The 57,671-nt window shown below is 42.9% G+C and carries 53 protein-coding genes (1 of these 53 running past the window's edge); 33 read left to right on the forward strand and 20 right to left on the reverse strand.

Annotation, left to right across the window (positions count from 1 at the left end):
* Positions 1–1,021: 1,021 nt before the first annotated feature.
* From hemB to rraA, 12 genes are all read right to left on the reverse strand, one after another.
* Positions 1,022–2,032, reverse strand: coding sequence for a porphobilinogen synthase (hemB, locus tag AB4298_RS18860; protein WP_028766639.1), 1,011 nt, complete (start codon positions 2,030–2,032; stop codon positions 1,022–1,024).
* Positions 2,033–2,062: 30 nt separating this feature from the next.
* Positions 2,063–3,928, reverse strand: coding sequence for a sensor domain-containing diguanylate cyclase (locus tag AB4298_RS18865; RefSeq protein WP_371987911.1), 1,866 nt, complete (start codon positions 3,926–3,928; stop codon positions 2,063–2,065).
* Positions 3,928–4,722 carry a TatD family hydrolase gene (locus AB4298_RS18870; RefSeq protein WP_371987912.1) on the reverse strand — a complete coding sequence of 265 codons (795 nt, stop codon included), beginning with the start codon at positions 4,720–4,722 and terminating at the stop codon, positions 3,928–3,930. The genes AB4298_RS18865 and AB4298_RS18870 overlap by 1 nt, the downstream gene beginning before the upstream one ends.
* Complete coding sequence (locus AB4298_RS18875) at positions 4,722–5,219, reverse strand: hypothetical protein (RefSeq protein WP_371987913.1); 498 nt, start codon at positions 5,217–5,219, stop codon at positions 4,722–4,724. The genes AB4298_RS18870 and AB4298_RS18875 overlap by 1 nt, the downstream gene beginning before the upstream one ends.
* Positions 5,220–5,389: 170 nt before the next feature.
* Positions 5,390–6,157, reverse strand: coding sequence for a twin-arginine translocase subunit TatC (gene tatC / locus AB4298_RS18880; protein ID WP_248998991.1), 768 nt, complete (start codon positions 6,155–6,157; stop codon positions 5,390–5,392).
* A gap of 3 nt (positions 6,158–6,160) precedes the next feature.
* Positions 6,161–6,556 (reverse strand): Sec-independent protein translocase protein TatB, encoded by a 396-nt coding sequence (gene tatB / locus AB4298_RS18885; RefSeq protein ID WP_248998992.1) that lies wholly within the window; start codon positions 6,554–6,556, stop codon positions 6,161–6,163.
* A gap of 6 nt (positions 6,557–6,562) precedes the next feature.
* A complete protein-coding gene (tatA, locus tag AB4298_RS18890) occupies positions 6,563–6,832 on the reverse strand; it encodes a Sec-independent protein translocase subunit TatA (RefSeq protein ID WP_248998993.1) in 270 nt (89 codons plus the stop codon).
* A gap of 60 nt (positions 6,833–6,892) precedes the next feature.
* Positions 6,893–8,542, reverse strand: a complete 1,650-nt coding sequence (ubiB, locus tag AB4298_RS18895) for a ubiquinone biosynthesis regulatory protein kinase UbiB (RefSeq protein ID WP_371987914.1) — start codon at positions 8,540–8,542, stop codon at positions 6,893–6,895.
* Positions 8,539–9,162 carry a ubiquinone biosynthesis accessory factor UbiJ gene (locus AB4298_RS18900; protein ID WP_371987915.1) on the reverse strand — a complete coding sequence of 208 codons (624 nt, stop codon included), beginning with the start codon at positions 9,160–9,162 and terminating at the stop codon, positions 8,539–8,541. The genes ubiB and AB4298_RS18900 overlap by 4 nt, the downstream gene beginning before the upstream one ends.
* An 11-nt stretch (positions 9,163–9,173) precedes the next feature.
* Complete coding sequence (ubiE, locus tag AB4298_RS18905) at positions 9,174–9,929, reverse strand: bifunctional demethylmenaquinone methyltransferase/2-methoxy-6-polyprenyl-1,4-benzoquinol methylase UbiE (RefSeq protein ID WP_248998996.1); 756 nt, start codon at positions 9,927–9,929, stop codon at positions 9,174–9,176.
* Between the two features lie 204 nt (positions 9,930–10,133).
* On the reverse strand, positions 10,134–11,168 hold the full coding sequence (locus tag AB4298_RS18910) for a formimidoylglutamase (RefSeq protein ID WP_371987917.1): 1,035 nt from the start codon (positions 11,166–11,168) through the stop codon (positions 10,134–10,136).
* Positions 11,169–11,328: 160 nt separating this feature from the next.
* Positions 11,329–11,814: a ribonuclease E activity regulator RraA gene (gene rraA / locus AB4298_RS18915; RefSeq protein WP_248471076.1), complete on the reverse strand. Its 486-nt coding sequence runs from the start codon at positions 11,812–11,814 to the stop codon at positions 11,329–11,331.
* Positions 11,815–12,151: 337 nt separating this feature from the next.
* Between rraA and AB4298_RS18920 the strand changes: the two genes are divergently transcribed.
* The 4 genes from AB4298_RS18920 to AB4298_RS18935 all read left to right on the forward strand — a co-directional run bounded on the left by AB4298_RS18920 (position 12,152) and on the right by AB4298_RS18935 (position 14,975).
* Positions 12,152–12,403, forward strand: a complete 252-nt coding sequence (locus tag AB4298_RS18920; protein ID WP_248998998.1) for a YgjV family protein — start codon at positions 12,152–12,154, stop codon at positions 12,401–12,403.
* Between the two features lie 195 nt (positions 12,404–12,598).
* On the forward strand, positions 12,599–13,111 hold the full coding sequence (locus tag AB4298_RS18925; protein ID WP_371987920.1) for a phosphatase PAP2 family protein: 513 nt from the start codon (positions 12,599–12,601) through the stop codon (positions 13,109–13,111).
* Positions 13,112–13,120: 9 nt separating this feature from the next.
* Positions 13,121–14,176 carry an MJ1255/VC2487 family glycosyltransferase gene (locus tag AB4298_RS18930; protein ID WP_371987922.1) on the forward strand — a complete coding sequence of 352 codons (1,056 nt, stop codon included), beginning with the start codon at positions 13,121–13,123 and terminating at the stop codon, positions 14,174–14,176.
* 127 nt (positions 14,177–14,303) lie between these two features.
* A complete protein-coding gene (locus AB4298_RS18935; RefSeq protein ID WP_371987923.1) occupies positions 14,304–14,975 on the forward strand; it encodes a Crp/Fnr family transcriptional regulator in 672 nt (223 codons plus the stop codon).
* A gap of 35 nt (positions 14,976–15,010) precedes the next feature.
* On the opposite strand, the gene tsgA is transcribed toward AB4298_RS18935, so the two are convergent.
* The 8 genes from tsgA to priA all read right to left on the reverse strand — a co-directional run bounded on the left by tsgA (position 15,011) and on the right by priA (position 24,416).
* A complete protein-coding gene (gene tsgA, locus AB4298_RS18940) occupies positions 15,011–16,180 on the reverse strand; it encodes an MFS transporter TsgA (protein WP_371987924.1) in 1,170 nt (389 codons plus the stop codon).
* A gap of 83 nt (positions 16,181–16,263) precedes the next feature.
* A complete protein-coding gene (deoD, locus tag AB4298_RS18945) occupies positions 16,264–16,968 on the reverse strand; it encodes a purine-nucleoside phosphorylase (RefSeq protein WP_371987925.1) in 705 nt (234 codons plus the stop codon).
* A gap of 237 nt (positions 16,969–17,205) precedes the next feature.
* Complete coding sequence (locus AB4298_RS18950) at positions 17,206–17,601, reverse strand: gamma-butyrobetaine hydroxylase family protein (protein ID WP_248999004.1); 396 nt, start codon at positions 17,599–17,601, stop codon at positions 17,206–17,208.
* Positions 17,602–17,717: 116 nt separating this feature from the next.
* Positions 17,718–19,043, reverse strand: coding sequence for an ATP-dependent protease ATPase subunit HslU (hslU, locus tag AB4298_RS18955; RefSeq protein ID WP_371987927.1), 1,326 nt, complete (start codon positions 19,041–19,043; stop codon positions 17,718–17,720).
* Positions 19,044–19,088: 45 nt separating this feature from the next.
* The gene (gene hslV / locus AB4298_RS18960) at positions 19,089–19,613 is read right to left on the reverse strand and encodes an ATP-dependent protease subunit HslV (RefSeq protein ID WP_220767023.1); all 525 of its coding nucleotides are present in this window, start codon (positions 19,611–19,613) and stop codon (positions 19,089–19,091) included.
* A 151-nt stretch (positions 19,614–19,764) separates the two neighbouring features.
* Entirely contained in the window at positions 19,765–20,340 is a 576-nt protein-coding gene (locus AB4298_RS18965; protein WP_371987928.1) for an SPOR domain-containing protein, read from the reverse strand.
* Between the two features lie 10 nt (positions 20,341–20,350).
* Positions 20,351–22,096, reverse strand: a complete 1,746-nt coding sequence (gene argS / locus AB4298_RS18970; protein ID WP_371987929.1) for an arginine--tRNA ligase — start codon at positions 22,094–22,096, stop codon at positions 20,351–20,353.
* A 124-nt stretch (positions 22,097–22,220) separates the two neighbouring features.
* Entirely contained in the window at positions 22,221–24,416 is a 2,196-nt protein-coding gene (gene priA / locus AB4298_RS18975; protein WP_371987930.1) for a primosomal protein N', read from the reverse strand.
* 411 nt (positions 24,417–24,827) lie between these two features.
* On the opposite strand from priA, the gene AB4298_RS18980 reads away from it, so the two are divergent.
* The 29 genes from AB4298_RS18980 to AB4298_RS19120 form a co-directional block, all read left to right on the forward strand.
* Positions 24,828–25,577, forward strand: a complete 750-nt coding sequence (locus AB4298_RS18980) for a FimV/HubP family polar landmark protein (protein WP_371987932.1) — start codon at positions 24,828–24,830, stop codon at positions 25,575–25,577.
* Between the two features lie 201 nt (positions 25,578–25,778).
* On the forward strand, positions 25,779–25,991 hold the full coding sequence (gene rpmE / locus AB4298_RS18985) for a 50S ribosomal protein L31 (protein ID WP_220762057.1): 213 nt from the start codon (positions 25,779–25,781) through the stop codon (positions 25,989–25,991).
* Between the two features lie 192 nt (positions 25,992–26,183).
* Positions 26,184–26,954 carry a thermonuclease family protein gene (locus AB4298_RS18990; protein WP_371987933.1) on the forward strand — a complete coding sequence of 257 codons (771 nt, stop codon included), beginning with the start codon at positions 26,184–26,186 and terminating at the stop codon, positions 26,952–26,954.
* A gap of 203 nt (positions 26,955–27,157) precedes the next feature.
* On the forward strand, positions 27,158–28,408 hold the full coding sequence (locus AB4298_RS18995) for a malic enzyme-like NAD(P)-binding protein (RefSeq protein ID WP_248999011.1): 1,251 nt from the start codon (positions 27,158–27,160) through the stop codon (positions 28,406–28,408).
* 166 nt (positions 28,409–28,574) lie between these two features.
* Positions 28,575–30,482 carry an RNase E specificity factor CsrD gene (gene csrD / locus AB4298_RS19000; RefSeq protein WP_248999012.1) on the forward strand — a complete coding sequence of 636 codons (1,908 nt, stop codon included), beginning with the start codon at positions 28,575–28,577 and terminating at the stop codon, positions 30,480–30,482.
* Between the two features lie 214 nt (positions 30,483–30,696).
* The gene (locus tag AB4298_RS19005) at positions 30,697–31,575 is read left to right on the forward strand and encodes an MSHA biogenesis protein MshI (RefSeq protein ID WP_371987934.1); all 879 of its coding nucleotides are present in this window, start codon (positions 30,697–30,699) and stop codon (positions 31,573–31,575) included.
* Positions 31,575–32,183 (forward strand): PilN domain-containing protein, encoded by a 609-nt coding sequence (locus AB4298_RS19010; protein ID WP_371987935.1) that lies wholly within the window; start codon positions 31,575–31,577, stop codon positions 32,181–32,183. Before AB4298_RS19005 ends, AB4298_RS19010 begins: the two co-directional genes overlap by 1 nt.
* Entirely contained in the window at positions 32,180–32,836 is a 657-nt protein-coding gene (locus AB4298_RS19015; RefSeq protein WP_371987936.1) for an MSHA biogenesis protein MshJ, read from the forward strand. Before AB4298_RS19010 ends, AB4298_RS19015 begins: the two co-directional genes overlap by 4 nt.
* The gene (locus tag AB4298_RS19020; RefSeq protein ID WP_248999016.1) at positions 32,817–33,152 is read left to right on the forward strand and encodes an MSHA biogenesis protein MshK; all 336 of its coding nucleotides are present in this window, start codon (positions 32,817–32,819) and stop codon (positions 33,150–33,152) included. The genes AB4298_RS19015 and AB4298_RS19020 overlap by 20 nt, the downstream gene beginning before the upstream one ends.
* A gap of 5 nt (positions 33,153–33,157) precedes the next feature.
* Entirely contained in the window at positions 33,158–34,828 is a 1,671-nt protein-coding gene (gene mshL, locus AB4298_RS19025) for a pilus (MSHA type) biogenesis protein MshL (RefSeq protein WP_371987937.1), read from the forward strand.
* Positions 34,829–34,830: 2 nt separating this feature from the next.
* Positions 34,831–35,736: an ExeA family protein gene (locus AB4298_RS19030; protein ID WP_371987938.1), complete on the forward strand. Its 906-nt coding sequence runs from the start codon at positions 34,831–34,833 to the stop codon at positions 35,734–35,736.
* Positions 35,733–36,992 (forward strand): tetratricopeptide repeat protein, encoded by a 1,260-nt coding sequence (locus tag AB4298_RS19035; RefSeq protein WP_371987939.1) that lies wholly within the window; start codon positions 35,733–35,735, stop codon positions 36,990–36,992. Before AB4298_RS19030 ends, AB4298_RS19035 begins: the two co-directional genes overlap by 4 nt.
* Positions 36,992–38,722, forward strand: a complete 1,731-nt coding sequence (locus AB4298_RS19040) for a GspE/PulE family protein (protein WP_371987940.1) — start codon at positions 36,992–36,994, stop codon at positions 38,720–38,722. The genes AB4298_RS19035 and AB4298_RS19040 overlap by 1 nt, the downstream gene beginning before the upstream one ends.
* Before the next feature lie 2 nt (positions 38,723–38,724).
* Entirely contained in the window at positions 38,725–39,945 is a 1,221-nt protein-coding gene (locus tag AB4298_RS19045; protein WP_371987941.1) for a type II secretion system F family protein, read from the forward strand.
* 31 nt (positions 39,946–39,976) lie between these two features.
* Complete coding sequence (locus AB4298_RS19050; protein ID WP_371987942.1) at positions 39,977–40,474, forward strand: hypothetical protein; 498 nt, start codon at positions 39,977–39,979, stop codon at positions 40,472–40,474.
* Between the two features lie 79 nt (positions 40,475–40,553).
* A complete protein-coding gene (locus AB4298_RS19055; protein ID WP_371987943.1) occupies positions 40,554–41,162 on the forward strand; it encodes a type II secretion system protein in 609 nt (202 codons plus the stop codon).
* Between the two features lie 123 nt (positions 41,163–41,285).
* Positions 41,286–41,804, forward strand: coding sequence for a prepilin-type N-terminal cleavage/methylation domain-containing protein (locus AB4298_RS19060; RefSeq protein WP_371987944.1), 519 nt, complete (start codon positions 41,286–41,288; stop codon positions 41,802–41,804).
* A gap of 29 nt (positions 41,805–41,833) precedes the next feature.
* Positions 41,834–42,352: a type II secretion system protein gene (locus AB4298_RS19065; protein ID WP_371987945.1), complete on the forward strand. Its 519-nt coding sequence runs from the start codon at positions 41,834–41,836 to the stop codon at positions 42,350–42,352.
* Positions 42,353–42,536: 184 nt separating this feature from the next.
* Positions 42,537–43,022: a pilus assembly FimT family protein gene (locus AB4298_RS19070; protein WP_371987946.1), complete on the forward strand. Its 486-nt coding sequence runs from the start codon at positions 42,537–42,539 to the stop codon at positions 43,020–43,022.
* The gene (locus tag AB4298_RS19075) at positions 43,012–43,587 is read left to right on the forward strand and encodes a type IV pilus modification PilV family protein (protein WP_371987948.1); all 576 of its coding nucleotides are present in this window, start codon (positions 43,012–43,014) and stop codon (positions 43,585–43,587) included. Before AB4298_RS19070 ends, AB4298_RS19075 begins: the two co-directional genes overlap by 11 nt.
* Positions 43,587–44,489, forward strand: a complete 903-nt coding sequence (locus AB4298_RS19080; protein WP_371987949.1) for a PilW family protein — start codon at positions 43,587–43,589, stop codon at positions 44,487–44,489. The genes AB4298_RS19075 and AB4298_RS19080 overlap by 1 nt, the downstream gene beginning before the upstream one ends.
* Positions 44,490–44,532: 43 nt before the next feature.
* Positions 44,533–44,997: an MSHA biogenesis protein MshP gene (locus AB4298_RS19085; RefSeq protein WP_371987963.1), complete on the forward strand. Its 465-nt coding sequence runs from the start codon at positions 44,533–44,535 to the stop codon at positions 44,995–44,997.
* The gene (locus AB4298_RS19090) at positions 44,990–49,447 is read left to right on the forward strand and encodes a DUF6701 domain-containing protein (RefSeq protein ID WP_371987950.1); all 4,458 of its coding nucleotides are present in this window, start codon (positions 44,990–44,992) and stop codon (positions 49,445–49,447) included. The genes AB4298_RS19085 and AB4298_RS19090 overlap by 8 nt, the downstream gene beginning before the upstream one ends.
* A 172-nt stretch (positions 49,448–49,619) precedes the next feature.
* Positions 49,620–50,669, forward strand: coding sequence for a rod shape-determining protein (locus AB4298_RS19095; RefSeq protein ID WP_012156947.1), 1,050 nt, complete (start codon positions 49,620–49,622; stop codon positions 50,667–50,669).
* A 40-nt stretch (positions 50,670–50,709) separates the two neighbouring features.
* Positions 50,710–51,597 carry a rod shape-determining protein MreC gene (gene mreC / locus AB4298_RS19100; protein ID WP_248999030.1) on the forward strand — a complete coding sequence of 296 codons (888 nt, stop codon included), beginning with the start codon at positions 50,710–50,712 and terminating at the stop codon, positions 51,595–51,597.
* Complete coding sequence (gene mreD, locus AB4298_RS19105) at positions 51,594–52,082, forward strand: rod shape-determining protein MreD (RefSeq protein ID WP_248999031.1); 489 nt, start codon at positions 51,594–51,596, stop codon at positions 52,080–52,082. The genes mreC and mreD overlap by 4 nt, the downstream gene beginning before the upstream one ends.
* 86 nt (positions 52,083–52,168) lie before the next feature.
* On the forward strand, positions 52,169–52,765 hold the full coding sequence (locus tag AB4298_RS19110) for a Maf family protein (RefSeq protein ID WP_283107259.1): 597 nt from the start codon (positions 52,169–52,171) through the stop codon (positions 52,763–52,765).
* 197 nt (positions 52,766–52,962) lie between these two features.
* Entirely contained in the window at positions 52,963–54,429 is a 1,467-nt protein-coding gene (gene rng, locus AB4298_RS19115) for a ribonuclease G (RefSeq protein ID WP_371987964.1), read from the forward strand.
* Positions 54,429–57,671, forward strand: partial view of a YhdP family protein gene (locus AB4298_RS19120; RefSeq protein WP_371987953.1) — the 5' portion only. Its footprint extends 1,023 nt past the window's final position; 3,243 of the gene's 4,266 nt are visible here — the first part of the coding sequence; it begins with the start codon at positions 54,429–54,431; its stop codon lies beyond the right edge, outside the window. Before rng ends, AB4298_RS19120 begins: the two co-directional genes overlap by 1 nt.

The following is a 57,671-nucleotide window of genomic DNA, read 5'->3' on the forward strand; positions in this document are numbered from 1 at the left end:
TCATTTCCAGGCGCTAAATTAGTATCAAAGCCCGCTACGATGTAGCGGGCTTTTTTACGTCTGTCATTTGTGAAATATCCTGCCTTTTATAGACAAACATCTATCCAAGAAATAGCGCTTCGCTATCCTTTGCTGTCATCACTTCTGCACATTCAATAAGTGTTCAAACACATTGCTTCAATTCCATGTATTCGCTATGGGGACCTAGGCGATTATATGCTCCTCGGTGACTGCTCCTGCGTTACTCTACCTCCTATATCCATACCGTCGTGCATAATCGACACTTGCCACATCCATGTAGGTCGTAGAACATTTCCAGGCGCCAGACGTAAAATACCGAATGTAAACTTATTGAGAATACAGCTAGCCGTTAAGGTGACGGCTTCACTTCAAGTCGGCATAAATGCCATTCTTAGTAGTAAAGAGTCGACGTCGGTCGATAAATGTTCCAGACGATATCGACACTTCCGCCATCCTTTGCGGTCACCGCTTCTCTGCGTTCACTCTTCACTTAAAGCTGAGGGGCTGAATACTGCGTATTCAAAGCACCTCACTTCACCCTATGTGTTTGCTGCACGAACCTATAGTCATTTTCAGGCGTTAAATAGGAGACATGTTGTACAGCTATAGCTGAGTATCTATCCCGAACGAAACTAGAGCTTGAGTGCGCGCTATCATTACCAATGGTTCTTGTCACTTGTTATGCAGCTCAAGAGACAGTATTGGTAATGGGGTATGATTCGAGAGGAGAATGTTCTAACCCATAGATGCTTATGGCTTTTAGGGGGAAAAGGAATAAAACAAAATAGAAAGTTACTTATGTTGAGAATAAGAGTGCCTTAAAGCTCACTTTTATACGCTTTATATCTTAGCGTTAGGATGTTTGAAGTGTTGTGAATTGCTTTGCTACAGAGCTTTCTATCGCTCCTAGTTAGTCCTTAGAGTTTAATATTGACGACTAGATATAAAAAAGCCAGAGAAGTTCTCCGGCTATTTCGTGTCTATATGGTGCAAGAAAAACTTATTTGTCTTCTTTTAGCCATTGAGCAGCACGTTTAGCAAAGTAAGTTAAAATACCATCTGCGCCTGCACGCTTAAAGCAAAGCAATGACTCCATAACGATAGCTTTTTCTGCTAACCAACCATTTTGAATCGCTGCCATATGCATTGCGTATTCGCCACTTACTTGGTATGCAAAAGTTGGTACTGCAAGTTCAGTTTTAACGCGATGAACGATATCTAGGTAAGGCATGCCAGGTTTAACCATGACCATGTCAGCGCCCTCTTGGATATCTAAAGCAACTTCATGTAGTGCTTCATCGCTATTTGCTGGATCCATTTGGTAGCTATGCTTGTTGCCACCTTTTAGATTGCCTGCAGAGCCAACAGCATCACGGAATGGACCGTAGTAGTTTGAAGAGTATTTAGCTGAATAAGCCATGATCTGTGTATTCACATGACCTGCTTCTTCAAGTGCCTTACGAATAGCACCAATACGACCATCCATCATATCTGATGGAGCAACAATATCAGCTCCAGCTTCAGCGTGTGAAAGAGCCTGCTTAACAAGGATCTCTGTCGTGATGTCATTCATGATGTAGCCAGTTTCATCGATGATACCGTCTTGGCCATGAGTCGTGAATGGGTCAAGTGCTACGTCCGTCATGACGCCTAGCTGAGGGAATGCTTCTTTCAATGCGCGAACAGCACGTTGTGCTAATGCATCCGCATTGTATGCTTCCTCGGCCATCAAGGTTTTCTTCTCAGCTGGAGTTACTGGGAATAGTGCAATTAAAGGAATACCAAGCTCAACTAGCTCTTCTGCTTCTTTTAGTAGAAGATCGATTGATAAACGTTCTACACCAGGCATTGATGCCACTTGCTCTGTACGGTTATTGCCTTCAAGAACAAACATTGGGTAGATCAAGTCGTTTACGGTTAGCTGGTTTTCAGCCATTAGACGACGACTAAATTCATGTTTACGCATGCGGCGCATTCTACGTTGTGGGTAGGCACTAGTAATAATATTCACATTTGGCTCCAGACGATGGTGATATTAATTTTATATTGGGCTGTATAGTTTAGTACGATTACGCCCTTCATTTTTGGCTTGATAAAGTGCTTTATCAGCTTGTTCTAAAAGCAAGGTTGTATGCTCTTCTGAAGTGATAATCTCGCTATTCACACCGATACTTACTGTTAGCGGAAAGCTTTCTTCACCCCAGACTATAGGTTGTTCACTAATTGCTTTTCTTATAGTCTCAGCGACTTGCTGAGCACCAACTTGATCAGTGTTGGGTAATATAATAGCAAACTCCTCACCACCAAAACGTGATACTAGATCAGTTGGCCGCTTTAAGTTTTGCTTTAATATTTTAGCTACAATACGTAATGCTTGGTCGCCGGCAAGGTGCCCAAATGAATCGTTGATCGATTTAAAATGGTCCAAGTCTAGCATTAGTACTGCCATTGGAGTTTGCTGTCTACGACTTATTCTTCCTTCTGCAATTATGCGCTTATCGAATGAGCTTCTATTTTTAACTCCGGTTAAGCTATCTATTTTTGCTTGTTCGGTTAGCTTTTGGTTTGCATCATTAAGTTCGCGTAATGCAACTTCGAGCTCTAAAGTTCGCTCTTGAACCTTTTGGCTAAGTTGTTCGCTGCTACGAGCTTCAAGACGTAGCGCTTTATCTTTATGCTCTTTTGCCTTTTTCGCTTGTTCCAAAGCTTCCTGCTGTATTTTTAGTTTAGCCAAACGTTCATCGTTATAGCGTATCGCTAATAGTGCAGCCATAAATAGTACTTCAACACTAAGGCCCAACAGGAAAGGAGTTTTTGCATGCATATCCCACTCTATTAAGTCTAAGTAAAGTGCTCCAGATAACAGCGCACCTAGCATCATGCCTACCCAGCCTAAAGCAAATAGTTTTGCTAGTTTAAAACCTTTTAAAGCTTGAGTTGCAGACATATACATCAGCATGATACTCGCTATCATCACTGCATAAATTGTGATTCTTAGCGCTGCTGTGTAGCTTAGGAATAGGCCGATGATAAGAATTAGTGCTGATAATGCTGCACAAATACGACACAGCCGAAGCATCATCTGATTATGATATTTAAATAGCATCACTTTTTCTGAGAATAAAAAAGCGAACATCATTGATAAACTTAATAGTGCGGGTAAAGCGTACTGCTGAACAATAGGAAAACTTGGCCAGATAAACCTAAATGCGAGTCCGTGAAGTGTAGCGACAAAAAGCGTGATAGATAATACATAGGCAGAAAAGTAACTGTAACTATAAGAGTGCGAAGTTATCGCAATAAAGAGGCTAAAAAGGCCAATAGCAGCTAAGATCCCTAATTGAAAACCATAAAAAACTGATTGTTGCTCTGCGTTTTGATAATAGGCATCACTTGACCATAAGCTAAGAGGAATATTAGCTGCACCTGAGTTCTCTATTTTTAAATAAAAGTGATGCTCATCACCTTGGTTACTTGTAAAAGAGTATAGAAAATTAGCACTGACAATAGCCCTTTCCGTAAAAGGTAGTAGATCCCCCAAGCGTAAAGACTCGACTTTTTCGGCGTTTTTTACGTGATATAACTCTATAAAATCTAGGTGAGGGTTAGCTAGTGATAAAATTTGCTGTCTAGGCTGTTTTGCCGTTTGCGCTATGTTGAACTTAATCCAATATGTCCTTTTACTTATACTGCTACTTTGCGTTTCAATATAAGGTTGCCAGTCAATATTTGCGGTTGCTATGGTGACTAAGTCGGCGTCAATGGGCTGTTTTGTACTATAAAGTATAGATGTTAGTTGGACTTCACCAGACATTTCTTCGGTGATGATAAACTGCTCATTTGCACTAGTAAAACTAGAAAAAATAAAAGTAAATACCAGCAATAAGCGATGAAAGCTAAAGGCCATTAATTATCTAAACCAAAAAAAGTGCGACTATTAAAATAGGTTTGACCAGCAAAAAGCTCCAGTGGCTGCTGTTTAAGATCTGCAATGTATTGTGCAATGTAGGGTAGATATTTAGGTTCATTTTTACTGGATTTTGGTTTAGGTCGCATACTTCTTGGAATGAGATAAGGGCTGTCGGTTTCTATTAAAATACGCTCATTTGGAATAAGAGGTACTATTGATGCCAGCTCTTGGCCACGACGCTCATCACATACCCAACCTGTTACCCCAAGATATAGATCTTGTTCAATATATGCTTCTAAAGAAGCCTTATTGCCAGTAAAACAATGTAATAGTGCTGCAGATAATTGTGGACGGTACTCTTTTAAAATTGCTAAAAAGTCTGCATGAGCATCACGTTCATGCATTAGTACTGGCATATTGAGCTCAACAGCTAACGCTAATTGATCTGCAAATACTTGGCGCTGAATGTCTCGTGGTGAGAAATCTCGGTTATAGTCTAATCCACATTCACCAATGGCCACAACGCAAGGTGTAGTGGCAAGTTGTCTAATAGCGTTTACGCTATCTAAGTTCCACTCGCTGGCATGGTGTGGGTGAACACCAGCGGTGCTAAACAGCTGTTCAGGGAATTGCTGGCAAAGGGTCATTGCGTGCTGGCTTTCTTCTAAGTGGCTTCCAATAACAACCATAGAAGTAACGTCATGTTGTTTGGCATCGTCAACAACACGCTGTATATCTTTTTCTAGAGAGCTGCCAATAAGATTGACAGCTATATCCATATATTGCGGCATTACTTTAAACGCTTCACTCTTATCGTGCTATTACGCCCATCGGTACCAAGGATAAAAGAACCAAGAGCAGCTTTTTCGATATAGACGATTTGATCGTCTTTTAGCTTAAACCTTGTAGTATCTGTTTGTTTCCAGACCTGTCCGTTAGTAAAAGATATTTTAAGTATCCCTCTAGGATCTTTAGTTACAGATTTTACTTGTAGCTGAACCTTTTCAATTGTCTCTTCTGTTTTATAAACACGGCCAAAACCTTCACTAGGATCGACTTTCGTTGCTGTGACTGTTGCTGAAGCAGCGGGAACAGTAAGCGTACTAGTCTGCGGTTTACTGGTTGTTTGGGGCCCGATAGACGAGGCCAGGTTGTCAAAACAAACTAGACGTTCAAGCTTATCTTGTATTGCTGCACACTGTGAAATTTGGTTTTCTAAAGAGGCATTTGCTGTAGCAGATACGAGTAGTGACGCTGTAGCGAGTAATAGAAAATGTGGCTTGATCATCAGTAACTTCCTTTTATTCTTATAAAGCAGGCTTGAGGCTGATTTTACATTGTATTGGGTCAATTGAAACCGCAAAGTTATCTAGTGTTAAATCTTATGAAAACAAAAAAGGTACTACCTATGCCAATGAAGGAGCAGGTAATACCTTTTTATAAGATGACGATTAGACTTTATTGAGACTCAGACTCTTTCTGTTCTTCTCCATCTTCACTTTCATCATCTTCGTTGTCTTTACTGTAGAAACGCGCTGCAATCAAACCGCCTTCAAACAAAATAAGCATTGGGATTGCTAACATCGTTTGAGAAATAATATCCGGTGGAGTTAGTAGCATACCGATAACGAACGCACCAACCACGATATAAGGACGCTTTGCTTTTAGGTCAGCAGGTGTTGTTACACCAGCCCAGCATAACAGTACAACTGCTACAGGGATTTCAAAAGCTAAACCAAAAGCGAAAAACAGTTTTAGAATAAAGCTTAGGTAACTACTAATGTCGGTAGCAACTTCTACTCCTTCTGGAGCAACGCTAGTAAAGAACCCAAAAACAACTGGGAACACAACATAGTAGGCAAAAGCGATACCTAGATAGAACAACAATGTACTACTGGCAAGCAGAGGCACAACCAAACGTTTTTCGTGCTTATATAGACCTGGCGCAACAAATGACCACACTTGATAAAGCACGTAAGGTACTGCAACGAAAAATGACAGCACTAACGTCAATTTAAATGGAGCAAAAAATGGCGCTGCAACATCGGTTGCAATCATACTGCTTGATTCAGGTAGGGCCTGCATCAAGGGCGTGGCCATGTAATGGTAGATATCGTTGGCCCAATACACCAAACAAATAAACACCAAAAGCACGCTACCAATTGCTCGTAATAACTTAGTACGTAACTCGAGCAAATGGCTGATTAATGGCTGCTGTTGTGACATGGACTACCCGTTAGGTTTGTCTGAATTAGCACTCGTTGTCGAGCTTTTCTCTGTAGTCGAGGTTTCTTGGGCTGGAGTTTCTTTCGCCGTAGGAACGTCTTCTACTTGATAAGGACGATTAACAGATTGAGCCGCTTCTTTTAGTTGATCGATTGAATCCTGTAACTCTGGAGAAAGGTTCTTTAAACCCTGACTCTCTGCATTTTTCAAATCAGAGTGCAGTTGCTCAATCTTAAGCTCCTGCTCTAATTCGTCTTTTACCGAGTTAGCCATTTTTTTCATGGCGCGGATCCAGCTAGAAATTGAGCGCACCGCGGTTGGGAGTCTTTCAGGGCCTAGTACGACAAGGCCCAAGATCCCAATCAGCAGCAACTCCATAAAGCCGATACCGTCGAACATAGTCGATTACGCCTGTTCTTTGCCCTTAGACTCAGCCTTTTTCTCGGCTGTCTCTGCAACTTTTGCAGTTTCTGTCACTTTTGCAGTGTCAGCAGCTGGTTTATCAGTTGCGTTATCTTCTAGTGCTTTCTTCTCTTCTTCAGAAGACATTGCGTTCTTGAAGCCTTTAACTGCACCACCTAAATCGCCGCCTAGTGAACGTAACTTCTTAGTTCCAAACAATAATACGACAATTAAAGCAATAATAAGAAGTTGCCAAATACTAATGCCACCCATGGATGAATCCTCTTAATTAGATACTGGTTCTATTATGAACCTTTGGTTATTTAGGTCTAGCTAAATTTTGCGATTCTTTGGTCTTGATCGCCATCCCAGCACCCACAGAGCGATGCCTATGCCAATACTGCCATAAGAGGGCCATAGTGTAGCGTCTTGGTTTAACAAAATAGTGCCGCAGATCACTAAAACAGCCGATGTAATCAAAAGATAGTTACTTTTATGAGCTTTTTGTTGATGTTTGAGATACCGATCTAACAAATTATTTTGATTTTTAGATAGGTTGCGGCCCATTTTAAGGTTGTCATAAATAAGTTCTGGTAGTTCAGGTAAGTGCTCCGCCCAATATGGTAACTGTTGCTTAACTTTTGCTGCCATTGCTTTAGGCCCAACTTGCTCGGCCATCCATTTTTCTAGGAATGGCTTTGCTGTTTGCCATAAATCGAGTTGTGGATATAACTGTCGGCCGAGGCCTTCGATATAGAGCAAGGTTTTCTCCAGTAGCACCAGTTGCGGCTGCACTACCATGTCAAATCGTCGAGCGGTTCTAAATAGTTCCAGTAAAACATGGCCAAAAGATATTTCGTCCAGTGGCTTATTGAACATTGGTTCGCATACAACCTTTACTGCTTGCTCAAAAGCAGCAACATCGGTATCGGGTGATACCCAACCCGACTCAATATACAACTGTGCAATACGTCGATAATCGCGATTAAAGAAAGCAAGAAAGTTCTCTGCTAAATAACGTTTATCTTCATCGGTTAACGTACCCATGATGCCGCAGTCTAACCCGATATAGAAAGGATCATTAGGGTGCTCGCGGCTAACAAAAATATTACCTGGATGCATATCTGCATGGAAAAAATTGTCACGGAAAACTTGAGTGAAAAACAGTTCTACACCGCGCTCTGCTAGCAACTTGAGGTTAGTGCCTTGGGCTTCAAGCGCAACTTTATCCGAAACCGGCACGCCGTCGATACGCTCCATTACAATTAAACGTGTGAAGCAAAGATCTTCATACATGTAAGGAATATAAAGAGCATTAGAATCGATAAAGTTATTCCGTAGCTTAATCGCGTTTAACGCTTCAAGTTTGAGGTTTAACTCACCTTCAATAGTTGTTCGGTAATCTTCAATCACTTCGGCTGGACGTAGGCGATTATTAGCACCTAGTAAGCTTTCTAAAAAGTCAGCTGCCTGCGACATAAGTAAGATATCAGCATGTACTTTTTGCTCAACGTCAGGACGCAGCACTTTTAGTACAACTGCAGCACCATTAGATTTTAATGTCGCTGTGTGCACCTGGGAAATAGATGCTGAGGCTAATGGGATATCGTCAAAGTCATTAAAATAATCTTCAATAGGTGCGCCAAGCTCAGCTTCAATTGATGCACGGGCGATGGCTGAGTCAAACGGGGGGACTCTGTCTTGAAGCATTGCCAGCTCTTCAGCCCACTCATCAGAGAGAAGATCCCGACGCGTCGATAGCATTTGACCAAACTTGATATAAACGGGGCCAAGTTCTTGCATTGCCAGCTTTAAACGCTCACCACCGACCTTATCTTTATGCTTATTACGTAGCCAGAAAAAGCAACCCCTTAACAATTTGAAGTACCAAGGCGTTAACTTAGAAGGAATTAAGTCATCCAAGCCGTAATGTAATGCAGTACGAATGACGTGATAAGCGCGCCTGATACTTTTTACTGTCATGGTTTCATTTTTACCCTGTTAATAAGCTGTTCTACTCGAGCTGTTATCACATTGACGTCTTTGACTAAGTCGTCAATATTATCGCTTAAGTGTATGTATTCGAGTTTATGGGGAGCGAGTCGATACTCTTCAGTCGTTAGCTGGCCGATATGCGAACGTGTTTTGCTAAACACTGCACTTAAATCGGTTTTGGCTTGCTTTAAGCCTTGGCTAATAAAGTGCGTAGGCACATCGCCAATATAACGTGAGAGAGGCTCAGAGAAGTCGACATCAATTTGTTGCATATAGTGGCTAAAAGTCTGTAATAGACCTAGATCACCTTCCAAGCTCAGTTTATCTTGTTTGATCAGCTCGGTTAGGTTTGCACCTTCTGTTAATTGATAAAGCGTTGTTATATCAGCGTTAATCTTAGTGGTCACTTCGCCTTCATAACGAGAGAATACTTGGATCTCATTGGCAAATAAAAAGTAAAAAGGCCAATTGAGTTGGGAAAGCTGAATGCATAACACTTTGCCATGCAGACTACGCTGTTTGGCGTAGTCTTCTGGAGATTGTGAGATCAGTTTGTTTAAACTGATCTCTATCGCGGCGCAGGCTATTAATGGCAGGTCACGAGACATAGTCAGTCCAATCAGAATTTGTAACCTTTATGAAGGGCTACGATGCCGTCAGTCATATTGGTGTAGTTGACTTGTTCAAAGCCTGCATCTTCCATCATCTGCTTTAGAGTGTCTTGATCTGGGTGCATGCGAATCGATTCAGCTAGGTATTCATAGCTGTCAGCATCTTTGGTAATTAAAGAGCCCATTTTTGGTAACACTTTAAAACTGTATAAATCGTACACTTTACGCATGATTTCATGCTGAGGCTTAGAAAACTCAAGCACAAGTAACTTTCCGCCAGGCTTTAACACTCTCAGCATTGAAGCTATTGCAGCATCTTTATTAGTTACATTTCGTAGACCAAAAGCGATGGTGATAATATCAAAGTGGTTGTCAGGAAAAGGCAGTGCTTCAGCGTTAGCCTGCACGTAATCTACATTGCCAACAATGCCTTTGTCTCTTAGCTTTTCACGGCCAACTTTAAGCATTGAATCGTTAATGTCGGCTAAGATCACTTGACCAGTGTCGCCAACAATACGAGAAAATTTTGCGGTTAAATCGCCAGTGCCGCCAGCTAAATCGAGTACTTTCATTCCTGGACGTGCACCCGCACTTTCGATAGTGAAGCGCTTCCACATGCGGTGGATACCGAAAGACATAACGTCATTCATAATGTCGTACTTAGCTGCGACAGAATGGAATACGCCAGCAACCATGTCGGCTTTCTTCTCTGCTTCAATTGTTTTGTAACCGAAGTGAGTGCTCTTTGGATTGTCGTCTGACATCTATGTGTTCCTATAACGTTAACGATTAAATTGTTGCGATTGTAAGCCATCAAAGACAATTGCTGAATCTTTCATCTATCAGTCTGTGATGAAGGTTAACTATCCGTATGAGGATAATAAAAAAATGCGTGATGGCGCAGTCTATCGCAAAATTGACAGCGCATTACACCACACTATTTACCAATGTTGAATAGTTATTACATGCTATAGAGCATTAATACGTCCGTTGATATATGAGTAGATCAATTCGCTGATACTTTGCCCTGTTTCACGGTGTCCGGCTGCGGCTCCAGCCACGTGACAGCTCGGTGCTGCTTCGGCCAAATGTAAGTATATGCTTGGGCAATGTTTCGCTATATAACTCACGTAGTGTAGGGCATCGAGCAGTGGAACTCCTGCAGCGGTTGAAGCGCTGCTAGGCATATTAGTAATGGCATCGAGATCAAGCTCTACAGCAACGGGTAATTGGGTATTATTAAGCTGTTTGCTTATCTGCTGAAGTGCGTCTTCAAGACTGAGTTCACGGCGAACCCAGATTTGTTGCAAGCTATGCCAATTACCACCAAAGGTTTCAAGCTGTTGCAGCGTAGTTTCACTATTCTTGAGTTCATGCAGCCCTAAGACGTGATAATAACCTAGCGCACCAGACGAGGCGGCATAGCTAAAACCATTACCGCTGTGACGACCCTCTTTAGGTCTAAAGTCAGAGTGTGGATCTAGGTTGACAGCGGCAATAGGGTGCTTGAACGTAGCTTTAGCAGCCATCAGCAAACCGTACGCGTTATTGTGGCCACCGCCGATCACAATCGGTTCGAGTCCTGCGCTAAATACTGCTGATAGTACTTGGATGACGCGCTCATCGAGTTGATCAACATGGTTTCTTAATTGTGCTGTTTCGCTGTTTTCTGGCAATGCCAGATCTTCAGTTTTAATTTGGCCTAATACTAGGCACTCATTGCCGCTAAGAAAGCGATTCGATTGTAAATTCAAAAATTGAGCCATAGCACTGTCAAATGCATCCGTCGCACCGCCGCGCCCTAAATTAGCTCGTGGCCCAATATCTTCACCTATCCCTAAAATGACAAAGCGTACACCGCTTGCTTTGGCATGATTTAAGTTGCTGTCTAGCGCTAGGTTGACTTCCGGAAGCACCACGCGTTGACCAAGTTTGGTTTCGCCGTTACGGGTGTTGAGTAAGCTTTGGAGTTTATCTTGGGTGAAAGCAGTGAGATTCAGCATGATGTTATTCTTATTGTTAGCTTTGATGCGATCTAGTTTAAGCTGATAAATTTTGTCTGCAAGTCATACTAATTTTATCCAGTAAACAGATACAAAAAAGCCAGTCACTAGGACTGGCTTTAAAAGCATAATAGCAAAGGCTATATAACGAGATTTTCACTTAATCAATATCTAACGGCTCTGGCGATAGAATGATACCTGTGTTGTCAGCATATACATGGTCACCTGGTAAGAAAGTTACACCACCAAAGTTTACAGGGATCTCTAACTCACCTACCGCATTGCTGTCGGCACCTACAGGGATAGAAGCTAGCGCTTGAATACCGATGTCTAGATCTTCTAGTGCATCAACGTCGCGTACCGTACCGTATACGATAATACCTTCCCAGTTATTCTCTACTGCTTTTGCTGCAATCGTTGCATCAAGTAGCGCGCGGCGAAGTGAGCCACCGCCATCAATTAGTAGAACTTTACCTTCCCCATCTTCTTGAACAGCATCAATGATAAGACCATTGTCTTCGAAACACTTAATGGTGCTAATCGAGCCACCAAAAGAGTTACAACCACCATAATTACTGAACATGGGTTCGACAACATCAACAACATCGATATAAGTGTCACAAAGTTCTGAGGTGTTGTATTCCATAAGAACACTCCTGATAGATAGAGATGCTCAGTATTCCGAGCAAACAAGTAATTGCACTCAGTATATAAGGGATTCTTAAAAAGAAAAGCGTTATCAATCACGCAATTGTCCAATATCAAGCCGTTCGGTTGTGTTGTAGTAATATTTCTTCTTGTTGGCGAATAAGTAAGCTTAAATATGACCCAGGTCATTATATGACGTTTTTTTATTACTTTTTGTGAGTGATTTTGTTAGCATGTTGTCAGTTATTTTGATAAATACTTTAATTTGACCCGCTTTAGGGGCACGGAACCCCCAACTAGCTTAGGGAAGGCATAGGGCCTAAAAAAGGTGCCTTATGGAAGCTGTAAACACGATTGAAATTATTGGCTATGCTGCATCAGTGATGGTTGCGATATCACTCATGATGAAAGACATTATTTGGTTGAGATGCCTTAACTTTACAGGCTGTAGTCTGTTTGTTATTTATGGCGCGTCAATCGAAGCTTGGCCTGTAGCAGGTATGAATGCGTTTGTTGCGTGTATTAATATCTATCACTTATTAAAGCTGTATAGAAACCGCAATAACTCAGAGCTCGCCGCTGAATAACTAGCACAAGCTGAGGCAGCCTAGGACCTCTTGACTGGGCTGCTCAACTCTTCTATGTACATCATAACTTTACCCTACCAGTCCGTTAATGTTATCGCCTCTTAAACTTAAGTCTGTCATAAAAGTTTAGATAAGCTGTCACTATGACGTCATGGAGTTTTCATAGCTTGCCAAGTATATCAAGCGTTGGAGAACATGATGGCTTCAATAACAGTATTAGACCAAAGGCTATACCACTACATAGTACAAACTGGCCAACAGCATGGGCTAAAACCGTTGGCGTTTACTTTGTCAGCTTCTGGAAATGGCCCTGCTTATTTATATCTGGCGGTAGCTTGTGTGTTGGTTGATAGGCAAGTTGATTCATTATTTAATGTTATGCTCGCTGCCTATTTGGTCGAGCTTCCTTTGTATTTCATCCTTAAGAATTTGATCCGTCGACCTCGCCCTTGTCATGCACTTGTTGGTGGTAGCGCAAGTTTAGAGCCTGCAGACAAGTTCAGTTTACCTTCAGGCCACACTGCAGCGGCATTTGTTATGGCAACAAGTATCTACTTTATTTATCCAGAGTTTATTTATTTTGCAGCTTTATGGGCCATTTCGGTTGGTTGTTCCCGCGTTATATTAGGCGTGCACTATCCTCTAGATATCCTAGCAGGCGCATTGCTTGGGATTGTCTCAGTCATACTCAGTCAGCCATTTCTTTAGGAGAATAACTTGCGAATTCTTTATGGAGTACAAGGTACCGGTAATGGTCATTTAAGCCGAGCTAGAGTGATGGCAAAGGCGCTACAAAAACAAGGTGCAAATGTCGATTTCTTTTTTTCCGGCCGCTCAGCAGATCAGTTTTTTGATATGCAATGTTTTGGTCACTATCAAGTTCAATCAGGTTTAACTTTTTCTACTGAAAATGGCCGAGTAAGCGTTGCTAAAACTGCAAAGCAAAATGCATGGCTAGGATTCATCAAGGATGTTAAAAGTTTAGATTTAAGCGGCTATGATTTAGTACTTAATGACTTTGAGCCTGTTTCAGCGTGGGCTGCGAAAAATCAAGGGATCCCGTCAATTGGGATCAGTCATCAAGCTGCATTAAACTTTCCTGTACCTAAGATGGGTGATAGTTGGTTTAACGATATGATGTTGAGCTATTTTGCCCCTGTTGATATTGCGTTAGGTTGTCATTGGCACCATTTTGGTTTTCCTATTTTACCACCCTTTGTAGAAGTTGATGTTGTTGAGCAACAGCTTGCACATCAAATCTTAGTTTATCTGCCATTTGAGTCGCCAGATGAAATCGTTAAATTTCTAGCGCCTTTTAGTGATTATACTTTTTTGGTGTATCACGCAGCCAAACCAACTACCAAGCCTTCGGATCACATACGGTGGCACGGTTTTGATCGCGATGGTTTTAAAGCGGCGATGGCCAGTTGTGGTGGTGTGGTTGGCAATGCCGGATTTGAGCTGGCGAGTGAAGCTCTCACTTTAGGCAAAAAGTTGTTAATAAAGCCACTTCTAGGCCAATTTGAACAATTATCTAATGTGGCAGCATTGGAGTTACTTGGTGCTGCAGAGTGCATGAAAACTTGTCTTGACTCCAATGCTTTACGACGTTGGTTGAAAGCGCCGATGCCTGAGGCTATTGCTTACCCTGAGGTTGGCGATGCACTAGTAAACTGGCTACTAAAAGGTGACTGGAGTCAGCCAGAGCTATTATGCCAGTCGCTCTGGCAAGAGGTGAGTTTACCATTGAGCTGGCAGAAAAAAAGCCCTTAAGCCGATTGTACTTAAATTGATATTCTTACTGAGTCTGCCGACTAAACAGGCTGCGGTATTAAAAGCTAGCTTTAAGGGCGTATAATTACATTATCTATCGCCTGGATCTCTATTAGATAAAACGATTATGCAGCTAAAACCACTGGCAAAGGGACGCTTTCATTCTTTATGGGAGCAAGAACATGATGCAATTGAGCTGATAATGCGCGAGTGCATAACTGAAACCAAAACCGTTGATGCGAACTACAAGTTAATGCAGCAAGGGCAGCAGGTTAATGCATTAATTTTAGTGCCTTATGGCCGGATCTCTATGGGGTATACCGCTAGAAACGGTCGTAGTTTTCAACTTGGTACCATGACTTGTGATTCGCAATTATTTGGCGAGATGGAGTTTTTCACCGACTATTTATGCCAGCTCGATATTATTGCCGAAGAGCCTATTGAGATATCCATTATTAATGGTGATAAGTTACAGCTTGCGTTAGCACGTACTCCAAAATTCGCATTGTTCTTCGCTAGTGCTATCGCCATTGATTACCAAGATACCGTCGATATTTTTACTCGTAGAATGCTGTATCCCATTGCTTACAATATTGCTTATGATCTTTATCACCAGTATCTCAAAGATCAACCTGTTGAAGGGTTTACTAAGTGTTACCTAGAAGCTGAACGCTTTGCTACAACAGATAGAGTGTACCGCAGAGCAGTGAAAAATCTTGAAGAAATGGGGCTAATTAAGCGGGATAAAGAAGGCTTAATTATTGAAGACTTAGAAGGGCTTAAGGCGTTTATTGAATAGCTCCAAGCCTACGTGGGCTTGGAGCTATTTAGCACTTAAGCGACTTTTTGGGTTAATGACATTTGCTGACGGCTAGAAAGCACTAGCATTGCCAGAATTAACGCGTAGATAACCGGAATGGCGTACATCACGGTCTGTAGACCTATAATGCTTTCAAATAGCGAGCTAATAGCAGGGCTAAACATAGCGCCAGCACTTCCACTAATTAAGATGTATGACACATTACGGCTGCTAGCGGTTTTCACAAACGATACACCGTAAGCGATAAAGGCGTTATACAGTGCTGCGCAGGCAAAGCCATAGCCATAAGTTAGGTAACCTATCCAGCTTAAGTTTTCAGTGGTTACGATAAGGCTAGTGATCACAAATGCTAGAGATATCACACCCACTAAAAAATGTTGGATCTTAACGCGAGTCACAATCATTGTAGAGACGAGCGCCCCCACAAGTGCCGCTGACCAATACTGAGTAATGATATTACCCGCCTCTTCGAATGGGATATCAAACTTGGTTTTAACGAACATCGGTGCCCATGTTAGAAAGGTATACAAGGCAAGCATCCCAAGGAATAGACCTATACCGCCGCTAATGATACCAAAGTTCCACTCGGAGTTATCTTTACTTGAATCTTGCTGATCTTGAGCCTCACACAATTCAAAATTAGTAGCTAGCGCAATAGCCGCTGTCGCTAGTGCCACGATACCAACCGCAAGATAGCTGTAACTCCAAGATAATGCATTGCTAAGTGCATAAGTTGTGATTAGTGGAAACACCACGCCAGCGACATTAAATGTCGCATCCTGTACCACTAGCATGGTGCTTTGAATCTTGTCTTTCCAAACCGATACTACAATTGTACCTGCTATACAAAGGCCTACACCGCCACAAAGACCAATAATGGTCATTGCAATCATAACCACGCTAAGTGAACTGGTAAAATGCAAAGCTGCTGCACTAAGGGCAATACTGATATAGCTGAGTAATGTAATGCGTTTGACACCGATTTTTTCAATTAGAAAGAAGGCTGCAATCGTCCCTGCTAATGCACCACCATTTAGTAGTGAAAAGATAGAGGCGACTTCGTTAACGTTAGCCGAAAACTTTTGTGCTATAGGTTCAATCAGCATTCCGAATTGGGTTGCAAAGCCTGCCATCACGAAGTTGGCTAGAAAGCTTAGCAAGGTTAAAGAGATTTTGTTTTGCATCATTTGTTCCTATTCTTGCTATATCACAAGCTTAAATAAAAGCAAAACCGCTGGAAGCAGGGCTTGCAGCGGCTGAGTTGTCTTTACTGACAGGCTGTTTCTAATGCCAGCTCAATCATTTGGTTAAAGGTGAGTTGACGAGCCTCTGCACTGGTTTCTTCGCCCGTTAAGCAGTGGTCAGATACAGTGAGAATCGCTAAAGATTCAAAACCTTTGTGGTGGGCAAGCCCGTATAGGCCGGCGACCTCCATATCTACGCCAAGCACGCCAAAACGTTCAAGTGCTGGGATCATGTCTTCATCTGGGTCGTAGTACATATCACCGCTGAAAACGTTACCCACTTTGACGTTTATCTGTTTTTGTTGGGCAATCATGTATGCTTTGTGCAACAAGTCGAAGGTAGCTGATGTTGCCATTTGGTAGCCACTGCTGCGCTTAGTATTTGTAGGCGAATCTGTGCCGGCTGCTTGGGCTAAAATTACATCGTTTATTTTTACATTGTGCTGAGTTGCCCCAAGGCTACCGACACGAATGATGCGTTTAACACCAAAGTCTGCCACAAGTTCATGGGCATAAAGCACCATAGATGGGATCCCCATACCGTGACCCATAACCGAAATGCGCTGACCTTTATAAAAGCCGGTGTATCCAAGCATATTGCGAATATTCGTTACTTCTACCGCATCTTCTAAAAAGTTTTCTGCTATGTATTTTGCGCGTAGTGGGTCACCAGGCATGATGATTGTTTCAGCGAAATCGCCAAGCTTACCGTTGATATGTGCAGTCATGAGCTATCCTCTTTTTGATTGCCGCTGATAGTAAGTCTCATTGTCACAAGGGGAGAGGACATAAGTCCGCATTGTTAGAAATTGGGGGAATTTTTTGTATTAGTTCACACTAATTGCTTAAGCGTTGTTCAGTTTGATGATAAAGGAGGTGTGCTAGGTAGCGAGATGAGATCACCTCAATAAACTTGATGATCTCATATTGAGCGGTATTGAGTATCGTTAATACTCTAGATGCGCCTATTTGTGATATTTAACTGCCATATCGATTAATGGCTCGCGGCTAGCCTTGGCTGCCCGCAGACGAGCAAGGTATTTTTCCCATAAATCGAGTTGGTGAGTGGCAAGATCGTGCAGCACCTTCCAAGAAAACAAACCTGTATTATGGCCATCATCAAAGGTGATTTTAACGGCGTAATTACCAACCGGGTCAATGGCACTGATATTGACGTTTTTCTTGTGGGTGACCAGTACTGGATTACCGTGACCATGCACTTCTGCTGATGGCGAGTATACGCGCAACATTTCACAGCTTAGCTGGTGGGTCTCACCATTATCGAAAGTCATCTCAAGTTGGCGAGATTTACGTTTTAGCTTAAGCGCTACCACATTAGGTGTGCTGTTATCTTGAGTCATCTATTAACCGACATGATTTTAACGAGTATTAGAAACAGAATAGCGGTTAAGGAGCATATTGTCCTTAACCGCTATCACTAATTTAGCCATTATTTGGCAAAGAGCTTAAGCTGAGCTTATAGGATAAAGCGGCTTAGATCTTCGTCTTGTACTAAGTTATCTAGGTGCGCTTTAACATAGTCTGCATCGATAACTGAAACAGAACCAGACTTGTCAGACGCTTCGTAAGAAAGCTCTTCCATCAAGCGTTCCATTACTGTGTGCAGGCGACGGGCACCGATGTTTTCAGTTCGCTCGTTGACCTGCCAAGCTGCTTCAGCAATGCTATCGATACCATCTTCAGTAAACTCGATGGTCACGCCTTCAGTGCCCATTAAAGCAATATATTGCTCAGTTAGTGATGCGTGTGGTTCAGTTAAGATACGCTTAAAGTCACCGGCTGTGAGTGCATCTAGCTCAACACGGATAGGCAGACGACCTTGAAGTTCAGGGATCAAGTCAGATGGCTTAGACATCTGGAACGCGCCCGATGCGATAAACAAGATATGGTCAGTTTTTACCATGCCGTGTTTAGTGTTAACCGTACAGCCTTCAACAAGAGGAAGTAGGTCACGCTGCACACCTTCACGAGATACATCAGGGCCTGACGATTCGCCACGCTTACAGATTTTATCGATCTCATCTAGGAATACGATACCGTGCTGCTCAACAAGCTCAATTGCTTGTTCTTTTAAGTCTTCTTGATTAACTAGCTTAGACGCTTCTTCTTCAATCAATAGCTTATAAGCTTCTTTGATTGGCATCTTGCGGCGCTTACTCGCACCCGGTCCCATATTTTGGAACATACTTTGTAGCTGGTTAGTCATCTCTTCCATACCTGGAGGAGACATAATCTCAATGCCGGCTTGTGGCGCGGCAATATCGATCTCAATTTCTTTGTCATCTAGCTGACCTTCGCGTAATTTCTTACGGAAGATTTGACGGGTTGCGCTGTCATCAGCTTTTTCGCTATCCCAATCTTCTTTCGGTTTAGGTAGCAATGCATCTAAAATACGCTCTTCTGCAGCTTCTTCTGCGCGGAATTTACACTTCTTAATTTGCTCTTCACGAGTCAATTTAATTGCCGAGTCGGTTAGATCGCGAATGATCTGCTCAACTTCTTTACCCACGTAGCCCACTTCAGTGAACTTGGTCGCTTCAACTTTAATGAAAGGGGCTTTTGCAAGGCGCGCTAAACGGCGAGCGATCTCAGTTTTACCTACACCAGTAGGACCAATCATAAGAATGTTCTTTGGCGTCACTTCTTGACGAAGATCTGCAGCAAGCTGCATACGGCGCCAGCGGTTACGCAGTGCAATGGCAACTGAACGCTTGGCTTTTTGTTGGCCGATAATGTGGCTATCTAGCTCGTGAACAATTTCACGTGGTGTCATTTCAGACATATTCTTTCCTCATGCTTTACAGCATTTTTTACTTAGCGCGTAGGCTTAGTACTTTAATTCTTCAATTGTCTTAAATTGGTTGGTGAATACACAGATGTCACCAGCAATTGTTAGCGATTTTTCAGCAATTTCGAGTGCACTCAAGTCAGTGTTTTCAAGTAGTGCAGTCGCAGCTGATTGGGCAAAGTTGCCACCAGAACCAATCGCGATAAGATCATTTTCAGGCTGAACCACATCACCATTACCGGTAATGATTAATGAAGATTCAGCGTCGGCCACAGCAAGCAAAGCTTCAAGCTTGCGTAGCACTTTATCTGAGCGCCAGTCTTTAGCCATTTCAACGGCTGCGCGCATTAGGTGACCTTGGTGCATTTCAAGCTTAGCTTCGAAACGCTCAAATAGGGTGAATGCATCGGCTGTACCGCCAGCAAAGCCCGCAAGTACCTTGTTGTGGTACAGACGACGAACTTTTCTAGCATTGCCTTTCATAACGGTGTTACCGAGAGAAACTTGGCCATCACCGGCGATAACGACTTGGTTATTTCGGCGTACTGATACGATTGTGGTCACAATAAATCCTCTTCTCTAGCCAGCGGCATTATGCCTGCTGGTTGACGATAATAAAGATATGGGGGTGGTGAATTGAATATCAAGGGGAGCAAAGGTTTGTTGGCATAAAAAAACGCTGCACAGGGCAGCGTTTTTTCTAACAGGAATAGCCTTAACCTTCCCAGAACCAGATTTGGCAACCGTTAGTGCCAGCGTTTTGCAGCACATGGCGTTGTCTTTCAGCATCGCGCTTTTTGTCATAAGGGCCTAATACGACCTTATACCAAACACCGCTACTACCTGTTGCCTTACGCACCTGCGCCTCTAAACCTTGAAAAGCGATAATCGCTTTTAGCTCATTGGCCTGTGACTCTTTTCTAAACGAACCACATTGCATTTGATAAGGACGTTTTGGCTTATTTGATACTTCAGGAAGATCGACTTCGACCTTCTTGTTTTCTAGCTCTTCAAGGTAAGTCCATTCCTCTTTAGGTACAGGAGGAAGTGCATCTGGATCTTTCTTAGCTGGCTTTTTCTTTGGTTGTTCAACCACTGCCGGAGCAGCTGTCGGCTTGTCATTGCTGCTTAATATCCACAGTAAATAACCAAAGCTAGCAATACCTACAAGCGTGATAAGCCCCAGCAAAATTGGAAAGCGTTTAGGTGCTTTTCCTTTTGAGCTCTTTTTGCGAGCGCTGTTCTTACCTTTTCGAGCAGGCTTACGGTTTGCATAATCACGATTTGTCATGAGCTGAAGGTTACATCCGTTCTAATGTTTCTAGACCAAGAAGGTTTAAGCCTTGTTTTAGTGTCTTAGCAGTAAGCTGTGACAATAATAGACGGCTCTTCTTTTGCTCTTCAGATTCAGCGGCTAACACTGGGCAAGCTTCGTAGAAACTTGAGAACGCACCGGCTAGCTCAAATAGGTAACCACAAAGGGCATGCGGTTGGCCTTTGCTAACCATACGTGCCATCACTTCGCCAAACTGAGCAAGCTTAGTGCCTAGGTCTTTCTCTTTTTCATGCTCTAGAATGATTTTCGCATCGCTTAAATCAACGTCTTGAGCACGTTTGAAGATCCCTGCAACACGCGTGTAAGCGTATAGTAGGTATGGCGCTGTGTTACCTTCAAAGCTAAGCATTTGCTCGAAGCTGAAGATGTAGTCACTTGCACGGTTTTTAGATAGATCAGCGTATTTAACTGATGCGATACCGACAACGCGAGCAATCTCGGCTAATTCAGCTTCATCCATATCTGGATTTTTGCTACGAACAAGCTCAAGAGCACGAGTATCGGCTTCCTTCAGTAGGTCAATAAGCTTAACTACGCCACCAGAACGAGTCTTAAATGGACGACCATCTTCGCCATTCATGGTGCCAAAGCCCATGTGTTCGAAGCTCATTTCTTCACGTACAAACTTAGCGGTTTTAGCTAGTTTGAATACTTGTTGAAAGTGCAGCGCCTGACGTAAATCGACAAAGTACAATGCGCGGTCAGCATTAAGTACGTTTGAGCGGTAACGCATTGCCGCTAAATCGCTAGTTGCATATAGGTAACCGCCATCGGCTTTTTGGATAATAACCGGTAGTGGCTCGCCTTCTTTGTTTTTGAATTCGTCTTGGAAAACAACTTTTGCGCCGTTGCTTTCAGACAACAGACCTTGTGCATCAAGGTCGGCAACTACTTGAGCAAGATCGCTGTTGTAAGCACTTTCACCGCGTACATCAGCGCGGGTTAGGCTTACACCTAAACGCTCATATAACTCATGGCAGTGACTTAGCGAGATATCGTTAAATTCACGCCATAGTTTGTTACAGTACTCGTCACCTGATTGCAGCTCAACAACCAATTTACGTGCACGAGTGGCAAATTCTTCTGACTCGTCAAAACGGACTTTAGCGGCGCGGTAGAATGTCTCTAGATCAGACAGTTCCATTTTAGCTTGCTCGCCGTTGGCAGCTTGCAGCTCTTCCATATAAGCAAGCAGCATACCGAACTGAGTACCCCAGTCGCCCACGTGGTTTTGACGAATAACTTTGTGGCCCATAAATTCTAGGGCGCGTACTACGCTGTCACCAATAATGGTTGAACGTAAGTGACCTACGTGCATCTCTTTAGCCAAGTTTGGCGAAGAGTAATCAACAACCACAGTTTGTGGCGCTGGCAGCTCAATACCAAAGGTGTCGCTGTTTAGCGCAGCCATTAACTGGTTTGCTAGCGCATTATCATCGATAAAGAAGTTAATGAAACCAGGGCCTGCAATCTCTACTTTTTCAACATGAGCTGATTCAGGCAGGTTATCGATAAGCAGTTGAGCGAGTTCACGTGGATTTTTGCCCGCAGCTTTAGTTAGCATCATTGCCAAGTTAGTTGCAAAATCACCGTGGCTTTTATCTTTCGTTCGGTCAACTTGAATACGAGCTTCGAAGTCAGCAGGAACAATCCCTTGTTGTTTAAGGGCATTTAAAGATTCAGCGAGTAAAGATTGAGTATGTGATTTCATTGGCGTTTAATCGACACTTACATAAAGAAAAATAATAAGGGGTAACCGACTATTTTAGCCGCTAGTGGCGGTGAATTACTATCCTCTAGCGAAATTTTTCTGCATTGGAGCGAATAAAGTCGATTTAAAGCAAATCTTGTGGGTCTCTATCTATACTCCAGCGACACTTTTTGGCCAGAGGTAATTGCTCTATTTGCGGCAATGCACGTTCAAACTCTGCCTGTAATCGATTCCGGTTTTTTGTTTGAAATAATAACTGACGGCGATATTTACCGGCCTTTCTATCAAGCGGTGCTGGCATTGGGCCAATCACTTCGCACTCATCGTCTTGTGGTAGCAAAGCACCAATCTGATTTAATAGATTGTCGGCATCGATTGCTTGGTGCGCTTCGGCGCGGATTAATATCATGTGCCAAGCTGGTGGCAATAACGCTTGAGTGCGTTCAAATAGCTGATTACGAGCAAACTCACCATAACCTTTATGCATCAGCTCACGCAGCATGGCGTTATCACTTTGATGAGTTTGCAGTAATACTGTGCCCGGTTTTGTGGCGCGGCCGGCGCGACCTGAAACTTGAGTATAAAGTTGGCCGAACCTTTCAGGCGCTCTAAAGTCTGCACTAAATAGTGCGCCATCAACATCAAGCAGGCCGACAAGCGTCACATCTGGAAAGTGGTGTCCTTTAGCCAACATCTGGGTGCCGACCAAAATCTTATACTCGCCTTTGTGAATGGCGTTGAGGTGCCCCTCAAGTGAACCTTTATTGCGAGTGGTATCTCTGTCGATACGCACCACCGGATGATTTGGAAACTCTTTCTCTAAAAATGAGGCTAATTGCTCGGTGCCGACGCCTTGACCGGCAAGCATGGTACTGCCGCAGCTGTGGCATTGTCTTGGAATGGCATATTGATTACTACAGTGGTGACAGCGAATTTCGCCCAAAGCTTGATGCACAGTAAAAAAAGCATCGCAGCGGTCACATTCATGCAGATGACCGCACTCATGGCAAATAAGCGCAGGGGCAAAGCCGCGGCGGTTCAAAAACAAAATTACCTGATTACCGGCATCAAGATGAATACGCATCTCGTTTAATAATGCGTGCGACATACCTGAGCGCAATGGCTGATTACGAATATCGACAATGCCCTGACGCACTTTTTCAGCCGCACCGGCGCGCTTGCCTAAATGTAGGTGCTGGTAACGACCATTTAGTGCATTTTGTAAGGTTTCTAGTGATGGTGTTGCGGTACCTAAAAGCACGGGGATATCTTCTAAGTGACCACGCATAACGGCTAAATCACGGGCATGATAGCCAACACCTTCTTGTTGCTTAAAGCTTGAGTCATGCTCTTCATCTAAGATGATAACGCCGGGATAAAGCATCGGGGTAAACAATGCCGAGCGGGTGCCGATAATAATCGCGGCTTCGCCAGATTTTGCTTGGCGCCAAGCGTCTAATCTTTGATTGTCGGTTAGTCCTGAATGGATCACCGCCACCTTAACGTTGAACCTGCGACGAAAACGGTTAATGGTTTGCGGCGTTAGGCCAATTTCAGGCACCAATACTAAAGCTTGCTTGCCTTGCTTGAGTATTGTTTCAAGCATAGCGAGATAGACTTCGGTCTTGCCCGAACCCGTTACACCTTCTAGTAAAGTGCAGTGATAACCTGTTTGCTGGGTGAGTGTTGCAACAGCAATGGCTTGTTCAGGGTTGAGTCTATGAGGCTCTTCGGTCATCTCAAGCTCGCTACGCCAGCTTAAGTCGATATCGAGCGTACGGTTCTTCTTTTCAATCCAACCTTTATCATCTAAGGCTTTTACGGCGGCTTTACTTAACTCTAAGCTGGTTATTTCGCTCAGCTCTAGATCACGCTCTCGTAAACTATGCAGCAATTTACGCTGCGCTGGTGCGCGGTTTAACTGATTAATATCTGCTTCTTTGCCCGCATCGGTTAGTGTCCAATAAGTAACGCTAGACGCTTTGACTTCGGCGCCTTTACGCAGCGCGACCGGAATAGCTTGCGACAACATTTGTCCCAAGCTGCAGAAGTAATATCGTGCGGCCCATGCGGTCAGCTTATACAGTGATTCAGGTAGCAATGGCTCATTATCTAAAATCGCCACTATCGGTTTTATTTGTTTAGGTGTGAGCGAGCAGCTGTCTGTTACAGCAGTAATTAGGCCTATGAGTTGTTGGCGACCAAAGGGCACTTGAACACGCATGCCTTTTTGAGGCGTAATAGTGATGTGTTCAGGGACTTGATAGCTAAAGTTTTGTCGCATTGGAACGGGAAGGGCGACTTCAACAAACAAAGGCATAGAGTTACAGGCTCGAAAGGATACTGTCTTTAAGTGTACCGAGGCTATTTAGTCAGAGCCAGCGACAATTGATTTAATTGCTGCTAAGCCAAGAGGTTGTTGTAAGTAAGTGAGCACTTTAACCTTAGATGTTGAAGGTTTATTTTTGCGGTATGCTCGCAAGACAACAATGGTTCATAACTTGAAATCATTAATAAAAATCTGCAGCGATAGTCTTTATATAAATGGTCTAAGATGAATAGGCAGCAGGTAAGTATCTGGTTATGTGGTTACTTGATAAAAGCTGATTTAATTGAATCAAGCCATTAAGCTGAACAAGTAAAAATAGCTTTGAATGACAAATAATAAACATCAAAAAACCGTACACAAAAATAACGATAATCTAGAAGTGAGCAAATCGGGATATATGAGATGAAGAAAACAATATTAACGCTAATTGGCTTATTAATGCTGACACCAGCTTATGCGCAGGTGTCTCATGTGAGTATTAATCAAAGTTTGTTTGAGCTTGGCGAAAATCCAAATTTGAAGCTGAATATCGTTTCATCTCATAACAATTTAAAAAAGGTCCAGTTTTCAGTTCGGCAAGCTGATGGGGAAGAGCGTCTAAGTACTCATCCGCTAAATAGCTTTAAAGTGCAAGTTGCTGGGGTGAGTAAGGTAACAGATAAAAATGCGGTACTAATTATTAAAGAGTACCGAGTCAGCCGCTGGTATCAGGTAAAGATCATTAGCTTATTTAACCAAGGTTTGCCAGAGTCCGCTATGGATAGCTATTACACTGCCGACCGTTCAAAGGCGTCCGAGCAAGGTACCCAAGTATCTGAAGCTGTACTTGCTGACAATAAACTTGCTGTAGCATTAGGTTTTGGTGAAGAGCCAAGCATCCAAAAACCTCAGGTGATGGTTCCTGATAATTGTTCGATTACTTTTAATGGTAAAGAAAGCCTTTGGAGAGTTGCAAATCGTCAGGCTAAGTTGTGGGGGCTTAGCGCCTATGGCGCAATGTTAGCTATTTATGAAAGTAACCCTAATGCGTTTAACAAGCAAAGTATTCATGGGCTTAAAGCTGATGCTAAACTGAACTGCCCTTCTAAGGATATTCTAGAAAAACATCAGAATGCTAAGACCGCAGAACAAGAGTTTAGTGCCATGGAATAATGACTAAAGCTGTTTGCGCAAAAGGCGATGAGGCGGCCTTTTTAGCAAGGTTTTGGATTATTAATCTAAGGTGTATTTTGTTGCTTGAATCTAGCATTTAGATGCTGTAGTATTCGCCGCCTAAATAATTTTATTTTAACAGCATGTGGTGTCCGACTTCGGGTTGGAAGAGCGACATGGCCTTTTACTGAGGTAATTCCAATGAAACCAGGCATTCATCCTGATTATGCAGAAATCACTGCAACTTGTACTTGTGGTAACGTTATCAAGATTAACTCTACTGTAGGTAAAGATTTACACCTAGACGTATGTGGTGCATGTCACCCATTCTACACTGGTACCCAGAAAGTTATGGATACTGGCGGACGTATCGACAAGTTCAACAAGCGCTTTGGTGCACTTGGCAAGAAGTAATTATTACTTTTGCAATGAATTTAAAAAAGGCGCCTTTATGGCGCCTTTTTGCTGCCTGAAATAAAGCAAACTGGTTATTTCTTATTTATTATTCATTGTGTTAGTGTCGACATGTTCGTTTAGCCACAAGGGGCGAATAGTGAGTATTGGCTATCGACATTGAGCGGTATGAGGCGAAGCAAGGGGCGGGAAATGAAGTTAATAAAAGTATTAATGTTATTGACTGCTTTGCAGGCTTTTTCATTACAAGCTAGTCAATGTATGCCAACTCAATTTGATGAAACTGTTACCTTAGCGCACATTAATGATGGCGACACGATTACCTTAACCGATGGTCGTTTAGTTCGACTTATTGGTATAGATGCACCCGAAATCGATTTTCAATTCCCCAATCTTTCCCAACCTTATGCGAATAATGCTAAAGCGTTTTTGGCTACCACAGTAAAACCTGGTCAATTATTACAACTCGTATTTGATAAAAGACGCCTCGACCCTTATGGCCGTACTTTAGCTTACGTTTATACCGAGCAACAACAGCATCTACAAGAACTGATGCTAGCCAATGGTTATGCTAAAGCTCGGGTCTATAAAAATGATTACTTTTGGCAATGTTTGAGCACTATTGAGCAGGATGCTCGAGATAATAAAATAGGCTTATGGAGCTTAAAAGCATATCAACCGCTAGCAACTGAGCAGCTGAGCCGAAATAACATTAATCAATGGCTAGAGATCAGAGGAGTGGTCACTGGTTATGAAAGAAAAGGTCAAAATTTTGAGCTTAATATCGATAATAACTTGGTTTTGATGATATCTCAGCAAGATATTGGTAATTTTAGTAACATTCTGACGTTAAAGTTACTTGAAAGTCCGGTAATTGTGCGTGGTAGATTGTATTATTCTTACAGTAAATATCGGCTAAATGCCTCGCATCCATCGCAGATAACCTTAGAAAATCTACCTTAGGAATAATATATAGCGATAAAGTTAAAAAATGAGAGGAACTTATTTGAAATGATCTGAGATTCAAGTATCTTAGCGGCTATCAGCTAACTGTTTTTTGCTCAATTTAGAATTCTACTTAAAGGATCAGTATTGGGTATTAAGTGAACTTTTAGTTGCAGACCTTTCGCTTAGGATATTATTAGTCGCACTCAGGATTAGAAAAAATGGCAGATTTTCGTCAACAAGCCCTCGATTACCACGAATTCCCAGTACCAGGCAAAACAGCTGTTTGCCTAACTAAACCCGCTGAAACTAGCATGGATCTAGCATTAGCATACAGCCCAGGTGTTGCTGAGCCTGTGCGTGAAATTGCGGCTAATCCAGATAATGCTTATCGTTACACAGGTAAAGGTAACACTGTTGCGGTGATCTCTAACGGTACTGCAATCTTAGGCTTAGGTAACTTGGGCCCGCTGGCTTCTAAACCTGTCATGGAAGGTAAAGCTTTACTTTTCAAGCATTTTGCAAACATTGATGCAACAGATATCGAAGTCAAGCACAGAACATCAGAAGAGTTCATCAACACTGTAGAAGCGATTGCCGACACATTTGGTGGTATTAACCTTGAAGATATTAAAGCACCTGAGTGCTTTGAAATTGAAAAAGCTTTGATTGAACTTTGTAATGTTCCTGTATTCCATGACGACCAGCATGGTACTGCAATTGTTACTGCTGCCGGTATGATTAACGCTCTTGAAATCCAAGGCAAGTCTATCGAAGATGCTGTGTTTGTATGTATGGGCGCTGGTGCGGCGGCAATCGCATGTATGACAATGATTGTTAACTGTGGTGCGCAACGTGAAAACGTTTACATGCTCGACAGAAAAGGCGTTATTCATACTCGCCGTGATGATATCAATGAATACAAGGCACTCTTCGCTAACAATACTGACAAGCGTACTTTGCAAGATGTCATTAAAGGTGCAGACGTATTCCTAGGTCTTTCAGGCCCAGACGTATTAGCGGCTGAAGACGTTGCACTAATGGCTGATAAGCCTGTTATTTTTGCATGTTCAAATCCAGATCCAGAGATCAAGCCTGAGCTTGCTCACGATGTGCGCAAAGATCTGATTATGGGTACAGGACGCAGTGACTACCCGAACCAAGTTAACAACGTACTTTGCTTCCCGTTTATTTTCCGTGGCGCACTAGATGTTCGCGCTTCACAAATTAATGATGCAATGAAGATTGCCGCTGTACACGCAATTGCTGCTTTAGCAAAAGAGCCGGTACCAGCAGAAGTATTAGCAGCGTATCCAAATGTCGATTCATTAGAGTTTGGTGCAAACTACGTATTGCCAAAGCCAATTGACTCTCGTTTGCTGCCAAAAGTGGCTAAAGCGGTTGCATTAGCTGCAATTGAATCTGGCGTAGCGACAATAACTGAATTACCTGAAGGCTATATGGAGTCTTAAGGCTTATTTAGTCATAAAAAGGGGCCTAAGGCCCCTTTTTTGTTGCCGACAGTTTTTTGATTACGTATAAATGATATTAATTGAAAATCGCTTTATTGAGCTGCACTTCGCTAAAAACTAAGCAGTGCTAGCCGAATATTAATAAGATCTCGCGGGAAGCGGACAAATGAAATTGACTCGAATGCTAACTAAAAAATTGACTAGCTTTTGGCTTATGTCACTTGCTGGTGTTGCCTTTATCTGTTTTTTGACCGCTATGGTTAGCTTTGTCCAGCTCACGTATACCTTTCAACAGCAAAAAGTGACTGAATTAGAAACTTTAATAGAGCAGCAGTCGAGCCGTCCCGAACGTTGGGGGTACCAAGAATGGCTGCCACCATTATTAAATTCATATAGGGCCCATGCCTTTACGTTGTCTAAAGGTGGCCAGTTGCTCTTTGAATATAAGCCTGCGCAGCATCATAAAGGTGGCGTGAATTACAAAAGCGAATTGGCAAACGGCCAATTGGTAATGAGCCTAACCTTGCCGCAGCCATTTAATAAAAGTGATATTGGCTGGTATGGCATATTGGTTATTTTTATTGGTTGCTTAGCCGTTTGTTTGTTTGTCCGTTTTGGCTTTCGCTGGTTTTCTGCAGAGTTAAATGGCATTGAACATTTAGCTCAACGTTCGAGTTTGATCTTATCTGGTCAACATGACAAAGCGCTGGCGGAAAAAGGTCAAGGCAAGCCGCGCTTGATCAACCGGGCATTAACACATTTACTATTAGAGTTAGATGATGCTCATAAAGAGCGAGCGCGCTTTGATCAGTTTATTCGCTCTAACACGTTTCTTGATGCAGAAACTGGGATCGGTAATAGCCTATTTTTAAAGAACCGTCTCGATGCGTTGAGCAGCAGTTCAGGCATGATTACCCCTGGGGTGTTATATCTGTTTGAAATGGAAGATTTTGACTTATTGGCTAAAGAACTCGCAGAGCACGAAGTTGATGAACTCTTGTTACAGCTGATTGGTGTCGTTAATCAAATCTTAGCAGATAAAGCTAACAGCATTTTTTCACGTCGCTCATACAATCAATTTGCGGTGGTAGTACCGCAAATATCCCAAGTTGAAGCAGATCAATTAGCGGCTAAGTTATTACGTCTTAGTTTAAGCCAGCTTAATTCTTTGGTGACTTTACCTGAGGACTTTCTACATTTAGGTGGCGCTTACTTTAAAGTGGGGGATGACAAAGACGCTTTAGTCGAGGAGGCTGAATTAGCGCTGCGTTCGGCTCAATTTCAGGGAGATAGCAGCTGGTTTATGTATGACAAAGGCGCAGTCGATGGTGATTTGTCAAAAGGTTCGGTGCGATGGCGCAGTTTTATCGAAAACGTATTGGTCAGCAAGCGAGTGTTTTTATTTTCTCAACCGGTTGTCGACAGTGACTTTAATGCGCATCATCAAGAAGTGACCAGTCGTCTGCGTGATACTCATGGAAACTTAGTACGTGCGACTCTATTTTTACCTATGGCGATAAAGTGCGGATTAACGCCGCAGATAGAGCGTCAAGTTGTTGAAATGGTAATGTTCGATGTACTGCCTAAGCATAAAGATAATAGCCTAAAGTTCAGCATTAATTTGAGCTTGGATACCTTAACCAGTCGTGCATTTGTTCGCTGGTTGAAAACCACATTGTTAGAATATCGTCATTTAGCGCCGAGACTAATCTTTGAGGTTAACGAAGATATTTTAGTGAATCATCAGCAGGAACTGAAAGAACCGCTTGATATGCTGACCAAAATGGGCGCAAAAATCTGTGTTGATCGGGTCGGGCAGCAGGTAGTTAGTACTGAATATATGCATCACTACCCAATCTCACTGATAAAGTTGCATCGTTCGATTGTGAATCAGATCCATCTACGCACAGAGAACCAATTATTTGTTCGCAGCTTGATAGCCGGCTTGTTTAGGACTGACGTACAGGTATGTGCTGAAGGTGTTGAACTGCTACAAGAGTGGCAAACATTGCAGATTTTAGGGGTAAGTGCAGGTCAAGGAAGCTTCTTTAGTGAGCCTATAGAAGAGGTATAGTCTGTTTCATATTTGAGTGAGTTTGTTAATTAGGATCTGTAAATTGGCATTTTATCTATAATAATCAGGGATAACTCGCTACACTAGTGGCATAATACGAGTGTTGCGCTATTTAGATAAGAACTCTTAGTGTTTTATAGATAACTTAACCGGTTCACCCTTGGGGAACGTGGGTAATTAGATTAGTTTTTGATAAATTTTAAGGCATGGATTAATGGAAGAGAGCCTACTCGGTAAACTTCAGTTTTGGCGTAAAGCTGCACCGACGCAAAACTTAGGTGTTTATATTTGCGCAGAAAAAATATCTGTCTTTCAAGCGGCTACCGATGAGGTTGCGGCTAAATCTATGACGTTCTCTTTTAATCCCCATGACTGGGAGAATGCTTTCTCTCAGGTTTTAAAAGAGTTCGGTGTTGCCAAGCTTCAGCTAGTGTTAGCAGCTGATTTCTACCAATTGCTATTAGTCGACAAGCCTAATGTCCAAGACGAAGAACTTAACGCCGCTTTGCTTTGGTCTGTCAAAGATATTGTCACCCAGCCTGTTACTGATATCCATTTAGATTATTTCGAATCATCAAAACAAACCACTAATAAAGTGAATGTAGTTGTCACCGAGAAGCCTGTTTTACTGGCAATATTACTCGCGGCGAAAACCGCAGGTTTTGTGACGCAAGGTGTCTCTATTGAAGAGATGGCAATGAGTAATTTATTTGATGATAATCAAGCGCGATTAGTACTAAGTCATCGTGAAGGCCAAGAATTACTGTTAACCGTAGTTAGAAGCGGTGAAGTATTTATGCAGCGTCGAGTTCGTGGTTTCTTGCAAATTGATAAAGTATCAGCTGAAGATTTAGCTTATGGGGTTGCCGACAACTTAAGTTTAGAGCTGCAGCGTTCAATGGATTACTTTGAGAGCCAATTACGTGAAGCCCCGGTTTCTTCCATTGAGCTTGTAATGGATGGTGAGCGAACTCAACTAGCTAATCTGATTAGTGCGAACTTCAATCAAAAAGTTACGGCTTACAATGGGTCATCTGTTGAGGTTGCTTTTGCTCAACTGGCGCTAGCTGAAATCGCGCGAGGTGATGTGTAATGAAATTAAGAGTTAATCTCTATTCAGAGGCGCTATTTCCGCCAGAGCTACGTTTATCATTTTCTAGACTCACTAAGGCTTCTGCAGCTCTAGTGGTGGGTTTATTGCTGGCGACCATGCTTGTATTTGCCCTAAACAGCAGTCTAGAGTCAGACAAAAAACAATTAATGGCTGAAAAGCAGCGCCTTGATTTACAAAAGCAAAATCTAGAGGCGGCTTTGGCGGCACGTGGCCCTAATAAAACTCTAGTTGCCGAAGTTGAATTAAAAGCGCAGCAATTGGAGCTAAAGCAGCAACTATTTGGCAAATTGAGCCAGCAAGAAGTGCTTACAAGCTATGGCTACTCACCGTTAATGACTGATTTAGCGAGTGTAGCCAATAGTCAAATTTGGCTAAACCGAATACAAGTTAATGAAAACCGCTACATCTTTGAGGGCTTTACGGCTTCTCCTGAAAGTGTGCCACTTTGGGTGGAAAGACTTAAAACGACGACAACACTTAAAGGCCATGCGTTTGCCTCTATGACAATGAGTTTAGGTGAAGGTCAACCGTTAGGATTTAAGTTAACCAGCGATGCCAATAGCAGCGATGAGGGGCAAGCTAAATGAAGCAAAAATGGGCCCAATTAGCTGAAAAATTTGACGACTTAAGCCAACGCGAACGTGTATTGGTTGCATTTGTTGTACTGGTTATTGCAGGACTGTTGTTTTATCTACCGTTAGAGTCTGCGTTAAAAGAACACAATAAATTTACCCAGCAAAACCAAAGTATTGAAAGTGAAAATAAAATTTCGGTACAGCAAATAGATTTGTATGAGCAAAGCCTGAAACAGGATCCTGATACTGAATACAGGGAGCGCCTAGCTAATATTAATCATCAAAATGCTGAAATCGATAAGCAGTTATCGTTCCAAATGGTAGATATGGTACCGGCGGATCACATGCCAACGCTATTGGCTGGTTTGCTATCAAAAATTAAAGGCATTGAGCTTAAGTCTTTTAAATCTATAGCTCCGACTCCACTGTTAGAGGTAGGAGAAGAGAAAAAGATGAATCTTTATAGCCATGGTATTCGTCTTGAGTTTGTTGGTGACTATTTTGCTGTGTTGAGATTTGTTGAGGCGGTAGAAAATATGCCGAACAAGCTTTATTGGCGCAGTATGGATTATCGGGTTGATAGTTATCCTAAAGCGGCGGTTTCTTTAGAACTTTATACCTTGAGTATTAATAAGGACTTTATCAGTGTTGCCAAACAAGATTAGTGCGCTATTGATTGCTTTCCTCGCGAGTACTTTAGGTTTTAACCTTAATGCTGCGACGTTGCGCGATCCAACTTTGCCCGGTAACTGGTCGGCTAAAGCTGATGTTGATACAAATTCAGTCGATAACTCATTAGTGCTAAACAGTGTTGTAAAGAAAGACACTACAGCTTTTGCTGTGATAAATAATCAAATTTTCACCGTTGGTGAAAGAGTCAAAGGTGTCAAAATCGTCAAGATAGATGAAGACACAGTGTCGTTAGCTGACGGCCGTAAATTGACGATGTTTCAAGCCATTACAGATTTTAAGGGACAATAATTAAAATGCGCTCAATTACCTATATCACCCCTTTACTGTCATTGATGTTGGTGGCTTGTCAAACCGTTGACCGCCCAGATCCGGTAGAGTCAAAGCAAGCCTTGGCACAATCGCTTTCAGCGAAAGAAACAGCTTCAGCGACTCCGCCGCCAGCAGTGATGCCTGATGAAGTTCAACGTGAATTGTCATCAGATAACCTGTTAGCAGGCTACACTCCAGCACGTCCAACAGAGCGCCGCTTTGACGTATCGGCAAATGATGTTGACGCAAAAGTATTTTTCCCAAGTCTAGCTCAAGGCACGCCTTTAAGTGTTGCGGTACACCCTGATGTGACCGGTAAAATCTCATTATCACTAAAAAGCGTAACCTTGAAAGAGGCATTGCAGGTTGTAGAAGATATTTACGGATATGAAGTCAGTCGTGAAGGCCGCATTTTACGGATTTTCCCAGCGGGTATGCGTACTGAAACTTTCTCGCTGAATTACCTGTACATGGAACGCCAAGGTTTGTCTTTAACTTCGGTAAACTCAGGCCGAATTTCTGACAACAACGATTCAAATTCTAATAGCAGCAGTAACAATAACAATAGTAGTTCTAACAACTCATCTAGCAGCGACTCGAGCTCGAGTAACGGCGATAGCAATGAGCAAACTAACGGTACTTTTATTCGCTCGAAAACCAAGTCAGATTTTTGGGGTGAGTTAAAAGAAACCTTAGTGTCGATTGTTGGTGATACAGGTGGTGGACGCCAAGTTGTTGTGACTCCACAGGCCGGTCTGGTGACGATTCGCGCATATCCAAATGAGATCCGCCAAGTACGTAACTTTATTAAGACCGCAGAAACTCATTTGCAGCGTCAAGTTATCTTAGAAGCAAAGGTGCTTGAAGTCACTTTGTCTGATGGCTATCAGCAAGGGATCCATTGGGAAAGTGTACTGGGCCACGCGGGGAGTACCGATATTTCGTTTGGTACCAGTCCTACGACAGGCCTAAGCGATAACATTACTAGCGTGTTAGGTGGTGTGACTTCGATTAAGTTAGCGGGTTCTGATTTTAGTACCATGATTAGTTTGCTCGACACCCAAGGTGATGTCGATGTGTTATCTAGCCCACGTGTTACCGCTTCTAATAACCAAAAAGCAGTGATTAAAGTGGGTACTGATGAGTACTTTGTTACTGACGTTTCTTCAACAACGGTTGCCGGTAATACACCAGTAACGACTCCAGAAGTTGAGCTAACGCCTTTCTTCTCGGGTATTGCACTCGATGTAACACCACAAATTGATGAGAAAGGAGATGTTTTACTGCATATCCATCCGTCAGTTATCAATATTAAAGAGCAGACTAAGACTATTAAGATTTCTGATAGCACCCTTGAGCTACCGCTAGCGCAGAGTGAAATCCGTGAATCTGATACTGTCATTAAAGCGGCTAGCGGTGATGTGGTTGTGATTGGTGGCTTGATGAAGAGTGAAAACATTGAGCTAGTGTCAAAAGTGCCGTTACTTGGTGATATCCCTTACCTAGGTGAAGCTTTTACCAACCGTGCAAATTCAACTGTGAAAACTGAATTGGTTATTTTGCTGAAGCCAGTCGTTGTTGGTGCAAACACTTGGGAAAGCGAATTAAAACGCTCTCAAGAGCTGCTTGAACGTTGGTACCCTGAGGAGCAATAAGCTTGTATCTGCAGCATTTTGGGTTAACAGAAACCCCGTTTTCTCTTACGCCGAACACGGGTTTTTTCTTTGGACTTGCACCACATGTCGAGGCCTTACAAGTACTGCAAACTGCGCTGCAAACGGGTGAAGGTTTTATCAAGGTAACAGGAGAGGTTGGAACAGGGAAAACGCTCATTTGCCGCAAACTAATGAACGAATTACCACAACGCTTCCATTGCGCTTACTTGCCCAATCCATACTTAACGCCAGATGAATTGCGTTGGGCTGTTGCATTGGAGCTTGGGTTAAAGCATTCAAGTAAGATTGACCAACAGCAGTTAACCAGTTTAATACAGCAACAACTATTAGCGCTTAGTGCTCATGGTCACTCTATTATTTTAGTCCTTGATGAAGCGCAGGCTCTGCCGGATGAAAGTTTGGAAGCACTGCGTTTATTTACTAACTTAGAGACTGAAAGCCGCAAGTTATTGCAAGTTGTACTATTTGCTCAGCCAGAGTTAGATGAGCGTTTGGCGCAAAATAAATTTAGACAACTAAGGCAAAGGATTACTTTTAGCTACTGCTTACGGGCACTTACCCTGAATGAGTCTGCTGCATATATCCAACATAGACTCAGTGTTGCAGGTAGTGAAAGTGGCCGGCTATTTAGCGAGGCAAATGCTAAACGCATCGCTAAAGCGGCAAGAGGTATTCCTAGATTGATTAATGTGTTGTCTCATAAAGCCTTAATGGTTAGTTTTGGTGAAGGCGCCCAGCAAGTTGAAAAACATCATATAGCTGCTTCGATTGCTGACACCAGTGATGCGCTAAGGCATCAATACGACACCGTTAAATGGCTCGTCGCTGCAGCAGTTATTGCAGTCTTTTTTAGTGGGCTTTATTGGTTTAAAGGAGGCGTTGCATGAGTGTCATCAATAAAATGCTCAAAGATTTAGACAAACGCCAGCAGCCACATGGTATTGAAAGTATGGCTGCACCACAAATGGCTGCGCCGGTTAAAACCTTCTCTAAAAAGTCTCTGTTTCTAGCGTGTTCACTGTCATTAATATTCGGTGGAGTTGCGGTATTTTTTGTATCAAATCTAACGCAATCTAAAGATGCGGCAGGCGCTTTAGCCGCAAGCAATATTGCATCTGAATCACCAGTTGGCCTGCAGCCTGTTAGCAAAGTTGATGTGCAATCAAAACCTGCAGGCACAGAAAAGCAAGCAAGTGTAGCGGTAGAAGATAAGCCCATAAAGAGTTCAAATACTCCTGAAAGAGCAGCTGAAGTTATTTTAGAGCCTCAGTTAATTGCGGCGAGTAAATCACTAGCGACAGAGTCAGTAAATACAGCTGATGTAGATATAGATAGTGCTGCAATTGAGCAACTTGATACAAAACCTGAATCAATGCCGCAGAAACCGGTTGCTGTGACTATTCAGGCACCAAAAGCAGAACGCACTCTAGTGGCTGAGGTTGCAGATAAAGCGCCTAGTATTAGCCACCGTGAGTCAGAGCCTACGCTGAATATTTCTCATACAACTAAGCGTAGTAATGAATTGCATAGCAGTAGCAATATGGCTGTTACAGAAGTAAAGCTCTCACCAGAACAGCTAGCGCAAAAGCAGATGCAAATGGCTATGGATGCACAGCAACAAGGATTGCATAGTGAAGCCTTGAACTACTATGAAGCGGCACTAGCGTATTATCCTGCACAGCATAAAGCCAGAAGGCAGGCTGCTGCTTTATATTACGGACAGAATAAGTTAGCCGAAGCGGCAGATTTATTGGAACAAGGTCGATTATTGTTTCCACAGCAATATGAATTTTCGCTATTGTTAGCACGTGTTTTACAAGCAAGCGGCCAAAATCAACAAGCTTTACTTAGTTTAGATGCGATACCCGATTCGAGTGATTTTGCTATTAAAAAGTGGCATCAACAAAGTGATTTAGCGCAAAAGCAAAAAGACTACCCTGTGGCAGAAAAGAGCTTTCGCCAACTGGCACAACAAGAACCAAACCAAGGCCGTTGGTGGATGGGGTTAGGTTACGCCTTGGATGCACAGCAAAAATATGGCGATGCAAAGCTTGCTTATCATCAAGCATTGTTACAAGACAATTTATCCGCACAGGCAAAAGTATACGTCGATAATCGTTTGCTGCAGTTAGGAGCTTACTAGTGAAACCCAAGTTAAAAATGCGATTAGGTGATTTGCTAGTACAAGAGCACATCATTACAGAAGAGCAACTACAGCAGGCATTAAGTGAGCAGCGTAATAGCGGTAAAAAGCTGGGGCGCACGTTAATCGACTTATCTTGTATTACTGAGCAGCAATTACTGCAGTTTTTATCACAGCAGCTCAATATTCCGTTTCTTAATATTAGTAAGCGAGCCATCGACGCCAAAGTGGTAGGTTTGCTGCCTGAAGTTCAAGCTAGGCGTTATCGAGCCCTAGTTGTTGAAGACAATGGTGACAGCGTTCTTGTTGCTATGAGTGATCCGGCCGATCTGCAGGCGATGGATAACATCGAAATGCAGTTAGCGCCAAAGACGATTTCGATCGCTGTAGTGACCGAAGATCAGTTATTAGATGCTTTTGATAATCTTTATCGCCGTACCGACGAGATTGCACAGATCGCAGGCAAGCTTGAAGAAGAGTACGCTGCCGATGAAATATTTGATCTCGGCAGCCTGACTGGCGGCGATAGTGACAACGAAACAACAGTTGTACGACTGCTGCAGTCAATTTTTGAAGACGCAGTACAAATGCGAGCGTCGGATATTCATATTGAGCCAGGCGAAAAATCACTACGTATTCGTCAGCGTATCGATGGTCAGCTGCATGAAAATATCTTACCTGAGGTAAGTATTGCCGCGGCGCTAGTACTGCGTCTTAAGCTGATGGCAGGTCTGGACATATCAGAGAAGCGCTTGCCGCAAGATGGCCGTTTCCATATGGAAATCAAAGGTCACAAGATCGACGTTCGTATGTCAACGATGCCGATTTATCACGGTGAGTCAGTGGTAATGCGTTTGCTCGATCAATCTGCAGGTCTATTAACGCTTAACGAAACCGGTATGCCTGCTGATATGTTGGCGCGGATCCGACGTCAGATCAAACGTCCTCACGGTATGCTATTGGTTACAGGTCCTACAGGTAGCGGTAAAACTACCACTCTTTACGGTGTGTTGAGCGAGCTTAATACTGCCGACCGTAAGATCATTACGGTAGAAGATCCTGTCGAATACCAGTTACCTCGTATTAACCAGGTACAAGTTAACCACAAGATCGGTTTAGACTTCTCTCACGTTTTACGTACTACGTTACGACAAGATCCCGATATTATCATGGTCGGTGAGATGCGCGACCAAGAAACCGTTGAAATTGGTCTTCGTGGCGCATTAACTGGTCACTTTGTATTATCGACTTTGCACACCAATGATGCGGTAACCAGTGCGCTACGACTGCTAGATATGGGCGCCGCAAGCTACTTAGTTGCTAGTGCGCTAAGAGTGATTATTGCTCAGCGACTCGTGCGTCGAGTTTGTCAAAACTGCGCTACGGATTATCAGCTTAGTGCGCAAGACAAAGCTTGGTTGTCAAACGTGAGCCAACTTGATTATTCCAATGCCAGATTTAGAGTCGGTAGTGGTTGTCAAAGCTGCAATGGTAGTGGTTATCGTGGCCGTATTGGTGTTTTCGAAATCTTAGAGTTAGACGAACCCATGATTGAAGCTATGCGAACGGGTAATCCACAGGACTTTACTCGCGCTGCTTATCAAAGCCCTAATTTTACCCCATTGGCAGAGTCCGCTCTCAAATATATGGCACAAGGCATGACCACAATCGAAGAGGTTGCAAAGTTAGTCGAGGATGTCAGTGAGATTACTTTAGAGAGTGAGGCTTAACCATGCCAGCTTATCAGTATCGTGGGCGCAGTGCTCAGGGTGAACAGATAAAAGGAGTCGTTGATGCGAGCTCCGAGAGCGCGGCCGCGGATCAATTGATGTCTCGAGGCGTGATTCCGTTAGAGCTGACGCTGGCAAAAGAGGTTAAAGAATTTAGTTTAAAGACACTTTTTAAAGGCAAAGTGGCTTTAGATGAGTTGCAGATCTTTACTAGGCAAATGTATTCACTGACGCGCTCTGGGATCCCAATATTAAGAGCGATCGCAGGGCTTTCTGAGACAACCCATTCACAGCGTATGAAAGAAGCGTTAGATGATATTTCAGAGCAGTTAACTTCGGGTCGCCCTTTGTCATCAGCGATGAACCAACATCCGGATGTGTTTGATGCCTTGTTTGTTTCTATGGTTCACGTTGGTGAGAACACGGGTAAGCTTGAAGATGCCTTTATTCAGTTATCTGGATACATAGAGCGCGAGCAGGAAACACGGCGTCGTATTAAAGCTGCAATGCGTTACCCTATATTTGTATTGATCGCGATTGCTATCGCCATGGTGATCCTTAATATCATGGTGATCCCTAAATTTGCAGAAATGTTTTCAAGATTTGGTGCAGATCTACCGTGGGCGACTAAGCTTTTGATTAATACATCAAATGTCTTTGTAAATTATTGGCCTGCGATGATTGTAGTATTAGTCGCGAGCTTCGTGGGTATTCGCTATTGGCACAGTACTGAAAAAGGTGAAAAACAGTGGGATAAATGGAAGTTAAATATCCCAGCTGTTGGCAGTATTATCGAGCGTTCAACGCTATCGCGCTATTGCCGCAGTTTTTCAATGATGCTCAGCGCTGGTGTCCCCATGACACAAGCATTAAGCCTCGTAGCTGATGCAGTTGATAACGCCTATATGCATGACAGTATTGTTGGTATGCGCCGCGGTATCGAGGCTGGCGAATCAATGCTAAGAGTATCGAATAACAGTAAGTTGTTTACGCCTCTGGTATTACAAATGGTGGCAGTAGGTGAAGAAACGGGTCAAATAGACCAGCTGTTAAATGACGCTGCTGACTTTTATGAGGGGGAGGTCGATTATGATCTTAAAAACCTTACAGCTAAGTTAGAGCCCATTTTAATCGGTTTTGTCGCCTGTATCGTGCTGGTTTTAGCGCTAGGTATCTATCTACCTATGTGGGACATGCTCAATGTGGTCAAAGGCGGTAGCTAATGCTTGCTGAGACTATTGATACGGCAGGTAAGTGAGATTGCTTAGTCAACAAAAGGCCGAGTCAGAGTTACTCGGTATATATGGCAAGTTGATTGCGTTGATTATTCTATTACTTGTAATGGCTTATATCAGTTTTCATTATTTCGGTAAAATTAATCAAACGGCGCAGCCAAGCATTCAAGTTGAGCATAGCCGTTTATTAAATGTACTAGGTGTAGTTCGCTCACAATGGTTGATGCGCAGTAAGCCAGATATTTTGCAATTAGATTGGTATTCAGACGATATAGATAGTGTTGCATCAACTGGTCAAGTCCGAATGTCTGCAGGCGGTTGGCCTATATTGAATGAGACAAGTGTTGCTGGCTGTCGGCAGTTATTGACTGAATTGTTGGGCCAAGGTTATATGCAACAAATTGAAACGCGATTCAACTCTGATAAAGAAATTTGCCGATATATTGACGAGTCGGGCGAAAGTATTAGCTACCAGAACAGCTCTGGCCGGGTCATTTTTTTGACAGCGACTAACTGAGATTAGCTAAAGAGTGAAATTATCTGTTTTCTAATTTTAACAAACTGATAGAATAGCCACATACAACACTGGGGGTAAAATGAAACAACAGTATCAAAAGGGCTTCTCCCTTATCGAGTTAGTCATTGTAATCGTTATTTTAGGCTTATTAGCTGCGACTGCTATTCCACGTTTTTTGAACGTAACAGATGATGCTGAAGACGCCAGTGTTGACGGTGTGGCTGGTGGACTAAGCACTGCTGTGAGTTTTGTTCGCTCACAATGGGAAGTTGATGGTCGTCGTAACGATACCGTTTTACTGGATGGCACAACAGTCAGCTTAGATACCCGTTTTGGTTACCCAACTGGTGCAACTAATACCGATGCAACTTCGATGACCCAAGACTCTTGTCAGGAAGTATTTGATCTTGTTTTACAAAATGCACCAAGAAGTGTGCTTCCAGGTGTCGATGCGCGTAAAGCGAGATATGTTGTAAGCCTTGCCGATGGTGCCGGTGGTAGCTCTAACACTATTGATGGTGTGCAAGTAGGTGGTCTAGATGTTTGTCTATATTACTTGGCGTCATCACTTAAGTTAGACGCCCAAACAGGTTTCCCTACAGAAACCTTAAATGATTTGAATAATCTTGCTGGTAAAGGGGTGACATACAACCCAGGCTCAGGCCAAGTAGCGAGCTTTATTGAATAAGCTTTATTGAAAAGTTTAGTTTAAAAGTTTGGTTAAAAAGTTTATTAAATTAATTGATAGCGTTTAGCTAACAACAAAGTTGTATGTTGCCGCTGAATTCTATATGTGATCGAGGAAATTTCTATGCAAAAGCAAAATGGTTTTACCCTAATTGAATTAGTGGTTGTGATTATTATTTTGGGTATTCTTGCTGTTACTGCAGCTCCTAAGTTTATCAACCTACAAAGTGATGCTCGTGCATCAACCCTACAGGGGGTTAAAGGTGCAATTCAAGGTGCCAATAGTTTGGTTTTTTCAAAGGCTGCAATTCAAGGTGAAGAAGGTGAATTAGCTGGTACGGTTATTCTAGATGATAAAGGCACTAGTGCTGCCGGTGATGATGTTACTGTTAGCTCTGTTTACGGTTTCTTGAAGAATGCGAAAGCAGATATTATTGTTGCTGTTGATGTTGATACTGAATCAACAAATCCTGAGTGGGTGATTGAAGATAGCCCTTCTGTTCAGACAACATTGACTGATGCTATTGTTGTTTATCCTGCTAATTTTACACCTTCAGATACCGCTAAATGCTGGGTTGAATACCTTGAACCTCAAGCTAAAGGTGGTTTACCACAATACAATGTTGAAGATTCTGGCTGTTAATAAATCGCATAACTTAAGAGAAAATATTAATGCAAAAGCAAAATGGTTTTACACTAATTGAATTAGTAGTTGTGATTATTATTTTGGGTATTTTAGCGGTAACAGCTGCACCGAAGTTTATTAATTTACAAGGTGACGCGCGCCTTTCGTCGATACAAGGCATGAAAGCTGCAATCCAAGGAGCAAATTCGCTTGTATATTCTAAAGCTGCAATAGCTGGTGAAGAGAAAAAAGCTTTTGATGCCGCTCCACCACCTGCAGTTGTTATTGCTCCGGGTGTAACAGCTGTGACTCAATATGGTTATATGCAGGCAACTCAAACAGAACTTCAAAAAGCATTAGACGTAGTATTTGATGCTGGTGAAAATGGTGAGCCAACAGATTCAACTGGTACTGCTGAGTGGATAATTAAGCCAACAGCAGGTTCTCCTAAAGTTGTTGAAATTTGGCAGAGAGATGCACCGTCTGCGTGTAAGTTAACTTACAAAGAAGCTACAAGTTCTGCTGCTCCAGGTTTCTTAGCTTTACCAACTGCTTCAGATTGCTAATTAGCAACCAAATTAAAAGGCCTGCCTAGCAGGCCTTTTTTGTATCTAATGGATTAATACCGGCTTTATTTGCCATACTTATTAAATTGTTAGACACTAACTCCAATGAGTTAGCGCTCCATCCCTTTTGTTTGATTAGCCATAGCGGCTAGTCTTAACACCGCAGTACTGTTCAGGACTGACAATGCACAGAACGCAGCGACACACAGGTTTTACCTTAGTAGAGCTTGTCACCACGATTATTCTTATCGCTATTCTAGCGGTGGTTGTCATTCCTCGGCTATTAACGACCTCAAGCTACAGCGCATTTACCTTACGTTCTGAGTTTATTAGTGAGTTACGTAAAGTGCAGATCATGGCTATGAATAACCAAGACCGCTGTTATCGTCTATCAGTGAGCGATACCGACTATCAAGTCATTCGCCTTAGTGGTCGCTTCAATGGCGGTTGCTCTGGCAACATTTTACGCACGGATGCGCCGCAAGCATTTCAAGGTGGTGCAAGCTTAGCGCTAGTCAGCAATGGTAGTAATCGTTTTAATATTGAGTTTAATTTGCAGGGAGTGCCAATCGTTGCAGGCGTAAGCTGTAATGGGAATTGTATTAGCGTCATTGCTGACGAAACGTTATTTTTAGCGATAGAGTCTGAGGGGTATATCCATGAGGGCTAATCCGCTTGCTATCATGCAAATTAAAACCCAAAAAGCTTTCACCTTAGTCGAGCTAGTAGTGGGAATGGTGGTTATTAGTATCGCCTTTGTACTATTAAGTACCATGTTATTCCCTCAAGCTGAACGCTCAGCTGATACCTTGCACCGAGTTCGTTCTGCAGAGCTAGCACATTCGATCTTGAATGAGATCTGGGGTAAACGATACGATCAAAATACCAATGCCAATGGTGGAGTACCGGCTTGTGGTGCTGCAGCTAAGCCTGCTTTTGGCTTACCTGCAGGAGCTAATTGCACCTCATCGCTAGGCTTAGGCCCTGATACTATTAATGGCGTAACAGAAACGCGAAATGACTATAACGATGTTGATGACTATACCGGCTTAAATATCAATAGCGTGATGCTCAACAGTACGATGACTTACGCAGAACGCTATCGTAATTACCTATTATCAGTTTCAGTTGAATATAATAATCCCGCTAACTTAAATACTAAGCTAGTGACGATTAACGTCACTACACCTAACGGCGAAGTCATGACGTTTAACGCGATCAGGAGTAACTATTAATGCCTGCATCGGTATCTTCAACTGCTAAGTTGCGGTTAAGCACAATAAAGCAATTAAAAAGCAAGGGCTTTACTTTAGTTGAGTTGGTGACGGTTATCATCATTCTCGGCGTTTTAGTCCTAGGTGTGAGCAGCTTTCTTATTTTTGGGACGCGAATATTTATTGATGCAACATCGGTTGATCAAGTGATGAGTCAAAGCCGCTTTGCAATTGAACGGATGACACGCGATATCCGAAATGCAGTGCCTAACAGTATTCGAGTTAGCAATGGTGTACGCACTAACGGTACGGCCTGGCAGTGCATTGAAATGATGCCTATTCAGGCAAGTGCATCTTATATTGAATTACCAATAGTGCCAGCTGATAAATCAAGAGAGGCTAGAGTTATGCCTTCGCGTGCGACGGCTGCATCATTAACTGCAGGGCAATTTTTACTGGTTTACCCATTGAGCCCTGCTGATGTTTATACTTCCATTGCTAACACTAAGACAGATGGTAAATTATTCCGTATTGATGTTGTCACCGCAAATGCAACTAATGATTTGACGGTTAATTTTGGCCGCCAAGTGCGTTTTGCTGCGGCTTCACCGAGGCAGCGTTATTTTGCCGTTCAACAAGCGGTGAGTTACTGCTTTGAGCAGGTAACCGCAGAGCAGAGTTTGCTCAATCGTTATAGCGGATACGGCTTTAATAACCCTGTGAACCAGCCATCCCCAGATAATATGGGTAATGGGGTGTTAATGGCTGAGAATATTGTTAATACAATCGGTATTAATAGCCCGATGGCTTATACCCCCGGTACCTTACAAAATAATGCTATGGTACATCTGAACCCATTGTTTGATGTACAAGGTCAGAGCTTTCAATATCATCATCAAGTGCAGGTGATAAATGTCCCCTAGATTACAAATTACCCACAATACTCGCAAGCAAGTTAGACCTGTAATGCTCAGTGGAAATTATAGGGCTAAGCAGCGCGGTAGCGCCTTGGTTATTGGTGTATTCATTATCACGGTAATGTTTTTATTAGCAGCAGCGCTGATAAATGTACTCAATGATGCTGACCAACAAATTAGTGTAGAAGTATGGGGCACAAGAGCTTTTGCTGCAGCGAATAGCGGCGCAGATCGCAGTTTGGCAACGCTATTTCCTTTAGATGGTAGTAATGGTAGTTGTGATGCTTCTGTGACTTGGGATATCGGTACAGACACTGGCTTAGTTGGTTTTCACGGCTGTACGGTTAGAATGGCATGCTCAACAGTTACGGTTAACTTGCCACCCAATAATATGACCCAATATTTGATAACTAGTACTGCGACTTGTAGTAGCGGCGAATGTAACGCTGGCGTTGAGAGTGATGCGAGTTGTATTCGGGTAAGCCGTCAGGTGGAGGTCGAAGCTCGTGATTAAATGTCGTTTATTTTTGCTTGGTTTATTCCTAAGTTTAAGTGTTCCGTTATGGCTACAACCAGCTTTTGCTTCCGATTGGAGCTCTGTCTTTCAAGAGGGAGTTAATGTCCATCATAAAAATGGCAAAATCGAATTTAAGCATGGCGCATATCTAGATAACGCACCTGTAAATGGTGTGTTACCAGCTAAAAGTGTAACTGATGCACAGGGGCGGTCGTGTTATCCCCGCTCGCCTAATTCGCGAGTGAAATGTACAGCATCAGGTCAATCAGCCGATTTCCCCTCAGGCAGAGTTGGCTTTGAACAATGTAAATCACATAGCAAAGTTGATATTAGTACTGAGTACAACAATAGAGAAATAGATGTTGTAAGTGGTGAATATGGACATATTCATTTAGATGGCGGAAGTAGCCGAAAAATTAAGTTCGTTACCAGCAATGGTATTTATAAAATGAAGCATTTGAAAGCAAGTAGCGGTACATTGCAATTTGCTCCAGGCCAATATTGGATAGAAGAGTTAGAAATTGAAAATGGCGTTAATGTCGTTTTTCCGCCTCTAGGGGCTGGAACGGTTAGTCTATTTGTAAAGAAAGCTTATGAGCATGAAAACCGAAGCCTATCGCAAAGTGCTGAACAGTTGCTGCTATACAACTACGGAGACTTTACGTTAAATGGTTCGACGTACTTCCGAGGTTTTGTTTTTTCAGAAAAAGATATTGAACTCGAAGGCTCATCTTCTGTAGAGGGCGCTGTTTCGGGGAAAAATGAAGTTGAATTAGAAGGTACTAGCCGTGTGATTTTCACTGACACAGCAGGCTACCTAAATGTTACGCCTAATTGTGAAATTGGTCCGCTTCCTAACCCGCCAGTGCCAACTCAATGCCCTAGTGGGCAAGATAATGTTGAAGGTCTCACATACCGTACATACGATACTCGGACTTGGTATCCAGATAGTTATAGCCCTGCTAACCCAGCTGAATTTAGAGAGTTAGTTGAAGACTTTAGAAAAACTCAGTTTCAAATTGGTGAGTCTATTGAAAGCGACTTAGATCAAAAGGGTGACGGTATTAACCCGCATTCCAATTTGAATTCGGACCAAGACTTATATTTAGGTATTTTCGAGGGCTATATTGATGCCCCTGAAACGGGGGAGTATACATTTGCAATCGATGGTGATGATGCCATTGAATTACTGATTGATGGCGAGGTCATAACAGGATTTTATGGTACTCACTCAACCTGTGACTGTACGCGTTACCAAGGTACTGTTTCACTCGAAAAAGGTCCTCATCAAATAGAACTTAGGTTTCATGAAGCTTTTGGTTATGAGGCTTTTAGGCTCTACTGGAAGGCTCCATCAGCAAATAGTTTTACAATCGTACCAGCCGAAAAACTATTGACTTGTCCCACGCCACAATTTGAGTTTGGTCGTGCTGAACTTGCTAATGACGGCACTGCAAATATTAAATTTAATAATAACTACTTAGCGCCTCCAGTGGTTGTAGTGATGCCAACTATTGATGGTAATGATGCCAATGCTGATCGTCCCTCAACACTACGAATTGATACTAGAACGTCTAGTGATGTAGAAGTAAAACAAATGAACTCCGGCAATAACTCTGCTTTGAACAAAAAAATGTCTGAAGTAGATTATTTTGTAATGGAGCCAGGTTATCGCTTTTTAGCAAGAGGAAAAGCTTTACAAGCCGGAACGGTTTCCACTGCTCTATATCAAGGAAAACGATTGCCTAGCGCCGGTCGAGGCTACGAAACAGTTGAGTTTGAGCATGACTTTGGTACACCTCCAGCAATTATCGGCCAAACGTTAACAAATAAAAATAGACGTTTCATTACAACTGCTATCAATAATGTCGATTCAGATGGTGAGGATTTTGATATTGCGATTGAGGCTTCAGAGATTTCTGGGTCAATTTTATTAGAGGAAACGCTTGGATATGTTGCGGGTTTAGGTAAAGGCTTTATGAATATTGGCGGTGAAAGCATTGCCTATGAATTCGCGAATGCTCTTAACCATGGTGCAGGTAACAGTACTCGGACATTAAGTCAGCAGTGTGGATTTAATAACACTTATAAACAAACATATAGCGCGCAACCGATAACCATTGCCACTAAAAATCAACGTAGAGGTGGTGATGGTGGCTGGGTTAGGCGCTGTACTAAAGATAACTTTACTAATCAGGTGAGCTTTGCTTTAGACGAAGATCAAGAACTTGATAATGACAGAAGTCACTTAGCAGAAAGCATCGGTTACTTTGCTTTTGAATATACAGCCGAGCCGCCAGCAGTGAATCATTATCGGATCCGCTTTGATTCTGGAGCGTTAAGTTGCGCTGCTAAATCGGTAACGGTACAAGCATGTGCGGATGACAATTGTAGCTCGTTGCTGAGTGATCCTGCTTATGTGACTTTGATTAAAAATAGTAGCGACTATACTAGTACTAATTTTAATGGCAGCACAGCTCTTGAAGTGTGGCACCCACAGGGGGGCGTAGTAACCTTAGGCTTAGGTAATACAGTGCCAAGTGCTAGCTATCGTTGTTATATCGATGGTAGTTTGGTGGCCAATAGTCAGTGTCAGCTTAATTTTGAAAATAGTGGCATTTACTTTGATATTGATGATTCAACCTCCTGTAAAAATACCAGTGATTTTGAGTTGTTTGCAGTTAAGAAAGATGAAACCACCCAACAGTGCGTGCCGTTATTTGCTAATCAGACTAAGCCCATTTCATTGGCATTTAATTACATCACGCCAGATGCTAGCGGGATAAATGCAGCGGCTAAACTCACTATTAATAGCCTCAACTCACCAACGGCAAGTAAAGAGATTGCTGGTGGAGCGACCCAAGAGTTGCAAGTGCACTTTGATGCTAATGGTAAGGCACTGCTCAATGTTAACTACCCAGAAGCGGGTAAAGTTGAGCTTGCTGCAACACTAACTGAAACGATTAAGTCTCCAGATGGCTCAACAAGTGAAACGTTAGTGCTTACTCATAGTGAGCAATTTGTGGCAAAGCCTGATGGCTTTCACTTCTTTAACCCATCGGGTAATAATGGCTGTACAGGAGCAAGTTGTACTAAGTTCGCTATGGCGGGTGATGATTTTGCTATGAGCGTAAAAGCGGTTTGTGGTGTTGATGATTCAACGCCTTATAAAGATCGCCAAGCGCTTAATAACTTTCAATTTACTGACTTAACAATCAAACCTGTATTGCAAGCTCCGTTAGTGAGTAATGGCGATCCCGAAGACGGCGGTCTTGGAGGCATAGGCCAAAACAAAATTAATTTTACTAAGACCAATAGTGCACCTTTTGCAATAACTGACCAAACTTATTCAGAGGTGGGAGCGATTAGTTTTGCGCTAGATGGCGACATTAATTACCTTGGTGCAACCATTGCTGAGGCAAACTCGACCAGTGACCTATTTGGCCGGTTTACGCCTTATTTCTTAACGGTTGAAGCTAATACTCCACAGCTTCAAGCTCAGTGCTATAGCTTTACCTACATGGATCAGCCTTTTGGTTTTCAGCCAGGCTCTGAGCCTACTATCGCCGTAAAAGGCATGAACAAAGCTGGCGCTGAAACGGGTAATTATCAAATTGGTGAGTGGTGGCGTTACCGCGGTAATCAATGGACTAATCGTAGCTATAACGATACTTCCGGTGCGACCTCGGTGAATGGTGCTGCGCTTGCTGTACAAGATGTGTCGCCGCTTTCAGAGCAAGTCGATTACTATCCAACTGACCCTGCGAACAGTATTCAGCGAGCTTATTTGAGTGGCACCCAACTTAGTTATCCGCGCACACAATCTTTAGCTGTTCCTTTTAACGGTAAGTTTGATTTAGAGCTGAATAAAGCAGATGTCACTGATAGCGATGGTATTTGCTACCGAGATCCTGCTGCTGTTGGTAATGGTTGCATCAATTTTTCGTTTAGTGATATTGGTGAAGCTGATACCAATAGTGGAACGAATGCGTTTGCATTACGTTATGGCCGAATGGTGTTGGCCAATGCCTATGGCCCATCGTCTGAAGAGCTGCGCCTTACGGTGAATACGCAATTTGTGAATAGCAGCGAAGAGTGGGAAAACAATAGTGCTGATAATTGCTCGGTATTTAATACCACTAGTGCGGCTGAGTCTGCAGATATTGGTTTGTACCTTACACCAGATACAGGGCTTGAAGCGGTAGAAGGGTTTACCCAAACAGGTGGCACAAATAAGTCTGGTGCAATTGGACTTGGTAATAGCTTTATCTATTTTCCTGCGCCTAATGCTGACGGTGAAGTAGGCTTGCAGCACCATGTCGATAAATGGCTGCAATGGTATTGGCAATATGACTCTAGTAGCGTATTGCAAGACCCAAGAGCAACCGCTTATTTTGGCACCTACCGAGGCCATGACCGTATTATTTACTGGCGAGAAGTTAATTAAATGTCAGTATTTAGGGGCGAGACAAGTTATTGACTCGCTCTTTAGCGGTTATATCGCAAAAAATACAGTTTCATTAGCAATTGTTAACCTCTGCGGTCTTGTGGATTTTAAGAAGCGTGATAAAGTTACCTGATTTCTTTTTTCTACGATTCCACATAGACAGGCTGGTTACATGTTCAAGAAGCTACGCGGCATTTTTTCTAATGATCTTTCGATCGATTTGGGTACAGCAAATACGCTAATTTACGTCCGTGAAGAAGGCATTGTACTAAACGAACCATCAGTGGTTGCTATTCGTGGAGAGCGAAGCGGTTCTGGTCAGAAGTCGGTTGCGGCCGTCGGCACAGAAGCTAAGCAAATGCTTGGTCGTACACCAGGCAACATTCAAGCTATTCGTCCAATGAAAGACGGCGTTATTGCTGACTTTTATGTTACAGAAAAAATGCTACAGCATTTTATCAAGCAAGTTCACAACAACAGCGTATTCCGTCCAAGCCCACGCGTATTAGTTTGTGTGCCAGTAGGCGCAACACAAGTTGAGCGTCGTGCAATTCGCGAATCAGCAATGGGCGCAGGTGCACGTGAAGTGTACTTAATTGAAGAGCCTATGGCGGCAGCAATTGGCGCAGGCTTACCAGTATCTGAAGCAACAGGTTCTATGGTTGTTGATATCGGTGGTGGTACTACTGAAGTTGCTATCATCTCATTAAACGGTGTGGTTTATTCATCGTCAGTTCGTATCGGTGGTGACAAGTTTGATGATGCTATCATCAACTATGTGCGTCGTAACTACGGTAGCTTAATCGGTGAAGCAACAGCTGAACGTATCAAGCACACAATCGGTACAGCCTACCCAGGTGATGAAGTACTTGAAATTGAAGTACGCGGTCGTAACCTTGCAGAAGGTGTACCACGTAGCTTTACCCTAAACAGCAATGAAATTTTAGAAGCATTACAAGAACCTCTTTCAGGTATTGTTAGTGCGGTTATGGTTGCGTTAGAGCAATCGCCTCCAGAGTTAGCGTCAGATATTTCTGAGCGCGGTATGGTACTTACTGGTGGTGGTGCATTAATTCGTGATCTAGATAGACTGTTAATGCAAGAAACTGGTATTCCAGTCATGATCGCTGAAGACCCACTAACGTGTGTGGCTCGCGGTGGTGGTAGAGCTTTAGAGATGATCGACATGCATGGCGGCGACCTGTTCTCAGAAGAAAACTAACCACGGTTAAAAAGGGCGGTTTATACCGCCCTAGTTTGTTATGAAGCCTATTTTTGCTCGCGGAATATCCAACCAATTTAGACTAACACTGGCAGTTATCATGTCAGTGATTTTGCTTGTCGCCAATGACAGGCTTGAGCCTGTGCGTAATTCCCTTTCTTCACTGTTAAGCCCGCTACAGTACGTTGCTAATATTCCCGGTGCGTTGTTGGATCTTTCTGCTGAAAGTTTAGCGACTCGCAATATGTTAGCTAAGCAAAATAAAGAGTTACTGCGTCACCAACTGTTGATGAGCGAACGTTTACAACGTTTCGAGCACCTGCGCCAAGAAAACGATCGTTTACGTGGCTTACTTGGTTCGCCAGTCCATATGGACGCTAAGAAAGTCGTTGCTGAAGTCATGGAAGTGGCTAGCGATCCGTTTCGTCAATATGTTGTGCTCAACCATGGCACTCGCAGCGGTGTGTTTGTCGGCCAGCCGGTAGTTGATGCACAAGGTGTTGTAGGTCAAGTCGTGCAGGTTAGTGAGCTAACTAGCCGAGTATTGCTACTGTCAGATACGACTCATGGCATTCCGGTGAGGATTACCCGTAACGACGTGCGCTTATTAGCTGTCGGTACTGGAGTGTTGGACGAGCTAGAACTTAAACATGTGGCTAAGAGTACTGACGTACGTGTTGGTGATTTACTCGTATCATCAGGTTTAGGTAAGCGTTTTCCTGAAGGCTACCCAGTTGCACGTGTAATGAGTGTCGAGAAAGACGACGGTAAGAGTTACGCAACCGTAGTCGCTCAGCCTCTAGCGGCACTAGATAGAATTCGTTATTTATTGTTACTTTGGCCAGATATTGAGTCAGACGATGCAGAGCTCACGCCACCAGAAGGTGTTGAAGAAGCAGTGAAAGCGAGTCAAGAGGTCGCATCATGAGTTTACATGTGGCAAATGGTCGCTGGGTGGTTTGGCTAAGCCTATTAGCGGCAATGTTATTTCAAATCATGCCACTGCCAGATTTGGTAGAAGCTTGGCGTCCAGATTGGTTGTTGCTGGTTATTATTTATTGGGCGATGGCATTGCCCCATAGATACAATATTTTAACCGCCTGGGTGCTCGGGGTAATGCTCGATATATTGCTGGGAGCGACCTTAGGTATTCGTGCGTTTGCTATGTCAGTGGTGGTTTACGTTGTTGTGCTGCATTTTCAACGCCTACGTAACTTCCCTATGTGGCAACAAGCATTAGTTGTCGCCATGCAGGTCGCACTTTATAACTTGGTGGTTTTCTGGGTGCAGTTTGTTACCGACAGCGCTGTATTTGATATTAGTTTGTTCTATCCAGCGATTTCGAGCTTAGTGATGTGGCCATGGATCTTCTGGATTTTACGCAGAGTTAGACGCCTTTATAAAGTGCGATAACCAGTAATCTCAACATTTGTACAAACTTGTTTGGCTCGATGAATCAAGCCGTCAGTTAGTTTAGTTAAAATCGAAAGGTACTTATTATGAAGTTAGTCCTTGCCTCGGCTTCACCGCGCCGTAAAGAGTTATTAGGCCAGTTAGGTTTTTTAAATACCAATAGCCCTGCGCCGTTCGAGTTTGAGATTTTAGCGGCAGATATCGATGAAAGTCATCGGGCAGGTGAGTCTGCACAAGCCTTTGTAGAGCGATTAGCGCAAGAAAAGGCACTCGCTGGTTTAGCGTTATACGGCAATGATAAAAATGCTGTGGTGCTAGGTTCTGACACCATAGTCGTTCAAGGTGAGACGATTTTAGGCAAGCCAACAGATGAAGCTAATGCCGCTGAAATATTGGCAAGCTTATCAGGTAAACGTCATCAAGTGATGACAGCAGTCGCGCTAACTGATGGAACCAAAACGGTTAGTCGTTTAGTGACCACTCAAGTGCAGTTTTGCCGCTTGACTGAAGCTGATATTTTAGCCTATATCGCAACGGGCGAGCCAATGGATAAAGCCGGTGCATACGGGATCCAAGGTTTGGGTGGAAATTTTGTTGAAGCTATCGATGGCAGTTATTCCGCGGTAGTAGGGTTACCTTTGGTAGAAACCCGAGCGTTGTTGTGTGAGATGCAAGTTTTATAGCAATAAATAGAGTCATAAATAGGCCTTACCCGCCCAGCTATATAACACATTGAAAGCAGACTATTACTGATAAACGAATCAATATTGGCTCATTTATCAGATCACAATCTACGCCAAATCCTTTTTTAATTTAGTTTCCCTAAGTGGGGTGTGTTGTGAGTAGAAGTCGATTCGCGCAAAGCAGAGTGCAGAAAAAAATAGGCTCTGAACTCTTAATCAATGTAACACCTACAGAAGCTCGAGTGGCATTAGTGGAGCATGGTGTTTTACAAGAAGTCCATATTGAACGACGCATGAAGCGTGGTTTAGTGGGCAATATTTATAAAGGTAAAGTTAGCCGTGTACTGCCTGGTATGCAGGCTGCGTTTGTTGATATCGGTTTAGATAAAGCTGCATTTTTGCATGCTTCAGATATTGTGCCGCACACAGAGTGCGTTGCCGACGTAGAAAAAGGCAACTTTGTAGTGCGTGATATCGCTGAACTTGTTAGACAAGGCCAAGATATTATGGTGCAGGTGGTTAAAGACCCGCTTGGCACTAAAGGTGCGCGTTTAACCACTGACATCACTCTTCCATCTCGTTATTTAGTGTTTATGCCCGGCTCTAGCCATGTAGGTGTATCACAGCGTATTGAGTCTGAATCAGTGCGTGCTCGCTTGAAAAAAATTACCCAGCCATTTGTTGATGATGACGGCGGATTTATTATTCGCACCGCGGCAGAAAGTGCCGGTGAAGATGAATTGATCCAAGATGCTGGATTTTTAAGACGTGTATGGGCAAAAGTCAGTGAGCGCCGTAAGCGCCGTGGTGTATCTTTGTTATACCAAGACTTAGCGTTACCAGTACGAATTGTGCGTGATTTTGTTGGCACTGAGCTGGATCAAATTCAAGTTGATTCAGCGCAGACCTATGAAGAGTTGCAGCAATTTGCGCAAGAGTTTATGCCTGAGATCGCTGAAAAGCTTGAGCACTACAATGGTCCGATCCCTATTTTTGACCTATATGATGTTGAAAACGAAGTGCAACGCGCGCTTGGTCGTAAAGTTGAGCTTAAATCTGGCGGCTATTTGATCATAGATCAAACTGAAGCCATGACCACTGTTGATATCAATACTGGCGCTTTTGTTGGCCATCGTAATCTCGAAGAAACTATTTTTAACACCAACCTAGAAGCAACGCATGCGATTGCTCGTCAATTACGTTTGCGTAATTTGGGTGGCATTATCATTATCGACTTTATCGATATGCTCAATAATGATCATAAGAAACGTGTGCTTGCCAGCTTAGAAAGCGCTTTAGCTCACGATCGTGTTAAAACCAATATCAGTGGTTTCTCAGGTTTAGGTTTAGTCGAAATGACACGTAAGCGTACTCGAGAAAGCCTAGAGCATGTGCTTTGTGGCGAATGCCCTGCATGCCAAGGCACTGGCAATTTAAAGACTGTTGAAACCGTATCTTATGAGATTTTTAGAGAGATCATTCGATTAAATCGTGGCTACGATGCTGATGAGTTTCTAGTGTATTGCTCGCCAGCTGTTTACCAAAGCTTGAAAGGCGACGAAAGCCATCTATTGGGTGAGCTTGAAGTTTATATTGGTAAGCGAGTTAGGCTACAGAGTGAACCTATGTATGCGCAGAATAAATTTGATGTGGTGATAATGTAGTGCCATCGGATACCTGTGCGCCGAAAAAGCGCTCTTTTAGTTTCATACGTTTTAGCTGGCAATTTCTCGCCATTATTTTAGTGCTGTTTGCATTAATGGTGAGTTTATTCAGAGGCTTGTTGCCGCAGCTTGATCAGGTTCGTATGGAGCTGATTCATTTCGTAAAATCAGAATATAACGTAAAGGTCGAAGTCGGTCAGCTTGCGGCTGAGTGGCAGGCATATGGTCCTGCGTTAACGGTTAAACATTTTGTGTTGCCAGCGCAAGATAACCTCCCCGTGACTTTGCTGTTTAATCAAGTGCATGTGAAATTTGATTTTTGGCAGAGCATAGTCACTGCTTCACCACAAATTGAAAATGTGATTTTTGATGGTGTGAATGTGGCATTGGATTTAGATCATTTAAAAGCGATTGAGCCCTCTGCATCAAATACCGCAATGCAAACCGACTGGCTCTACAAATTGTTATTGGAGCAGCTCGATCGTTTTTCTATCACTGACGCTCGTTTTCAGTTGCTCAGTAGACAGCATGATTACCGTCCCATCTATATTAAAGATTTAAAGTGGCGAAATACTTCAGGGCTCCACCGAGCTGAAGGTAAAGTGTATCTGGATGAAGAAGCTTCAGAGGTCGAACAGCTAACTTTAAGTGTGGATATTAAGGGGAATGGTTACCGACCGGAGTCATTAAAAGGACAGTTCTATTTAGCTGCCAGTTCTCTGGATATTGGCGAATGGGCTTCAAGACAACCTAATCCTTTTGATAATAGTAAGCGACTACCACTCGAAGGGGTCGTTAATCTGCAAGCTTGGGCAGGTTTCTCAAATCGAGCTATTGATGGCGTAACGGTGCAGTTTCAGCCAAGCTGGTTAGAGTGGAGTTTAAATAAACAGCCACAGCGTTTTACGATTGAATCAGGGGCTATGGTTTGGCGTCCAAATCAACAAGGCTGGCTGCTTAATAGTCAAAACCTTGATTTTTCAACTAATGGCGAGTCTTGGCCTGCACTGCAGTTAATTGCACAAAAAAGTGATAGTGGCGTAGATGCTAATTTAAATCAATTGGCATTCGATAAACTGTTACCGTTATTGCCGTTGATCCCTGGCGTCGAACTGGCGGGATTGAAGACGTGGCAGTCATTAAATCCTAGTGGAGAAATCAGCGATGTGCGTGCGCATTGGGATAAATTATTAGCCCAACCAGAAGTGTCTTTTCACCTAGAACAAGTCGGTTGGAAACCTAACGATTCCATACTGGGAATTGCTGCGATTGATGCGCAGATTAGCCTTGTAGGCGATTCGCTAGTATTTGCTTTGCCTAAGCAAGATTACAATTTAGATTTTAATGGGGCATTTGCAGCACCTATAGCATTGCAAGCCGATGCCTTTAACGGTGAGTTCAACTTAGCCGATCAGGCTTTATCACTACCAAAAGTACATTTTAGTAATGCGGATTTAGATGTAAAAGCTGGGGTAAGGCTAGAATTTTCAGATGCGGTACACATGGCATTGCTGGCCAATGTGGAGCTGCATGATGTCGCCAATATACACGAGTATTTTCCATTAAATGGCATGAGTAGCTCTTTAGTTAGCTACTTAACTGAAGCGCTTCAAGCGGGTAACACCGATGATGCGGTAGTGTTGTGGCATGGTGCATTTACTGACTACCCCTATGCCAATCATGATGGCCTTTTTCAGGCGGGCTTCACTTTAGCAAATGCAACCTTTGAGTTTGAACCAAGTTGGCCTGCAGTTGATCAACTAAACCTTTCTGCACTATTTGAAAACGATGCAATGGATCTTTGGATCAATCAAGGTCAGCTGTTGGGGGTAAACGCTAGCGGCGCTTATATTGGCATTCCAGCTCTGGGAGAAAAGAGCTTATTGCAGGTTAAGCTAGATCTTGCAACTCAAGCTGAGGCGGCGAATGAAGTCATTCAAAAATCACCGCTAGTCGATTCCGTTGGTGCGACGTTAGATGTAGTACAGGTTTCTGGTGATATCACTGGCCAAATTGATCTGAGCATTCCACTCTATGATGGTGAGAGCGAAGTGATTAAAGGCACGGTTAATTTTAAAGATACACCTGTGTATATTACTGAACCGGGGATCCAGCTAGACAGGGTTAATGGGCAACTGCAATTTGTGAACGACGTAGTGAGTGGTTCAGGTTTTACTGCGGCAATGTACCAGCAACCGCTGCAATTTAGTTTTCACACCGAAAGTATGAATAAAAACTACGGTGTCACTGTTGAGCTAGATGGACAATGGCAATTAACAGATCTACCTGAAGAGCTGCAAAACCCCTTAAGCTATTATTATACCGGCCAAGCAGATTGGAGCGGCGATTTAAGGTTGATTTTTGATCCTATAGGCTATCGTATTCAAGCCAGAGTTGAGTCAGATCTATTAGGGGCAAACCTGCTGTTACCAGAGCCTTTTACCAAAGGCAAAGATGAGCCAAGAAAGTTAGTCGCAGAGCTTATTGGCGACAACAAACAGGCGTCGCTGGGTATAAAATTAGCTAATCAAATGGAGTTTTGGGGAGGCTTTGATGCTGACTCAGGCAACGCATTAGCCCATTATGATATTTTACTTGGGCGACTATTTAAGCCTGGTGATCAGTTACGTAAAAGCAAGGGGCACTTGCAAATCGATATTGATAATACCGAGTTTTCCCCTTGGTTACCGATAATCGAAGGCTTTGTGGCTCAGGGGAAGTCTGAGTTATCGGTATCAGATAGTGAACAGGCCAAGCCTGCGAGTTTTTTCCCAGCTCTAGCATCTATTGATGCTGACTTTAATGATCTTAATCTGATGGGGCAGCCTTTGGCTGATCTGCATTTTAGTGCTCAGCCAACAGAACATGCTTGGCGCTTTGATATTACATCGAAAGAGTTTGATGGCCGTATTGATTTTTACCCTGACTGGGTCAATCAAGGTCTGAAAATTGTTGCATCTAAGTTCCATATGTCACCTGAGACGCGCACTGAAGAAACAGCGCATTATAAGTCTGATACGATTATGGCAAACCTGCCACCTCTGGCTGTCGACGTTGATGATTTTTCACTTTATGGTAAATCCTTAGGTCATTTAGTACTGCAAGGTACGCCGCAAGCAAGTTCGTATCAGATCCAAACGGTATCGATTACCACACCAAATGTGGTGCTAAAAGGTAAAGGCGATTGGGATATGACAGAAGGAAAGAATATGACTTCTTTCCAATTGAATCTCGACGCGACT

The organism is Shewanella sp. 10N.261.52.F9, from assembly GCF_041471165.1.
In the GTDB taxonomy this organism is placed as follows: domain Bacteria; phylum Pseudomonadota; class Gammaproteobacteria; order Enterobacterales; family Shewanellaceae; genus Shewanella; species Shewanella marinintestina.

Bases quoted from the DNA above. Each gene is read 5' to 3' on its own strand.
- AB4298_RS18865 (WP_371987911.1), bottom strand. From the start codon at position 3,928: ATGGCCTTTAGCTTTCATCGCTTATTGCTGGTATTTACTTTTATTTTT.
- AB4298_RS18870 (WP_371987912.1), bottom strand. From the start codon at position 4,722: ATGCCGCAATATATGGATATAGCTGTCAATCTTATTGGCAGCTCTCTA.
- AB4298_RS18875 (WP_371987913.1), bottom strand. From the start codon at position 5,219: ATGATCAAGCCACATTTTCTATTACTCGCTACAGCGTCACTACTCGTA.
- tatC (WP_248998991.1), bottom strand. From the start codon at position 6,157: ATGTCACAACAGCAGCCATTAATCAGCCATTTGCTCGAGTTACGTACT.
- tatB (WP_248998992.1), bottom strand. From the start codon at position 6,556: ATGTTCGACGGTATCGGCTTTATGGAGTTGCTGCTGATTGGGATCTTG.
- tatA (WP_248998993.1), bottom strand. From the start codon at position 6,832: ATGGGTGGCATTAGTATTTGGCAACTTCTTATTATTGCTTTAATTGTC.
- ubiB (WP_371987914.1), bottom strand. From the start codon at position 8,542: ATGACAGTAAAAAGTATCAGGCGCGCTTATCACGTCATTCGTACTGCA.
- AB4298_RS18900 (WP_371987915.1), bottom strand. From the start codon at position 9,162: ATGTCTCGTGACCTGCCATTAATAGCCTGCGCCGCGATAGAGATCAGT.
- ubiE (WP_248998996.1), bottom strand. From the start codon at position 9,929: ATGTCAGACGACAATCCAAAGAGCACTCACTTCGGTTACAAAACAATT.
- AB4298_RS18910 (WP_371987917.1), bottom strand. From the start codon at position 11,168: ATGCTGAATCTCACTGCTTTCACCCAAGATAAACTCCAAAGCTTACTC.
- rraA (WP_248471076.1), bottom strand. From the start codon at position 11,814: ATGGAATACAACACCTCAGAACTTTGTGACACTTATATCGATGTTGTT.
- AB4298_RS18920 (WP_248998998.1), top strand. From the start codon at position 12,152: ATGGAAGCTGTAAACACGATTGAAATTATTGGCTATGCTGCATCAGTG.
- AB4298_RS18925 (WP_371987920.1), top strand. From the start codon at position 12,599: ATGATGGCTTCAATAACAGTATTAGACCAAAGGCTATACCACTACATA.
- AB4298_RS18935 (WP_371987923.1), top strand. From the start codon at position 14,304: ATGCAGCTAAAACCACTGGCAAAGGGACGCTTTCATTCTTTATGGGAG.
- tsgA (WP_371987924.1), bottom strand. From the start codon at position 16,180: ATGCAAAACAAAATCTCTTTAACCTTGCTAAGCTTTCTAGCCAACTTC.
- deoD (WP_371987925.1), bottom strand. From the start codon at position 16,968: ATGACTGCACATATCAACGGTAAGCTTGGCGATTTCGCTGAAACAATC.
- AB4298_RS18950 (WP_248999004.1), bottom strand. From the start codon at position 17,601: ATGACTCAAGATAACAGCACACCTAATGTGGTAGCGCTTAAGCTAAAA.
- hslU (WP_371987927.1), bottom strand. From the start codon at position 19,043: ATGTCTGAAATGACACCACGTGAAATTGTTCACGAGCTAGATAGCCAC.
- AB4298_RS18965 (WP_371987928.1), bottom strand. From the start codon at position 20,340: ATGACAAATCGTGATTATGCAAACCGTAAGCCTGCTCGAAAAGGTAAG.
- argS (WP_371987929.1), bottom strand. From the start codon at position 22,096: ATGAAATCACATACTCAATCTTTACTCGCTGAATCTTTAAATGCCCTT.
- priA (WP_371987930.1), bottom strand. From the start codon at position 24,416: ATGCCTTTGTTTGTTGAAGTCGCCCTTCCCGTTCCAATGCGACAAAAC.
- AB4298_RS18980 (WP_371987932.1), top strand. From the start codon at position 24,828: ATGAAGAAAACAATATTAACGCTAATTGGCTTATTAATGCTGACACCA.
- rpmE (WP_220762057.1), top strand. From the start codon at position 25,779: ATGAAACCAGGCATTCATCCTGATTATGCAGAAATCACTGCAACTTGT.
- AB4298_RS18990 (WP_371987933.1), top strand. From the start codon at position 26,184: ATGAAGTTAATAAAAGTATTAATGTTATTGACTGCTTTGCAGGCTTTT.
- AB4298_RS18995 (WP_248999011.1), top strand. From the start codon at position 27,158: ATGGCAGATTTTCGTCAACAAGCCCTCGATTACCACGAATTCCCAGTA.
- csrD (WP_248999012.1), top strand. From the start codon at position 28,575: ATGAAATTGACTCGAATGCTAACTAAAAAATTGACTAGCTTTTGGCTT.
- AB4298_RS19005 (WP_371987934.1), top strand. From the start codon at position 30,697: ATGGAAGAGAGCCTACTCGGTAAACTTCAGTTTTGGCGTAAAGCTGCA.
- AB4298_RS19010 (WP_371987935.1), top strand. From the start codon at position 31,575: ATGAAATTAAGAGTTAATCTCTATTCAGAGGCGCTATTTCCGCCAGAG.
- AB4298_RS19015 (WP_371987936.1), top strand. From the start codon at position 32,180: ATGAAGCAAAAATGGGCCCAATTAGCTGAAAAATTTGACGACTTAAGC.
- mshL (WP_371987937.1), top strand. From the start codon at position 33,158: ATGCGCTCAATTACCTATATCACCCCTTTACTGTCATTGATGTTGGTG.
- AB4298_RS19035 (WP_371987939.1), top strand. From the start codon at position 35,733: ATGAGTGTCATCAATAAAATGCTCAAAGATTTAGACAAACGCCAGCAG.
- AB4298_RS19045 (WP_371987941.1), top strand. From the start codon at position 38,725: ATGCCAGCTTATCAGTATCGTGGGCGCAGTGCTCAGGGTGAACAGATA.
- AB4298_RS19055 (WP_371987943.1), top strand. From the start codon at position 40,554: ATGAAACAACAGTATCAAAAGGGCTTCTCCCTTATCGAGTTAGTCATT.
- AB4298_RS19060 (WP_371987944.1), top strand. From the start codon at position 41,286: ATGCAAAAGCAAAATGGTTTTACCCTAATTGAATTAGTGGTTGTGATT.
- AB4298_RS19065 (WP_371987945.1), top strand. From the start codon at position 41,834: ATGCAAAAGCAAAATGGTTTTACACTAATTGAATTAGTAGTTGTGATT.
- AB4298_RS19070 (WP_371987946.1), top strand. From the start codon at position 42,537: ATGCACAGAACGCAGCGACACACAGGTTTTACCTTAGTAGAGCTTGTC.
- AB4298_RS19075 (WP_371987948.1), top strand. From the start codon at position 43,012: ATGAGGGCTAATCCGCTTGCTATCATGCAAATTAAAACCCAAAAAGCT.
- AB4298_RS19080 (WP_371987949.1), top strand. From the start codon at position 43,587: ATGCCTGCATCGGTATCTTCAACTGCTAAGTTGCGGTTAAGCACAATA.
- AB4298_RS19085 (WP_371987963.1), top strand. From the start codon at position 44,533: ATGCTCAGTGGAAATTATAGGGCTAAGCAGCGCGGTAGCGCCTTGGTT.
- AB4298_RS19095 (WP_012156947.1), top strand. From the start codon at position 49,620: ATGTTCAAGAAGCTACGCGGCATTTTTTCTAATGATCTTTCGATCGAT.
- mreC (WP_248999030.1), top strand. From the start codon at position 50,710: ATGAAGCCTATTTTTGCTCGCGGAATATCCAACCAATTTAGACTAACA.
- mreD (WP_248999031.1), top strand. From the start codon at position 51,594: ATGAGTTTACATGTGGCAAATGGTCGCTGGGTGGTTTGGCTAAGCCTA.
- AB4298_RS19110 (WP_283107259.1), top strand. From the start codon at position 52,169: ATGAAGTTAGTCCTTGCCTCGGCTTCACCGCGCCGTAAAGAGTTATTA.